Origin of the sequence: Rhodoferax sp. (assembly GCF_044236835.1) — a bacterium.
Taxonomy (GTDB): Bacteria; Pseudomonadota; Gammaproteobacteria; order Burkholderiales; family Burkholderiaceae_C; genus Allorhodoferax.
Genome location: NZ_JBIIGC010000002.1, coordinates 55836 through 111988, shown reverse-complemented (window position 1 = coordinate 111988; position 56153 = coordinate 55836). Strand labels below are relative to the sequence as shown.

General features: G+C 61.4%; 58 protein-coding genes (1 of these 58 only partly in view). 28 read left to right on the top strand and 30 right to left on the bottom strand.

Annotated elements, in window-relative coordinates:
- Positions 1-7: 7 nt before the first annotated feature.
- The 5 genes from ACILRC_RS02120 to rpsP form a co-directional block, all read right to left on the bottom strand.
- Complete coding sequence (locus ACILRC_RS02120) at positions 8-2902, bottom strand: EAL domain-containing protein (RefSeq protein ID WP_395667688.1); 2895 nt, start codon at positions 2900-2902, stop codon at positions 8-10.
- 266 nt (positions 2903-3168) lie between these two features.
- Positions 3169-3699, bottom strand: coding sequence for a plastocyanin/azurin family copper-binding protein (locus ACILRC_RS02115; RefSeq protein ID WP_395667687.1), 531 nt, complete (start codon positions 3697-3699; stop codon positions 3169-3171).
- An 84-nt stretch (positions 3700-3783) separates the two neighbouring features.
- Positions 3784-4545 (bottom strand): tRNA (guanosine(37)-N1)-methyltransferase TrmD, encoded by a 762-nt coding sequence (gene trmD / locus ACILRC_RS02110; RefSeq protein ID WP_395667686.1) that lies wholly within the window; start codon positions 4543-4545, stop codon positions 3784-3786.
- Between the two features lie 10 nt (positions 4546-4555).
- The gene (gene rimM, locus ACILRC_RS02105) at positions 4556-5119 is read right to left on the bottom strand and encodes a ribosome maturation factor RimM (protein WP_395667685.1); all 564 of its coding nucleotides are present in this window, start codon (positions 5117-5119) and stop codon (positions 4556-4558) included.
- 73 nt (positions 5120-5192) lie between these two features.
- A complete protein-coding gene (gene rpsP, locus ACILRC_RS02100) occupies positions 5193-5444 on the bottom strand; it encodes a 30S ribosomal protein S16 (RefSeq protein ID WP_395667684.1) in 252 nt (83 codons plus the stop codon).
- Between the two features lie 119 nt (positions 5445-5563).
- On the opposite strand from rpsP, the gene ACILRC_RS02095 reads away from it, so the two are divergent.
- From ACILRC_RS02095 to ACILRC_RS02085, 3 genes are all read left to right on the top strand, one after another.
- Positions 5564-6097: a GNAT family N-acetyltransferase gene (locus ACILRC_RS02095; RefSeq protein WP_395667683.1), complete on the top strand. Its 534-nt coding sequence runs from the start codon at positions 5564-5566 to the stop codon at positions 6095-6097.
- Positions 6094-6603 (top strand): hypothetical protein, encoded by a 510-nt coding sequence (locus tag ACILRC_RS02090; protein ID WP_395667682.1) that lies wholly within the window; start codon positions 6094-6096, stop codon positions 6601-6603. Before ACILRC_RS02095 ends, ACILRC_RS02090 begins: the two co-directional genes overlap by 4 nt.
- Before the next feature lie 115 nt (positions 6604-6718).
- Complete coding sequence (locus tag ACILRC_RS02085) at positions 6719-8530, top strand: DEAD/DEAH box helicase (protein ID WP_395667681.1); 1812 nt, start codon at positions 6719-6721, stop codon at positions 8528-8530.
- Between the two features lie 61 nt (positions 8531-8591).
- On the opposite strand, the gene ACILRC_RS02080 is transcribed toward ACILRC_RS02085, so the two are convergent.
- Entirely contained in the window at positions 8592-8801 is a 210-nt protein-coding gene (locus tag ACILRC_RS02080) for a hypothetical protein (RefSeq protein ID WP_395667680.1), read from the bottom strand.
- Complete coding sequence (locus ACILRC_RS02075) at positions 8798-8983, bottom strand: hypothetical protein (RefSeq protein WP_395667679.1); 186 nt, start codon at positions 8981-8983, stop codon at positions 8798-8800. Before ACILRC_RS02075 ends, ACILRC_RS02080 begins: the two co-directional genes overlap by 4 nt.
- Before the next feature lie 276 nt (positions 8984-9259).
- Here ACILRC_RS02075 and ACILRC_RS02070 point away from each other — a divergent pair, with 276 nt between their 5' ends.
- Both ACILRC_RS02070 and ACILRC_RS02065 read left to right on the top strand, forming a co-directional pair.
- Entirely contained in the window at positions 9260-9640 is a 381-nt protein-coding gene (locus ACILRC_RS02070; RefSeq protein WP_395667678.1) for a VOC family protein, read from the top strand.
- 15 nt (positions 9641-9655) lie between these two features.
- Positions 9656-10051 carry a VOC family protein gene (locus ACILRC_RS02065; RefSeq protein WP_395667677.1) on the top strand — a complete coding sequence of 132 codons (396 nt, stop codon included), beginning with the start codon at positions 9656-9658 and terminating at the stop codon, positions 10049-10051.
- 69 nt (positions 10052-10120) lie between these two features.
- Here the strand turns inward: ACILRC_RS02065 and acnB are convergent, their stop codons facing one another.
- The 3 genes from acnB to ACILRC_RS02050 all read right to left on the bottom strand — a co-directional run bounded on the left by acnB (position 10121) and on the right by ACILRC_RS02050 (position 14898).
- Entirely contained in the window at positions 10121-12706 is a 2586-nt protein-coding gene (gene acnB / locus ACILRC_RS02060; RefSeq protein WP_395667676.1) for a bifunctional aconitate hydratase 2/2-methylisocitrate dehydratase, read from the bottom strand.
- A 52-nt stretch (positions 12707-12758) separates the two neighbouring features.
- Entirely contained in the window at positions 12759-13799 is a 1041-nt protein-coding gene (locus ACILRC_RS02055) for an HpcH/HpaI aldolase/citrate lyase family protein (RefSeq protein WP_395667675.1), read from the bottom strand.
- 112 nt (positions 13800-13911) lie between these two features.
- Positions 13912-14898: a malate dehydrogenase gene (locus ACILRC_RS02050; RefSeq protein WP_395667674.1), complete on the bottom strand. Its 987-nt coding sequence runs from the start codon at positions 14896-14898 to the stop codon at positions 13912-13914.
- 209 nt (positions 14899-15107) lie between these two features.
- On the opposite strand from ACILRC_RS02050, the gene ACILRC_RS02045 reads away from it, so the two are divergent.
- The 17 genes from ACILRC_RS02045 to accD all read left to right on the top strand — a co-directional run bounded on the left by ACILRC_RS02045 (position 15108) and on the right by accD (position 32845).
- Positions 15108-15914, top strand: coding sequence for a GntR family transcriptional regulator (locus tag ACILRC_RS02045; protein ID WP_395667673.1), 807 nt, complete (start codon positions 15108-15110; stop codon positions 15912-15914).
- 104 nt (positions 15915-16018) lie between these two features.
- Positions 16019-16462: a succinate dehydrogenase, cytochrome b556 subunit gene (gene sdhC / locus ACILRC_RS02040; RefSeq protein ID WP_395667672.1), complete on the top strand. Its 444-nt coding sequence runs from the start codon at positions 16019-16021 to the stop codon at positions 16460-16462.
- A gap of 26 nt (positions 16463-16488) precedes the next feature.
- Complete coding sequence (gene sdhD / locus ACILRC_RS02035; protein ID WP_395667671.1) at positions 16489-16854, top strand: succinate dehydrogenase, hydrophobic membrane anchor protein; 366 nt, start codon at positions 16489-16491, stop codon at positions 16852-16854.
- Between the two features lie 36 nt (positions 16855-16890).
- Positions 16891-18681 (top strand): succinate dehydrogenase flavoprotein subunit, encoded by a 1791-nt coding sequence (gene sdhA, locus ACILRC_RS02030; protein ID WP_395667670.1) that lies wholly within the window; start codon positions 16891-16893, stop codon positions 18679-18681.
- A 15-nt stretch (positions 18682-18696) separates the two neighbouring features.
- On the top strand, positions 18697-19401 hold the full coding sequence (locus ACILRC_RS02025) for a succinate dehydrogenase iron-sulfur subunit (protein WP_395667669.1): 705 nt from the start codon (positions 18697-18699) through the stop codon (positions 19399-19401).
- 19 nt (positions 19402-19420) lie between these two features.
- The gene (locus ACILRC_RS02020) at positions 19421-19699 is read left to right on the top strand and encodes a succinate dehydrogenase assembly factor 2 (RefSeq protein ID WP_395667668.1); all 279 of its coding nucleotides are present in this window, start codon (positions 19421-19423) and stop codon (positions 19697-19699) included.
- 10 nt (positions 19700-19709) lie between these two features.
- Positions 19710-21020, top strand: a complete 1311-nt coding sequence (gltA, locus tag ACILRC_RS02015; RefSeq protein WP_395667667.1) for a citrate synthase — start codon at positions 19710-19712, stop codon at positions 21018-21020.
- A 99-nt stretch (positions 21021-21119) separates the two neighbouring features.
- Positions 21120-22586 (top strand): 3-isopropylmalate dehydratase large subunit, encoded by a 1467-nt coding sequence (gene leuC / locus ACILRC_RS02010; protein WP_395667666.1) that lies wholly within the window; start codon positions 21120-21122, stop codon positions 22584-22586.
- Positions 22587-22594: 8 nt separating this feature from the next.
- Entirely contained in the window at positions 22595-23245 is a 651-nt protein-coding gene (gene leuD / locus ACILRC_RS02005; protein WP_395667665.1) for a 3-isopropylmalate dehydratase small subunit, read from the top strand.
- A gap of 38 nt (positions 23246-23283) precedes the next feature.
- Positions 23284-24351, top strand: a complete 1068-nt coding sequence (leuB, locus tag ACILRC_RS02000) for a 3-isopropylmalate dehydrogenase (RefSeq protein ID WP_395667664.1) — start codon at positions 23284-23286, stop codon at positions 24349-24351.
- A gap of 221 nt (positions 24352-24572) precedes the next feature.
- Entirely contained in the window at positions 24573-25709 is a 1137-nt protein-coding gene (gene asd / locus ACILRC_RS01995) for an aspartate-semialdehyde dehydrogenase (protein ID WP_395667663.1), read from the top strand.
- Positions 25710-26118: 409 nt separating this feature from the next.
- A complete protein-coding gene (locus ACILRC_RS01990; protein ID WP_395667860.1) occupies positions 26119-28245 on the top strand; it encodes a FimV/HubP family polar landmark protein in 2127 nt (708 codons plus the stop codon).
- Between the two features lie 43 nt (positions 28246-28288).
- Complete coding sequence (gene truA, locus ACILRC_RS01985; RefSeq protein ID WP_395667662.1) at positions 28289-29071, top strand: tRNA pseudouridine(38-40) synthase TruA; 783 nt, start codon at positions 28289-28291, stop codon at positions 29069-29071.
- A gap of 15 nt (positions 29072-29086) precedes the next feature.
- Positions 29087-29785, top strand: coding sequence for a phosphoribosylanthranilate isomerase (locus tag ACILRC_RS01980; protein WP_395667661.1), 699 nt, complete (start codon positions 29087-29089; stop codon positions 29783-29785).
- 3 nt (positions 29786-29788) lie between these two features.
- The gene (gene trpB, locus ACILRC_RS01975) at positions 29789-31117 is read left to right on the top strand and encodes a tryptophan synthase subunit beta (protein ID WP_395667660.1); all 1329 of its coding nucleotides are present in this window, start codon (positions 29789-29791) and stop codon (positions 31115-31117) included.
- The gene (gene trpA / locus ACILRC_RS01970) at positions 31114-31935 is read left to right on the top strand and encodes a tryptophan synthase subunit alpha (RefSeq protein ID WP_395667659.1); all 822 of its coding nucleotides are present in this window, start codon (positions 31114-31116) and stop codon (positions 31933-31935) included. The genes trpB and trpA overlap by 4 nt, the downstream gene beginning before the upstream one ends.
- Positions 31936-31972: 37 nt before the next feature.
- Entirely contained in the window at positions 31973-32845 is an 873-nt protein-coding gene (gene accD, locus ACILRC_RS01965; protein WP_395667658.1) for an acetyl-CoA carboxylase, carboxyltransferase subunit beta, read from the top strand.
- Here the strand turns inward: accD and ACILRC_RS01960 are convergent.
- Complete coding sequence (locus ACILRC_RS01960; protein WP_395667657.1) at positions 32842-33408, bottom strand: YggT family protein; 567 nt, start codon at positions 33406-33408, stop codon at positions 32842-32844. The two genes, accD and ACILRC_RS01960, sit on opposite strands and share 4 nt — an antisense overlap.
- 124 nt (positions 33409-33532) lie before the next feature.
- Between ACILRC_RS01960 and lysS the strand changes: the two genes are divergently transcribed.
- Genes lysS through ACILRC_RS01940 form a run of 4 tightly spaced genes read left to right on the top strand, consistent with a single transcriptional unit; the run spans position 33533 to position 36816 of the window.
- Positions 33533-35089, top strand: coding sequence for a lysine--tRNA ligase (gene lysS / locus ACILRC_RS01955; protein WP_395667656.1), 1557 nt, complete (start codon positions 33533-33535; stop codon positions 35087-35089).
- Between the two features lie 4 nt (positions 35090-35093).
- Positions 35094-36002, top strand: coding sequence for a DMT family transporter (locus ACILRC_RS01950; protein ID WP_395667655.1), 909 nt, complete (start codon positions 35094-35096; stop codon positions 36000-36002).
- An 11-nt stretch (positions 36003-36013) separates the two neighbouring features.
- On the top strand, positions 36014-36538 hold the full coding sequence (locus tag ACILRC_RS01945; protein ID WP_395667654.1) for a YgjP-like metallopeptidase domain-containing protein: 525 nt from the start codon (positions 36014-36016) through the stop codon (positions 36536-36538).
- Positions 36539-36594: 56 nt separating this feature from the next.
- Complete coding sequence (locus ACILRC_RS01940) at positions 36595-36816, top strand: hypothetical protein (RefSeq protein WP_395667653.1); 222 nt, start codon at positions 36595-36597, stop codon at positions 36814-36816.
- Positions 36817-36864: 48 nt separating this feature from the next.
- Here the strand turns inward: ACILRC_RS01940 and nagZ are convergent, their stop codons facing one another.
- The 18 genes from nagZ to ACILRC_RS01850 all read right to left on the bottom strand — a co-directional run bounded on the left by nagZ (position 36865) and on the right by ACILRC_RS01850 (position 53878).
- Positions 36865-37959, bottom strand: a complete 1095-nt coding sequence (gene nagZ, locus ACILRC_RS01935) for a beta-N-acetylhexosaminidase (RefSeq protein ID WP_395667652.1) — start codon at positions 37957-37959, stop codon at positions 36865-36867.
- A 15-nt stretch (positions 37960-37974) separates the two neighbouring features.
- Positions 37975-38376, bottom strand: coding sequence for a holo-ACP synthase (gene acpS / locus ACILRC_RS01930; RefSeq protein WP_395667651.1), 402 nt, complete (start codon positions 38374-38376; stop codon positions 37975-37977).
- Positions 38377-38395: 19 nt separating this feature from the next.
- Positions 38396-39154, bottom strand: a complete 759-nt coding sequence (locus ACILRC_RS01925) for a pyridoxine 5'-phosphate synthase (protein ID WP_395667650.1) — start codon at positions 39152-39154, stop codon at positions 38396-38398.
- Positions 39155-39156: 2 nt separating this feature from the next.
- A complete protein-coding gene (gene recO, locus ACILRC_RS01920; RefSeq protein WP_395667649.1) occupies positions 39157-39909 on the bottom strand; it encodes a DNA repair protein RecO in 753 nt (250 codons plus the stop codon).
- Complete coding sequence (gene era / locus ACILRC_RS01915) at positions 39896-40855, bottom strand: GTPase Era (protein ID WP_395667859.1); 960 nt, start codon at positions 40853-40855, stop codon at positions 39896-39898. Before era ends, recO begins: the two co-directional genes overlap by 14 nt.
- An 88-nt stretch (positions 40856-40943) precedes the next feature.
- Positions 40944-41639 carry a ribonuclease III gene (rnc, locus tag ACILRC_RS01910; RefSeq protein ID WP_395667648.1) on the bottom strand — a complete coding sequence of 232 codons (696 nt, stop codon included), beginning with the start codon at positions 41637-41639 and terminating at the stop codon, positions 40944-40946.
- Between the two features lies 1 nt (position 41640).
- On the bottom strand, positions 41641-41994 hold the full coding sequence (locus ACILRC_RS01905) for a DUF4845 domain-containing protein (protein ID WP_395667647.1): 354 nt from the start codon (positions 41992-41994) through the stop codon (positions 41641-41643).
- A gap of 19 nt (positions 41995-42013) precedes the next feature.
- On the bottom strand, positions 42014-42979 hold the full coding sequence (lepB, locus tag ACILRC_RS01900; RefSeq protein ID WP_395667646.1) for a signal peptidase I: 966 nt from the start codon (positions 42977-42979) through the stop codon (positions 42014-42016).
- Positions 42979-44790, bottom strand: coding sequence for a translation elongation factor 4 (gene lepA, locus ACILRC_RS01895; RefSeq protein WP_395667645.1), 1812 nt, complete (start codon positions 44788-44790; stop codon positions 42979-42981). Before lepA ends, lepB begins: the two co-directional genes overlap by 1 nt.
- A 478-nt stretch (positions 44791-45268) precedes the next feature.
- The gene (locus ACILRC_RS01890; RefSeq protein ID WP_395667644.1) at positions 45269-46684 is read right to left on the bottom strand and encodes a DegQ family serine endoprotease; all 1416 of its coding nucleotides are present in this window, start codon (positions 46682-46684) and stop codon (positions 45269-45271) included.
- Between the two features lie 785 nt (positions 46685-47469).
- Complete coding sequence (gene fabF, locus ACILRC_RS01885; protein ID WP_395667643.1) at positions 47470-48714, bottom strand: beta-ketoacyl-ACP synthase II; 1245 nt, start codon at positions 48712-48714, stop codon at positions 47470-47472.
- Between the two features lie 128 nt (positions 48715-48842).
- On the bottom strand, positions 48843-49082 hold the full coding sequence (gene acpP, locus ACILRC_RS01880) for an acyl carrier protein (RefSeq protein WP_066705508.1): 240 nt from the start codon (positions 49080-49082) through the stop codon (positions 48843-48845).
- A 98-nt stretch (positions 49083-49180) separates the two neighbouring features.
- On the bottom strand, positions 49181-49927 hold the full coding sequence (gene fabG / locus ACILRC_RS01875) for a 3-oxoacyl-ACP reductase FabG (RefSeq protein ID WP_395667642.1): 747 nt from the start codon (positions 49925-49927) through the stop codon (positions 49181-49183).
- Positions 49924-50874 (bottom strand): ACP S-malonyltransferase, encoded by a 951-nt coding sequence (gene fabD / locus ACILRC_RS01870; RefSeq protein WP_395667641.1) that lies wholly within the window; start codon positions 50872-50874, stop codon positions 49924-49926. The genes fabG and fabD overlap by 4 nt, the downstream gene beginning before the upstream one ends.
- A gap of 34 nt (positions 50875-50908) precedes the next feature.
- Entirely contained in the window at positions 50909-51886 is a 978-nt protein-coding gene (locus ACILRC_RS01865; RefSeq protein ID WP_395667640.1) for a beta-ketoacyl-ACP synthase III, read from the bottom strand.
- Between the two features lie 30 nt (positions 51887-51916).
- Complete coding sequence (plsX, locus tag ACILRC_RS01860) at positions 51917-52942, bottom strand: phosphate acyltransferase PlsX (RefSeq protein ID WP_395667639.1); 1026 nt, start codon at positions 52940-52942, stop codon at positions 51917-51919.
- 99 nt (positions 52943-53041) lie between these two features.
- Positions 53042-53224: a 50S ribosomal protein L32 gene (gene rpmF, locus ACILRC_RS01855; protein ID WP_301019432.1), complete on the bottom strand. Its 183-nt coding sequence runs from the start codon at positions 53222-53224 to the stop codon at positions 53042-53044.
- 93 nt (positions 53225-53317) lie between these two features.
- Positions 53318-53878 carry a YceD family protein gene (locus tag ACILRC_RS01850; RefSeq protein ID WP_395667638.1) on the bottom strand — a complete coding sequence of 187 codons (561 nt, stop codon included), beginning with the start codon at positions 53876-53878 and terminating at the stop codon, positions 53318-53320.
- A gap of 37 nt (positions 53879-53915) precedes the next feature.
- On the opposite strand from ACILRC_RS01850, the gene ACILRC_RS01845 reads away from it, so the two are divergent.
- Positions 53916-54509, top strand: coding sequence for a Maf family nucleotide pyrophosphatase (locus tag ACILRC_RS01845; RefSeq protein ID WP_395667637.1), 594 nt, complete (start codon positions 53916-53918; stop codon positions 54507-54509).
- Positions 54506-55261, top strand: coding sequence for an SAM-dependent methyltransferase (locus ACILRC_RS01840; RefSeq protein ID WP_395667636.1), 756 nt, complete (start codon positions 54506-54508; stop codon positions 55259-55261). The genes ACILRC_RS01845 and ACILRC_RS01840 overlap by 4 nt, the downstream gene beginning before the upstream one ends.
- A 39-nt stretch (positions 55262-55300) precedes the next feature.
- Here ACILRC_RS01840 and ACILRC_RS01835 read toward each other — a convergent pair whose 3' ends face one another.
- Positions 55301-56153, bottom strand: partial view of a S49 family peptidase gene (locus tag ACILRC_RS01835; RefSeq protein ID WP_395667635.1) — the 3' portion only. The gene runs 128 nt beyond the window's last position; 853 of the gene's 981 nt are visible here — the last part of the coding sequence; its start codon lies off the right edge, out of view — the gene reads right to left on this strand; the stop codon is at positions 55301-55303.

Below are 56153 nucleotides of genomic sequence, written 5' to 3'. Positions count from 1 at the left end.
AGAACGCTTAACCGCCAAGCTGCAGTTGATCCAGGGGCACCGGCCGGCCAAACAGGTAGCCTTGGAACGACTTGCAGCCGTTTTGCAGCAAGAACTGACGCTGCCCCTCGGACTCAACGCCCTCGGCCACCACACCCAAGTCTAGGCTGTGCGCGAGCGTGAGGATCGTGCGCGCAATGGCTGCATCGTTAGGGTCAATCAACACATCGCGCACGAAGGACTGGTCGATCTTGAGCTGGTCTAGTGGCAATCGCTTCAAGTACGACAGCGAGGAGTAGCCGGTGCCGAAATCGTCAAGTGAAAAGCCCACACCCACCGCGCGCAACTCTCCCATCTTCTGCACCGCATCTTCCACATCGCTGAGCAGCAGGCTCTCGGTGAGTTCGAGTTTGAGACGGTGCGGGTTGGCTCCGGTGGACTTCAGCAGGCCCAACACCTGGCTACAAAAGTCCGGGTGGCGAAACTGACGGGCGCTGACGTTCACTGCCATGGTCAGGTCGCTGGTTGCGGGCTGCGCGCTCCAGGCAACCAACTGGGCGCAAGCCACCTCCAGCACCCAGTGGCCCAGCTCCAAAATCAGGCCACTTTGCTCTGCCACCGGGATGAACTGGGCGGGTGAAATCAAACCGCGCTGGGGGTGCAGCCAACGCAGCAGCGCCTCCACGCCGGTGACGCGGGACTGCGCATCCACCACGGGCTGGTAATACAAAGCGAATCCGTCGTTCTGCAGTGCAATCCGCAGGTCTTTCTCCATGCCGGCGCGCGCGGTGGCGGCAGCCTGCATCTCGGGATCGAAAAACCGCAGGGTGTTGCGGCCCGCCCCCTTGGCCTGGTACATGGCCAGGTCGGCACGCTTAAGCAACTCGTCTAGGGTGTGCAGATGCTGGAACAGCAAGGTGATGCCAATGCTGGGTGAGCTGTGGTGGCGTTGTCCGCCCAGCACGTACTCTTGGTTGAGCGCAACCAAGACCTTGCGGCCAATCGCTTCTGCCAGTGCCGCCGCGTCTGAAGGCACTTCGCCGATGTCCTCCAACATCACCACAAACTCGTCGCCGCCCAGACGGGCCACGGTGTCCACGCTACGCACACAACTTAGCAGGCGCTGCGACACCTGCTTGAGAAGTTCGTCGCCGATGTGGTGGCCCAGGGTGTCGTTGAGGATCTTGAAGTTGTCCAGATCAATGAACAGCAAGGCGCCGTGGGTGATATGGCGCGCGCTGTAGTCCATCGCTTGCTTAAGCCGGTCCATCAACATACGTCGGTTGGGCAACCCAGTTAAGGCGTCAAAAAATGCGAGCCGCTCGATCTCAGCCTCCGCTTGCTTGCGCGCGCTGATGTCCCGTCCGGTCCCGCGGTAGCCCTTGAACTCGCCCAACGCATCGAACATCGGCGCACCATTGAGGGTGATCCACATCCAACTGCCGTCGGCGCGCCTTCGCTGTGTCTCGAAGTCGTGGAACACCTCGTGCGCCTCAATCTGGGCGCGGTGTCGCGACCAAGCCTCCTCGGAAACGCCCCTGGCATCGAACTCCCACGGCGTCTTGCCCAGGTAGTCTTGCGTGGGGAGTGCGCTGGCATTTTTCGGGCTACCGTCGAAGCGAACGAAACGAAAACCCGCGTCTTGCTCCCAGTACCAGTCAGATGACAACTCGGTCAGGCTGCGAAACCGCGCCTCACTCTCCTGCAAGCGGTCCAGTGCCTCCTTCTGTGAGGTGATGTCGGTGATTGCGCCAAACCACAGCACCGAGTCGTCTGGCTGCACATCGGGTGCGGCGTTGATCAATAGCCAGCGGGGTTCACCTTGGAGCGGGCGCATCAAAAACTCCGACTGCCACAGGGTGCCAGCGCGCACCGACGCAATCGCATCTCCAATGAGCCGCTGCATGTCGCTGCGGTCTATGCGCCGAAACAGGTGGTTGACATCGCTGCGCAACATCTCGGGCGTAACGCCCATAAGATCATGGGCGCCCGCACTGGCGAAATGGAACTCCAAACGGTCCTCGCCCCAGGTTTGGAACTCAAACAACATGCCGGGCGCACGGCCTGTGATCTTTTGGATGAAGGTGAGCTGGTCGCGAGCGGCTTTGATCGCTGCCTTCTCGGCACTGACCTCTTGCAACACACCGATATGGGCCCGAACCACGCCCTGCTCCATCTGCCGGTACATGCGCGAGCGCACCCACAGCACATGGCCATCGGGGTGGTTCCAGCGGTATTCGATGGTGCGTCCATCCATGGCCTGGGCCGCTGCATCAAACACCGCCCGGTCCTCTGGCGACAAACCACGCAGATGGTCTCCAATGGGCGCGCTGCGCCTATCCCCGAATCCGGCCGCGTTGGCATAGCCCGCCGACATATACACCTCCGAGTCACCGGGGTAGTACAACCAGTAGCCGACATTGGCAACCGACTCTGTCAAGCGGTACAGCTCCACCTGATGCTCAAGCTGGGCGTTGGCGTCTTCCAGCACACGGTCCTGCGCGTCGCGGGCTTCGGGCAGTGCCTGTGCTTGCGGCGCGACGCGGCGTAAACAGCACAGCGCCAAGGTGTCCCCCGCAACCTGCACCAAGCTGGCCGTGAGAACAAGTTGACCCACGCCACCATCGCGCAAGCGCAGTGCGACTGGCACATCTTGCACGGCCTTGTCTGGCCCCAGCCCAGCCGCCAGTTCCCGCATACCCGCAGCGTGCGTCCAAAACCCGACATCACTGGGGCAGCGCCCCACCACCTCGTCGCGGGAGTAACCGGTGAGCAACTGCCAGCTGGGGTTGACATCGAGGACCACGCCGTCGTCCCACCGGACCACCATCAATGCCTCCGGCATCCATGCAAACATGGCCCGAAACACAGCTTCCGGCACGGCTTCGCCCGGGTTGGCGTTGCCGGAAGCCAAAAGAGTCAAGCTAGCCTTCATCGGGACATGGGGTGCGGTGCGTGGTTGAACCCCAACCGTGGGCGCCGCCCGGCGCGGACGGCGGGCCCATGATAGAGCGGAAATGGGGCGCACCAGCACCCGCGTCTTCCCGCTGTAAGTGCGGCGTGACTTACGGCACGCACGCCAAGGTGAGACCACATCCAGCGCAATGAAGCAAGCGAGCCAACTGCGTAAAGCAGCCCGCCTTGTGCACTTGGTATGAAGTGGGCAGACGGGGCGCGGGGCGCCACCATCTAATGCAGTGCATGCCCTCCACCGTGGGACGGCTTACCGTTCGGAGCAGCGGCAGAGTTGGGTGCCACCACGATCTTTCCTTGCATGCCCGCTTCGTAATGACCGGGCTCCAAACAGGCGAGGTGCACGACGCCGGACTTTGAGAATTTCCATACCAGCTCACCGGACTGTCCTGGCGCAAGGCTCAGCATGTTGTCATCCGCATGTGCCATCTGGGGAGTTTTCTTCATTTGGGCGTGGTGGGCCTGCAAATCACTTGCGGTGCCCAGCACAAACTCGTGCTTGAGCCTCCCCTCGTTCTTCACCAGAAAACGCAGCGTCTGGCCTTGCGTGACAGACAAGCTCGAGGGCGAGAAGCGCATGGTGTCGCGCATCTCAATCTTCACAGTGCGCGAAACCTCCGAGGCCTTGCCCGCCTCGCCAATCAAGGTGGCGTCGTGGCCGTGGCCACCGGCATGCGCGCCGCTAGCTGACGCCGCAATGCAGAAAAGGTAGGCAGCGAGGGCCACCAAGACGGTTCGATGTTGCATGGTTCTTCTTTCATGGACTTGAGCAGTGTGAGCGCAGCCCATCTTAGGACGGGCATCGCCACACGCACAAGGGTTGGCCGCGCACTACGTCGCGCCGCGGAGACCGTGCCTGGCCAGAAAACGTTCATCCTGCGCGTCCAGCCGCCCCTGCACGCGGGCCTGTTCCAGCAAATCAGGCCGATACTGCGCGGTCAGGGCCAGGCGTTGTTCGCGGCGCCAACGCGCAATCTGCTCGTGGTGGCCCGACAAGAGCACCGGCGGAACTGGGGTGCCGTTCCACTGTTCAGGGCGGGTGTAGTGCGGGCAGTCCAACAGGCCGTCGAGTTCGGGGTTGAAGCTGTCCATCAGGTGGCTATCCGCATCACCCAGCACGCCGGGCTGCAAACGGGCCACCGCGTCCAACAGCGCCATGGCAGCGACCTCGCCACCGGAGAGCACAAAGTCGCCTAGGCTGACTTGCTCATCCACATGCGCATCGATAAAGCGCTGGTCGATGCCCTCGTAGCGCCCGCACACCAGCACCGCGCCAGCGCTGTCAGCCCAGCGCACCACTTGGGCGTGGTCCAAGCGCCGGCCCACCGGAGAAAACAACACGACGGGTGCGCCATCGGCACGATCTGCCTGCACCGCCTGCAGCGCCGCCTGCAGCGGCTCGGCTAGCATGACCATGCCCGGTCCGCCACCGAAGGGACGGTCGTCCACCCGCTTGTAGTTGCCGTGCGCAAAGTCGCGCGGGTTGGTCAGGCGCACGTCCACCTGGCCCGACTCAAAAGCGCGCCGGTTGATGCCCACGCGCAAGAACGGCTCCAACAACTCGGGGAACAGGGTCAGCAGGTCAAAGCGCATGGGACGCGCCTTAGTAGTCGAGGTGCCAATCGACGGTGATACGCCGCGCCTGGAGGTCCACACCATCGACATACGCAGATACGAAGGGAATCATCCGCTCTTTGGGCGTGCCGTCTTCTTGGTACGCCAGCACCAAAACCGTTTGCGGCCCGGTGGATAGCAACTCGCGCACGGTACCCAGCGGTTCGCCTTCGCGGTTGACGACCTCTAGGCCGATGAGGTCCACCCAGTAAAACTCGTCTGCATTGGCGCTGGGAAAGCTGGACCGCGCCACAAACACGCGTGCGCCGCGCAGCGCTTCTGCGGCGTTGCGATCGTCAATGTCGTGGGCGCTGGCAACCACGCTGCCGGAGTGCGTTTTGGCCTCTCTGATGGCCAGCTTGGCGCAGCCATCAAAAAGCCGGGCGCCTTTCTCTGCGGGCAACAAAAACCAGCGTTTGGAGGAAAAAAGGGCTTCGGGCTCGGCGCTGTAGGCCAGCACCTTGAACCATCCCTTGACACCCCACGCGTCGGCAATGCGCCCGACCTCAACAGCGTCCGCTGGGAGTTCCGCGGATTCAAGTCCGGGCAGCATGGGGAGGGAGAAACTGGCTTTGGCAAGACCCGGCGTGTGCCGGGCTGCCAAAAGCGCCAAGGACAATCGCAGGTCAGGCGGACTTAGGAGCCGCTTGCTTGATCAGGCGCTCCACCGTGGGGGAGGCCTGGGCGCCCACGCCGCGCCAGTAGGTCAGGCGGTCTTGGGCGATGCGGATGCTTTCTTCGTTGGCGGTGGCAATCGGGTTGTAAAAGCCGATGCGCTCGATGAAGCGGCCATCGCGGCGGGTGCGCTTGTCAGCGACAACGATATTGAAAAACGGGCGTGCCTTAGCACCGCCGCGAGCGAGTCGGATGACGACCATGGTTTATCCTTTGGGTGACCGGCATGAACTGCCAGCCATGAAATTCAAAGTTGAGACACGCAACTGACCACCCGGCCAGTGACACTTTGAGAAGCCCGCGAGTATATCTTCTTCCTCCCATGAAAAAAATCCGCCCCAGCACCGCCGCCGACATGGCCGCAGTGACCGACATTTACGCCCACCATGTGCTGCACGGCACCGGCACCTTTGAGACCACGCCGCCCACCCTGCAAGAGATGGCAGCCCGGCGCGAAGACGTGCTCTCCAAAGGCCTGCCCTACTTGGTGGTGGAGGACGCAGCGGCTGTGTGCGGCTTTGCGTACTGCAACTGGTTCAAGCCGCGCCCGGCCTACCGCTTTTCGGCAGAGGACTCCATTTACCTCGCGCCGCGCGCAGCCGGCCAAGGACTGGGGCGCTTGGTGCTGTCCGAGCTGATGGCCCAGGCAGAGCGCGCCGGGGTGCGCAAGCTGATCGCGGTGATTGGCGACTCGGCCAACCACGGCTCAGTGGGCGTGCACCGCAGTTGCGGCTTCCAGCATGTGGGCGTTTTGTCGACTTGCGGCTGGAAGTTTGAACGCTGGCTGGACGTGGTATTGATGGAGTGCCCTCTGGGCTTGGCGGACTCTGGCCCGCCCACACAATCGGCCCCATGAAAAACAAAACCTTGGCGGTGTGGCTGACCTTCTTTCTGGGCCCCACCGGCCTGCACCGGGTCTACCTGTTGGGCAAGTACGACCACATCTCGGTGGCGCTGCTGGTCCCCAGCGCGCTGGGCTTTTACGGTGTGCGCCGCGCCCAAGAACTGGGCGTGGACGACCACCTGAGCTGGTTGCTCACGCCACTGCTGGGCATGGCCATCGCCGCCTGCGGGCTCACCGCCATCGTGTACGGCCTGATGGATACTGAACGGTGGAACCACCGCTTCAACGCAAGCGCGCCCGCCGACGCCAAGGCGGGCCAGTCGAGCTGGCTGACCATCTTCGGCGTGGCGCTGTCTTTGCTTCTAGGCGCCACCGCGCTGATTGCCACGATTGCGTTCAGCTTTCAGCGCTACTTTGAGTACCAGTACGGGGATGGTTTGGGGGCGTCGGCTTCGGTTTGGGTGCAAACGTATGCCGCATTTGATCCGGTGACAGCGGCAGAACGCCTACCAAGCTGACGCAGTGGACGCTGGCCCCACCGCTGGATGACGTCGCAACCTGCTGGAGTTTCTTGCCGCATGCGGGCATGATAGCGGCCGACCAAAAGAACACCTACGGGGCGGCGACAACTTCATGGCGACATTGATTCCGGCAATCGGTTCGTGCGTATCGCGCATGACCAGCGGTGAGCGCAGGGTGGCCGAGCGGCTGGAGCAAAAGCTCGACGACGACTACTGGCTCTGGTACGACGTGCCCATGGGCCCGCGCAACACCCACCCCGACTTTTGCGTGCTGCACCCGCGCCGGGGCATTCTGGTGCTGGAAGTCAAAGACTGGAAGAAAGACACCATCCTGCGCGCCAACAAGCAGGACTGGGACATTCTGGGCGACGGCGGTCCCAAGACCGTCATCAACCCGCTAGAGCAAGCGCGGCAGTACGCGCACCAAGTAGTCAAAGCCCTGGAGCGCGACAAGCAACTCGTACAGGCCGACGGCGCGCACGCTGGCAAGTTGACGTTTCCGTGGAGCTACGGCGTGGTGTTCGCCAACATCACACGCAAGCAGTTTGAAGCGGCTGAACTGCACCACGCTATCGAGCCGCACCGCGTGCTGTGCCAAGACGAGATGACCGAGGGCGTGGACGCAGAAGCGCTGCAAAGCCAGCTCTGGAGTATGTTCCCCTTTGGCATGCGCGGCGCCATCAGCCTGCCGCAGATGGATCGGGTGCGCTGGATCATGTTTCCCGAGGTGCGGGTGCAAACCTCGGGCAGCTTGTTTGATGACAACAACGCCGACGCCCAACTCCCCGACATCATGCGTGTGATGGACCTGCAGCAAGAGCAACTGGCCCGCAGCTTGGGCGATGGGCACCGTGTCATCCACGGCGTGGCGGGCTCTGGCAAAACCATGATCTTGGGCTACCGCGCCGAGTACCTGGCCAAAGCCTGCACCCCCACCAGCAAGCCCATACTTGTGCTGTGCTTCAACGAGCCGCTGGGCGTGAAGCTGGCCAGCGTGATGGACGCCAAAGGCCTGGGCGCCAAAGTGCATGTGTGGCACTTTCATAAATGGTGCTATGCGCAGCTTAAGCACGCGGGGCAGGCGCTGCCGCCGCAGGGCCCGCAGTTCTCGGAGCAATTGGTGGACCGCGTTATCCGAGGTGTAGAGCGCAGCCAGATAACCAGCGGGCAATACCAAGCGGTCATGATCGACGAGGGTCACGACTTCGCACCCGAATGGCTCAAGCTCGTCACCCAAATGGTGGACCCCGCCACCAACAGCCTGCTGGTGCTCTATGACGACGCGCAAAGCATTTACGAACGCGCGCGCAGCAAGCAGTTCAGCTTCAAGAGCGTGGGCATCCAGGCGCAGGGGCGCACCACCATTCTGAAAATCAACTACCGCAACACACGGCAAATTCTCCAAACCGCCAGCCTGGTGGCCGCCGACCTGCTCACCGCCGAGGACAAAGACGACGACGGCATACCTCTCCTCAAACCGGTGAGCTGCGGGCGCGAGGGACAAGCCCCGGTCATCATCCAACTCCCCAACCTGCGCGACGAGGCCTTTGCGATAGCCGACCAACTGTCCAGCGCACATAAAGAAGGCTTTGCCTGGGGCGACATGGCAGTGTTGTGCTCAGACTGGAAAACGATGGACCTGTGCGCCAGCGCGCTGGTCCAACGCAAGCTACCGCACCGTGTACGCAAGAAGAGCGGCGAATACCAACCTGGCGCGAACGCCATCCAGGTAATGACCATGAAAGTCAGCAAGGGCTTGGAGTTTCCCGTAGTGGCTCTGCCGGGCGTGGGACATATGCCTGAGCCGGAGGTGGATGAGAAGGAGGCGGCTCGGGTGTTTTATGTTGCGGCTACGCGGGCTACGCAGAGGTTGGTGATGGGGGTGGGTGGGGGCGGGACGTTCGGATCCAGACTCGCTCTCTAACGGGTCATAAGGCAAATTTTCAATAACGCGAACGGCGGATCAACTGCATTGGTGGTGCCTATCACGCAGAGTTGCTCTTGCTTGGCGGCAGCCGCACCACCTGACCTGCACGAATCACAATCAAATCCGTCCCAGTTTGCTGCGCCACCTGGCGCGCACGTTGCGCAGCCCGGCGAATGGCGGTCAATGCGCCTTTGAAATCGGCATTGCCCCCTGTCGAGCTCTGTCCATAAGCCGGGGTCGGTTCGTCGACCTGGTGAGGGTTTGTCATGTCTTACCGCTCCAGTCCATCAGTTGGGGCTCGTCACCCGCGTTGTCATATACCGCCCACTGGTCTACCAAGGGTTGGTACACCGTGCGCAGCAGCTCCCGCCCCGCTGCAAAACGACGGCGAATTGTGGCCTCGGGGATATGGTGCCCACCCTGGCGCACACGCTCCGCTACCCGCTGCACAGCCAACTCGGCATGGGGCAGACTTAGAAAAAACGGGCGACAAACCTGTAGCGATTAAGTCGGGCGCGCTGGTCTGTCTCAATCCAGGTGAGCTCTAGTTTTTGGCGTGCCGTCGTCGTATTGTCTATGCAGCAAGCGATGCCGTTACTAGGCCTTTTATATGCTTGAGGTTAGACATACTCCTCACCGCCGCGGCTAGCGTTAAGCCCACAGGGTGTCCCGGTCCACCATTGCGCCCGCTAAGCTGCATTTTCTTCAACGCATCTTGGAGCCCCCATGCACCTCGCCTACACCATCCTCTACGTCCCCGACGTCCCCGCCACGCTCAAGTTCTACGAAGCAGCCTTCGGCCTGAAAACGCGTTTTCTGCACGAGGGCGGGGACTATGGCGAACTCGATACGGGCAGCACGGTGCTGGCGTTTTCGGCCCATAGCCTGATGCAGCAGTTGGGCAAAAACCCGCAAGCGGCCAGCGCGGGCGCGCCTTGCTTTGAGATTGCGCTGGCCACGCCCGATGTGGCTGCGGCGCTTGCGCGTGCCGTGGCCGCTGGGGCCACGCCCATGCGGGCTTTGGAGGTCATGCCTTGGGGACAGACGATTGCCTATGTGGCAGACATCAATGGCTTTCTGGTAGAACTCTGCACGCCCATCGCATAAACACAAGGAGCCACCATGTTCAGCCACATTTTCTTAGGCGTTAACGACCTCGAATCCTCCCGTGCGTTTTACGACGCGGTGCTGGGCACCTTGGGTCACAAGCCCGGCGTCTACCACCACAACGGCGAGGTGGGTCGCTACTTTTACCGCAGCCCCACTGGGCTGTTTGGCATTACCACGCCGATCAACGGCGCACCCGCCACCCATGGCAACGGCAGCACCACCGGCTTCACCATGGCCTCGCCCGAACAGGCCGATGCCTTCCATGCCGCCGGTTTGGCCCACGGCGGCACCACCTGCGAGAACCCACCCGGCTGGCGCGAGGGCCCTTCCGGCCCGCTGTACTTGGCCTATCTGCGCGACCCGGACGGCAACAAGCTCTGCGCGCTGTACCGCCCGCCCAAGGTGTAGTTACCACAGGAATAAAAACGGCCCAAGGATCGCTCCTTGGGCCGTTTTGCTTTCTGCGCTGAGAGTGGCTTAGGCCGTCACGCCCTTGGCGTCGTCCACGTACTCGTCAATCTTGTCGAAGTTGAGGTACTGGTAGACCTGTGCGCTGGCGGCGGTGAGCACACCCATGTCGGCCAGGTACTCCTCCTTGGTGGGGATGCGCCCCAGCTTGGAGCAGATGGCCGCCAACTCGGCCGAGCCCAGGAACACATTGCTGTTTTTGCCCAAGCGGTTCGGGAAGTTGCGGGTGGACGTGGAGAACACGGTGGCGCCCTCCTTCACCTGCGCCTGGTTGCCCATGCAAAGGCTGCAACCCGGCATTTCCATGCGGGCACCGGCGCCGCCCAAGACGCCGTAGTGGCCCTCGTCGCTGAGCTGTTTGGCGTCCATCTTGGTGGGCGGTGCCACCCAGAGCTTGACCGGAATGTCGCGCTTGCCTTCCATGAGTTTGGACGCGGCGCGGAAGTGGCCGATGTTGGTCATGCAGCTGCCGATAAACACTTCGTCAATCTTGGTGCCCGACACTGCGGACAGGGTTTTGACGTCGTCGGGGTCGTTCGGGCAGGCGACGATGGGTTCGTGGATCTCGGCCAGATCAATCTCAATGACCGCCGCGTACTCGGCATCGGCATCGCCCTTGAGCAGCTGCGGGTTCTTCAGCCAAGCCTCTTGGGCGGCAATGCGGCGCGCCAGGGTGCGGGCGTCGGCGTAGCCGTTGGCGATCATCCACTTCATCATGGTGATGTTGCTGGTGACGTACTCCTGGATCGGCTCCTTGTTCAGGTGCACGGTGCAGCCAGCTGCCGAGCGCTCGGCGGATGCGTCGGACAACTCAAAGGCCTGCTCCACTTTCAGATCGGGCAGACCTTCGATCTCCAAAATGCGGCCCGAGAAAATGTTCTTCTTGCCCTTTTTCTCCACCGTGAGCAAGCCGGCCTTGATGGCGTACAGCGGGATGGCGTTGACCAGGTCACGCAGGGTCACACCGTTTTGCATCTTGCCTTTGAAGCGCACCAGCACCGACTCGGGCATGTCCAGCGGCATCACGCCGGTAGCGGCCGCAAACGCCACCAGCCCCGAGCCCGCTGGGAAGCTGATGCCAATGGGGAAACGGGTGTGGCTGTCGCCGCCGGTGCCCACGGTGTCGGGCAGCAGCATGCGGTTGAGCCAGCTGTGGATCACGCCGTCGCCGGGGCGCAGCGAGATGCCGCCACGGGTGCTGATGAACTCGGGCAGCTCGTGGTGCATCTTCACATCCACCGGCTTGGGGTAGGCGGCGGTGTGGCAGAACGACTGCATCACCAAATCGGCGCTAAAGCCCAGGCAGGCCAGGTCTTTGAGCTCGTCACGGGTCATGGGGCCAGTGGTGTCTTGCGAGCCGACCGAGGTCATCTTGGGCTCGCAGTAGGTGCCGGGGCGCACGCCCTGCCCTTCGGGCAAACCGCAGGCGCGGCCCACCATTTTTTGCGCCAGGCTGAAGCCCTTTTTGGTGTCCGCCGGGTTCTGCGGCAAGCGGAACAGGGTGGACGGCGGCAGGCCCAGCGCCTCACGCGCCTTGGTGGTCAGGCCCCGGCCAATGATCAAGGGAATGCGGCCACCGGCACGCACTTCATCAAACAGCACCTCGCTCTTGACCCGGAAGCTGGCGATTTCCTTGCCGTCTTTCAGGGCCTTGCCTTCGTAGGGACGCAGCTCAACCACGTCGCCCATGTTCATCTGGCCCACATCCAGCTCGATGGGCAGCGCGCCTGCGTCTTCCATGGTGTTGTAGAAGATGGGCGCAATCTTGCTGCCCAAGCAGACGCCGCCAAAGCGCTTGTTGGGAACAAAAGGAATGTCTTCACCGGTGAACCATAGCACCGAGTTGGTGGCCGACTTGCGGCTCGAGCCGGTGCCCACCACATCACCCACGTAGGCCACCAAATTGCCGCGTGCACGCAGGTCTTCGATGAACTTAATAGGGCCGCGTTTGCCGTCTTCTTCGGGGGTGATGCCGTCGCGCTTGTTTTTGAGCATGGCCAGCGCGTGCAGCGGGATGTCCGGGCGGCTCCAGGCATCGGGTGCGGGCGAGAGGTCGTCGGTGTTGGTTTCGCCCGTCACCTTGAAGATGGACACGGTGATCGACTGGGGCACTTCAGGCCGGCTGGTAAACCACTCAGCATCGGCCCAGCTTTGCAGCACCGCTTTGGCGTGGGCATTGCCCTTGTCGGCCTTTTCCTTCACGTCATGGAACTGGTCGAACATGAGCAGGGTTTTCTTCAGGCCATCTGCCGCTTGCGCGGCCACTGCGGCATCGTCTAGCAAATCGACCAGCGGGCTGATGTTGTAGCCGCCCAGCATGGTGCCCAGCAACTCGGTGGCGCGCTGGCGGGAAATCAGGGCGCACTTTTCTGTACCGTGGGCCACCGCAGCCAGGTAGCTGGCCTTGACCTTGGCTGCATCGTCCACACCGGCGGGCACGCGGTGGGTAATCAGGTCGACGAGCGTGGCTTCTTCGCCGGCGGGGGGCGCTTTGAGTAGCTCGATGAGTTCGCCAGTTTGCTTGGCCGACAGCGGCAGCGGTGGAATGCCGAGCGCAGCGCGCTCGGCGACATGGTCACGGTAGGACTTCAACATAGATCTCTCCTGGTTCAACAAAAAAACATACAGGGTTCGCCCGCTGCGCCACTCATGCGCAAACCTCGACGACTGAGGGCACCGGGGCAAACAAGGCAACCACCTCGGCAGGCATGGTGCAGCCGGTTTGGTGGGCGCGCTCTAGCACCTGCCAAAAGTACCTGTAGCTGGCGCGGTCATGCAAGGTGCCACCCACCGCAATGGGCGCCCAATCTTGGCGCTGGGCTTCCAGAACCACCCGCGCTGCAAGCTCCACCTCGGCTTGTGCGGGGGTGAACGCGCGCAAGATGGGACGAATCTGGTCGGGGTGGATGCTCCACATGCGCGTGTAGCCCAAGGTGTTGGCGGCCAAGCGCGCGGCGCGCTCCACCGCCGCCGCATCACGAAACTCGGTGACCACGCAGTGCGATGGCACTTTGCCGTGGGCATGGCAGGCGCTGGCTATCTCGGCTTTGGCACGCACCACCAACGGGTGGTGAAACTGGTCGGGCGCTAGTGCGTGCGCCGCTGCGCCCCGGTCTGCGGCACCGCTGCCATCGAAACCACTGGCACTGCTGGCATCGAAGCCCATGGCGCTCGCCGGAATGGCGCCACCGTGGGCAGAGACAAAGTCCATCAATCCAAAACTGATGGACTCGACCCGGGGGTGGGCCGCAATCGCAAACACCTGCTGCACAGCGGCAGGCGACTCCACCAGCACATGCAGGGGAAGCATGTGGGCGGGCCCCTGGCGGCCAGGCTGGCGCGCCGCGGCGTCGATGGCGCCCACCGCTGTGTCCACATCGGCCACCGACTCCACCTTGGGAACCATCACAAAACTCAGGGCGCTGGCGGCAGTGCCAACCACTGCCTGCACATCCTGCAGAAAAGCCGCATGGTGGACCGCGTGCAAGCGTACGCCCACCCTGGGCGCGGCCGGCAGACGCTGGCTGCGTGCCGCCGCGTGGACTTGCAACGCCAGTGCAGCAACCAGTGCCGCCTGGTCGGCCTCGCCGCCAACCGGCGCACCGTCTTCGCAGTCCAGGGTGACATCGAACACGCAGGTGCCGAACTCCTGCACCATATCTGCCTGCAGCTGCAGGCTTTTTCTCATCCGCGCTTCAACGCCGCTGTAGTGGTCGCACACCGGCAGCACACCGGCACGCGCCTGGGCACCGAGAAGGACTTCGCGCGGATGTGCCACTGGCAAAGACGCAAAGAGTGGCTTACAGAAGGTGGGCCACACCCGCCTGTTCGTCTTGCAACTCCTTGAGGGTTTTGTTGATGCATTCTTGGCTGAACGCATCGACCGGCAGGCCTTCCACCACCCGGTACTCACCGCCCTCGCAGGTCACTGCAAAACCAAACATGGTGTCTTTGGGAATGCCGTACTGGCCGTCCGAGGGCACGCCCATGGTGACCCACTTGCCTTGGGTGCCCAGCGCCCAGTCGCGCATGTGGTCGATGGCGGCATTGGCAGCCGAGGCCGCAGACGACACACCGCGCGCCGCGATGATGGCCGCGCCGCGCTTGCCCACGGTGGGCAAGAAAGTGTTGGCGTTCCAGTCGTGGTCGTTGATCATGTCTTTGACGCTTTGGCCACCAACCGTTGCGAAACGGTAGTCGGCGTACATGGTGGGCGAGTGGTTGCCCCACACGGCCATTTTTTCGATCTCGGCCACCGGCTTGTTGATCTTGGAGGCCAACTGGCTGAGCGCACGGTTGTGGTCCAGGCGCAGCATGGCGGTGAAGTTCTTGCGGGGCAGGTCGGGGGCGCTCTTCATGGCGATGTAGGCGTTGGTGTTAGCGGGGTTGCCCACCACCAGCACCCGCACGTCGCGCGAAGCCACCGCGTTGAGCGCCTTGCCCTGGGCGGTGAAGATCTCGGCGTTAACGGCCAGCAGCTCGGCACGCTCCATGCCGGGGCCGCGCGGGCGCGAGCCAATCAACAGCGCATAGTCCACATCTTTGAAGGCAGCCATGGGGTCGCTGTGCGCCTCCATGCCCACCAGCAGGGGGAACGCGCAGTCTTGCAACTCCATCATCACGCCCTGCAGCGCTTGCTGGGCCTTTTCCACCGGGACCTCCAGCAGGCTCAGCACAACCGGCTGGTCCTTGCCGAGCATCTCGCCGGATGCGATACGAAACAAAATGGCATAACCAATCTGGCCAGCGGCTCCGGTGACTGCAACGCGGACGGGCTTCTTGCTCATAAAAAACTCCAGGTGGGTGAAATAAAAACCGAGGCAAGGGCGTGGGCTCACGCGGGGGCAGCGGCCTTGCCAAAACGGGTTGGAGTTTACCCTCGATAGGGCGGCAGGGTCAACTTGTCTTATGTCTTATATAAGATATGATTGAGATCGGTTTTTCACAGCCTCCCTACCCCATTCGGATGCGCCCCGGACCCGACTCAGCTTCGACCATGAACACCCAAAGCCCCGCCCGAGCCGGCACGCCAGCGCCCTCCGAATCCGGCCCGGTGGCACCCACCGGCCCCGGCCTCACCCCGGCCTTTAGCCCGCTGTACCAGCAGATCAAGTCCTTGATGCTGCAAAGTCTGCAGTCTGGCGAGTGGAAACCCAGTGCGGCCATCCCCAGTGAAATCGAGTTGGCAGCGCGTTTCAAGGTCAGCCAAGGCACGGTACGCAAAGCCATTGACGAACTGGCTGCAGAAAACCTGCTGGTGCGCCGCCAAGGCAAAGGCACCTTCGTAGCCACCCACGCCGAACAGCAAGTGCAGTACCGGTTTTTGCGACTCTTCCCCAACAGCGGCGACCTGCAAAGCGAAGGCCCGGCGCAACGGCATATCGTCGATTGCAAACGCATCCGGGCGGTGGCCGATATTGCACGGGCCCTGGAGATCCGCGCGGGTGACTCAGTGCTACAGGTACGCCGGGTGCTGGCCTTCCAGTCGGTGCCCACGATTCTGGAAGACCTGTGGTTGCCGGGCGCGCCATTCAAGGGACTGACTGCCGAGCGCCTGCGCAGCTACGGTGGTCCGATGTACGCGCTTTTTGAGACCGAATTTGGCCTGCGCATGGTACGCGCCGAAGAAAAGGTGCGCGCCGTGCTGCCCGACGAAGACCAGTGCGCATTGCTGCAGGTCGAGGCCAACGCCCCGCTGCTTAGCGTAGAGCGCACCGCCTACACCTATAACGATGTGCCTATGGAGCTGCGCCGCGGCATTTACCGCACGGACACCCACTACTACCGCAATACGCTAAATTGACGAGATCAAAATTGAAAGTGAAGCGTCAGATTGATGCAGTGCAATAGAATTTCTCCACCCTCTCGGGTCGAACTCGCAGTCGTACACATAAAAAAAGGCCAACCATGACCGACCTTGCATCCCCCGGACGCAGCAAGCGACCGGAATTTCGCAACATCCACGCACTCACCGACTTGCCAAGCTACCGGCTACCGCCGGCTGGCGTGGTGTCCATACTGCACCGCATCAGCGGCGCCATCATGTTTTTGCTGATGCCTTTCATCATCTGGATGTTTGACACCTCCATCTCCAGCGAAATCTCGTTTGCCAAATTCACCAACGTTTTTGCAGTGGGCGTAGGCGTGGTGCCGGGCTGGTGCTTCAAGCTGGTGGCGCTGGCGCTGATTTGGGCTTACCTGCACCACTTCATCGCTGGTCTGCGCCACCTCTGGATGGACATCAACCACGCGGTCAGCAAAGAGTTTGGCCGCAGCTCGGCGCTGGTGACCCTGGGACTGGGCAGCGTGCTCACGCTGGCGCTGGGGCTCAAGTTGTTTGGCGTGTACTGAACTCAGACAAACAAGGAATAAAAACCATGGCAGTGAATTACGGATCCAAGCGCATCGTTGTCGGTGCGCACTACGGCTTGCGCGACTGGCTGGCGCAGCGGGTGACCGCGGTCTTGATGGCGCTTTTCACCGTGGTGGTGCTGGCGCAGGTCATCTTCGCCAAGGGCCCCATCGGGTACGACCAATGGGCCGGCATTTTCTCCACGCAGTGGATGAAGGTTTTGACGTTCACCGTCATCGTCGCGATGCTCTACCACGTGTGGGTCGGGGTGCGCGACATCTGGATGGACTATGTGAAGTCGGCGGCCCTTCGCCTGAGTTTGCAAGTCTTTTCCATTGCGTGGCTGGTCGGCTGCGCTGGCTGGGCTATCCAGGTTCTGTGGCGCGTCTAAGCGTCCAACACACCCCACCTTCATAGGCTTCCATTCATGTCTTATTCCGTATCCAAGCGCAAATTTGATGTCGTCATCGTCGGAGCCGGTGGCTCTGGGATGCGCGCATCGCTCCAGCTTGCCCGCGCCGGGCTCAATGTCGCGGTACTTTCTAAAGTGTTCCCCACCCGCTCCCACACGGTGGCAGCACAAGGCGGCATCGGCGCCTCCTTGGGCAACATGAACGACGACAACTGGCATTACCACTTCTACGACACCGTCAAAGGCTCCGACTGGCTGGGCGACCAAGACGCCATCGAGTTCATGTGCCGCGAAGCACCCAAAGTGGTGTACGACCTGGAGCACATGGGCATGCCGTTTGACCGCAACCCAGACGGCACCATCTACCAGCGGCCCTTCGGCGGCCACACCGCCAACTACGGCGAAAAGGCCGTAGAGCGCGCCTGCGCTGCGGCCGACCGCACCGGCCACGCCATGCTGCACACGCTCTACCAACAAAACGTGGCGGCCAAAACCAGCTTCTTCGTAGAGTGGATGGCGCTTGACCTGATCCGCGACGCCGACGGCGACGTCGTGGGTGTCACCGCGCTGGAGATGGAAACCGGCGAGCTGCATGTGCTGCAGGCCAAAACCACCTTGCTGGCTACCGGCGGCGCAGGACGCATCTATGCGGCCTCGACCAATGCGTTCATCAACACCGGCGACGGCTTGGGCATGGCAGCACGGGCTGGCATACCGCTGGAAGACATGGAGTTTTGGCAGTTTCACCCGACCGGTGTGCACGGTGCTGGCGTGTTGCTAACCGAAGGCTGCCGTGGCGAAGGCGCGGTCTTGCTCAACAGCAACGGCGAGCGTTTCATGGAGCGCTATGCGCCCACCCTGAAGGACTTGGCGCCGCGCGACTTTGTATCGCGTTCGATGGACCAGGAAATCAAGGAAGGCCGTGGCTGCGGCCCCAACAAAGACCACGTGCTTCTCAAGCTGGACCACCTGGGCGTGGAAACCATCATGAAGCGCCTGCCCTCGGTGTACGAGATCGGGCATAACTTTGCTAACGTGGACATCACCCGGGAACCCATTCCCGTGGTGCCCACCATCCACTACCAAATGGGCGGCATTCCCACCAACATCAACGGCCAAGTGGTGATTCAAAACGGGGAAGTGCACAACCAGATCGTCAATGGGCTGTACGCCGTAGGCGAGTGCTCTTGCGTGAGCGTGCATGGCGCCAACCGCCTGGGTACCAACTCGCTCTTGGACCTGCTGGTGTTTGGCCGTGCCGCTGGCAACCACATCGTTCAGGTCAACAACAAAAACAAAGAGCACAAACCCCTGCCCAAAGACGCCACCGACCGCACCTTGGCGCGCTTGGCCCGGCTCGACAATGCCAACAGCGGTGAGTACGCCCAAGATGTGGCCAACGACATCCGCGCCTCCATGCAGCAGCACGCCGGTGTGTTTCGCACCCAAAAGAGCATGGATGAAGGTGTGGTCAAAATCGCCGCGCTGCGCGAACGCGTCAATGCCATCAATCTCAAAGACAAGTCCAAGGTGTTCAACACCGCGCGCATCGAGGCGCTGGAAGTGGACAACCTGATCGAAGCGGCCCAGGCCACCATCGTGTCGGCTGCGGCGCGCCACGAGAGCCGTGGTGCCCACACGGTGGACGATTACCCCGACAGCCCCGAGTTCCCCAATGGCCGCAATGACGCGCAGTGGCACAAGCACACCCTGTGGTACAGCGAGGGCAACCGCTTGAGCTACAAGCCGGTGCAGATGAAGCCTTTGACGGTGGACTCCGTGCCACTCAAAGTCCGTACCTTCTAAAGCGAGAGACCGAACATGACCCAACGCACTTTCTCCATCTACCGCTACGACCCGGACAAGGACAGCAAGCCCTACATGCAAGACATCACCGTCGAGCTCGACGGCTCGGAACGCATGCTGCTGGACGCACTGATGAAGCTCAAGGCCATCGACCCCACCATTTCTTTTCGCCGCTCCTGCCGCGAAGGCGTGTGCGGTTCGGACGCGATGAACATCAACGGCAAAAACGGCCTGGCATGCCTGACCAATATGCTCACGCTACCCGGCAAGATTGTGCTCAAGCCCCTGCCCGGCCTGCCCGTGATCCGCGACCTGATCGTCGACATGACGCAGTTCTTCAAGCAGTACAACTCGATCAAGCCCTACCTGATCAACGACACTGTGCCACCGGAAAAAGAGCGACTGCAAAGCCCGCAGGAGCGCGAAGAGCTCAACGGTTTGTACGAGTGCATTTTGTGCGCGAGCTGCTCCACCAGCTGCCCCAGCTTTTGGTGGAACCCCGACAAGTTTGTGGGCCCCGCCGGTTTGCTGCAGGCCTACCGCTTTATCGCCGACAGCCGCGACCAAGCCACCTCCGAGCGGCTCGACAACTTGGAAGATCCTTACCGGCTGTTCCGTTGCCACACCATCATGAACTGCGTCGATGTCTGCCCCAAGGGCCTGAACCCCACCAAGGCGATTGGCAAGATCAAGGAAATGATGGTGCTGCGCGCCGTGTGATGCTGGCCTTGGAATTCCTGTGATCGAGGCACTGGTCGATGAGCGAGGACTTAGCAAGCTGCGCTGGCGTTGCCGGCGCGGTTTGCTGGAGAACGACTTGTTTATCGAGCGCTTTTTCAAGCGCTTTGAGGGGCAATTGACGACCACGCAGGCCGATGCTCTGCTGGCGCTGATGGAGCTGGGTGACAACGATTTGCTGGATCTGCATTTGGGTCGCAAGTCGGTCGGTCAGGTCGATGCAAGTCTGGATCGCGAAGATGTGCGCGAAGTTTTGGCAATGTTGAGAGAACCTCTTTGAAAGGCAAAAAATGAAACTGGCGGATAACAAGGCTACTCTTTCGTTCAGCAACGGCACCCCGAGCGTGGACCTGCCGGTGTACCAGGGCAGCGTCGGTCCCGAGGTGCTCGACATCCGTAAGCTCTATGCGCAAACCGGCATGTTCACCTACGACCCGGGGTTTCTCTCCACTGCCTCGTGCCAATCGGCGATCACCTACATCGATGGTGACAAAGGCGAGTTGTTGTACCGCGGCTACCCCATCGAGCAGCTGGCAACGCAATGCGACTTCATGGAAACCTGCCACTTGCTGCTCTACGGCAATCTGCCGGACGCCGCTGGCAAAGCAGACTTCACCAAGCGCGTGACCAACCACACGATGGTCAACGAACAAATGCAGTTTTTCCTGCGCGGCTTTCGGCGCGACGCGCACCCCATGGCCATCATGACCGGGCTGGTGGGCGCGCTGTCGGCCTTCTACCACGACAGCACCGACATCAATAACCCCGAGCACCGCGAGATCTCCGCCATTCGCCTAATCGCCAAGATGCCCACCTTGGTGGCCATGGCCTACAAGTACAGCGCTGGCCAGCCCTACATGTACCCCAAGAACTCATTGAGCTACTCGGGCAACTTCTTGCGCATGATGTTCGCCACCCCGTGCGAGGATTACCACGTCAACCCGGTGATCGAGCGCGCCTTGGACCGCATCTTCATCTTGCATGCCGACCACGAGCAAAACGCGTCCACCTCCACGGTGCGGCTGTGTGGATCGTCGGGCACCAACCCGTTTGCTGCCATTGCCGCTGGCGTGGCTTGCCTGTGGGGCCCGGCGCACGGCGGTGCCAATGAGGCCTGCCTGAACATGCTCGAAGACATCCAGCGCATGGGTGGCATCGGCAAAGTGGGCGAGTTCATGAACCAGGTCAAAGACAAAAACTCCCACGTCAAGCTGATGGGCTTTGGCCACCGCGTCTACAAAAACTACGACCCCCGAGCCAAGCTCATGCAAGAAACCTGCAAAGAGGTGCTCATGGCCTTGGGCTTGGAGAACGACCCGCTGTTCAAGCTGGCCATGGCGCTGGAAAAAATCGCTTTGGAAGACGACTACTTTGTGCAGCGCAAGCTCTACCCCAATGTGGACTTCTACTCGGGCATCGTCCAACGCGCCATCGGCATCCCGGTGAGCCTGTTCACCGCCATCTTTGCCTTGGCCCGCACGGTAGGCTGGATTGCACAGCTCAACGAGATGATTGGCGATCCAGAGTACAAGATCGGCCGCCCGCGCCAGCTGTTCACCGGCTCTGCCAAGCGTGACGTGCTGCCCATCGCTCAACGCTAAGCCAGCCCAGCGCAGCAACCCGCCTGGGGCGACACAGGCGGGTTTGCTTTTTTGGGCGCATAAAATCGCAGACCGCCCAAACACTACCGGACACACAGCATGGATGCACACACACGGGGCCGCACCCTGTACGACAAGCTCTGGGACGACCACGTTGTCCACACCGAAGACGACGGAACCGCAGTTTTGTACATCGACCGCCACCTAGTGCACGAAGTCACCAGCCCCCAGGCCTTCGAAGGTTTGCGAGTGGCGGGGCGCAAAGTGTGGCGGACCAGCTCGGTGGTAGCCACCGCCGACCACAACACCCCCACCACCGGCTGGGAACGTGGCTATGACGGTATCACCGACCCCACCAGCAAAGAGCAGGTCATCACCTTGGACGCCAACATCCGGGAGTTCGGCTCGGCGGCGTACTTTCCCTTTCTGTCCAAGCGCCAAGGTATCGTGCACGTGATCGGGCCGGAGAACGGTGCCACCCTGCCGGGCATGACCGTCGTGTGTGGCGACTCCCACACCTCCACCCACGGCGCGTTTGGGGCATTGGCCCACGGCATTGGCACCAGCGAGGTGGAGCACGTTCTGGCCACCCAAACCCTGCTGGCGAAAAAGGCCAAGAACATGCTCATCCAGGTGGAGGGCGTGCTGCAAAAAGGCTGCTCGGCCAAAGACATCGTGCTGGCCATCATTGGGAAGATTGGCACCGCAGGCGGGACCGGTTACACCATCGAGTTTGGCGGTTCGACCGTCCGTGCCTTGAGCATGGAAGGCCGCATGACGGTGTGCAACATGGCCATCGAAGCCGGTGCGCGTGCAGGTTTGGTGGCGGTGGATGACAAGACCGTCGACTACATCAAGGGCCGCCCCCTCGCGCCCGGCCATGCGCTGGGTCCAGGTACTGCCCCGGCCGACGTGGAGTGGGAGCAAGCGGTGGCCAACTGGCGCACCTTGTTCTCCGACCCCGATGCCCATTTCGATGCGGTGGTCGAGTTACAGGCTGAACAGATTGCGCCGCAAGTGACCTGGGGCACCTCACCCGAGATGGTGCTGGGCATTGACGGCAGCGTGCCCGACCCGGACAAGGAGCGCGATGCCAATAAGCGCGGCGCCATTGAGCGCGCTTTGACGTACATGGGCTTGCAACCGGGCAAGGCGCTGAACGACATCTTTGTCGACAAGGTGTTCATTGGCTCTTGCACCAACAGCCGCATCGAGGACATGCGCGAAGCGGCAGCAGTGGTCAAGACATTGGGGCAGCGTGTGGCCAAAAACATCAAGCTCGCGATGGTGGTGCCAGGCTCCGGGCTGGTCAAAGAGCAGGCCGAGCGCGAAGGTTTGCACGAGATTTTTAAAGCGGCGGGCTTCGAGTGGCGCGAGCCCGGTTGCTCCATGTGCCTGGCCATGAACGCCGACCGGCTCGAACCCGGTGAGCGCTGCGCATCGACCAGCAACCGCAACTTTGAGGGCCGCCAAGGCGCCGGTGGACGCACCCACTTGGTGAGCCCCGCCATGGCCGCGGCCGCCGCAGTGCATGGCCATTTCGTCGATGTGCGCAAGTTCAGTTAGGTAACGCTATGAAATCCTTTACCCAACACACCGGTATCGTGGCCCCGATGGACCGCGAGAACGTGGACACCGACGCCATCATCCCCAAGCAGTTTCTCAAGTCCATCCGCAAGACGGGCTTCGGTGAGAACCTGTTCGACGAGTGGCGTTATTTGGACGCGGGCTACCCGGGGCAGGACCCCAACAGCCGTCGCCCTAACCCCGACTTTGTGCTCAACCAGCCGCGCTACCAAGGTGCCTCGGTGCTGCTGGCGCGCAAGAACTTTGGGTGCGGCTCCTCACGCGAACACGCGCCTTGGGCGCTGGACCAGTACGGCTTTCGCGCCATCATTGCGCCCAGCTATGCAGACATTTTTTTCAATAACAGCTTCAAGAACGGCTTGCTGCCCATCGTGCTCAGCGAAACGCAGGTGGACCAGTTGTTCAACGATGCGCTGGCATTCGTGGGCTACCAGCTCACCATCGACTTGGAGCGGCAAGTCATCGTCAAGCCCCAGGGTGACGCCATTGCCTTTGAGGTGGAAGCGTTTCGGAAATACTGCCTCATCAACGGCCTGGACGACATCGGCCTGACGCTGCGGCACGCCGACAAGATACGGGCCTTTGAGTCACAGCGGCTGGCCCAAAGGCCTTGGCTGGCGCGCACCCTGCAGACCTGAACACGGACACCTCACCCTCTCACCCACAGCAACCCATTATGAAAATCGCAGTCCTACCTGGTGACGGCATCGGAACCGAAATCGTGGCCGAGGCCGTCAAGGTGCTTAAGGCCTTGTCCTTGCCCCTGGCGATGGAGACCGCGCTGGTTGGTGGTGCCGCCTACGAGGTGCATGGCCACCCGTTGCCACCGGCCACGCTGGACTTGGCCAAAGACTCGGATGCAGTGCTGTTCGGCGCAGTCGGCGACTGGAAGTACGACACCCTGGAGCGCTCCCTTCGGCCAGAGCAAGCCATCTTGGGTTTGCGAAAAAACCTCGGCCTGTTTGCCAACTTTCGCCCAGCCATTTGCTACCCGCAACTGGTGTCTGCGTCCAGCCTCAAGCCGGAGTTGGTGGCTGGCTTGGACATTCTCATCATCCGCGAGCTCACCGGCGACATTTACTTCGGCCAACCCCGTGGCAGGCGCACTGCTGTGGATGGGCACTTTCCTGGCGCCGAGGAAGCGTTTGACACCATGCGCTACAGCCGCCCGGAGATTGAGCGCATTGCCCATTTCGCGTTTACTGCCGCCCGCAAGCGCAACAAAAAAGTGACCAGCGTTGACAAAGCCAATGTGCTGGAAACCTTCCAGTTCTGGAAGGACGTGGTCACCGAGGTGGGTCTGCAGTACCCGGATGTGGAGTTGCAGCACATGTACGTGGACAACGCCGCCATGCAGTTGGTCAAAGCGCCCAAGTCCTTTGACGTGGTGGTCACCGGCAATATGTTTGGCGACATCCTGTCCGACGAAGCCTCGATGTTGACCGGCTCCATCGGCATGCTGCCCTCGGCCAGCCTGAACGCCAGCAACCAAGGGCTGTACGAACCCAGCCACGGCAGCGCACCCGACATCGCCGGAAAAGGCATTGCCAACCCACTGGCAACCATACTGAGTGCTGCCATGATGCTGCGCTTTAGCCTCAACCAGGAAGCTGCGGCGCTGCGCATCGAAGCGGCAGTGGCGCGGGTCCTTGAACAGGGCTTGCGCACCGCCGATATCTACAGCGCGGGGTGCACCCGGGTGTCCACAGCGCAAATGGGCGACGCGGTTGTCAAGGCCCTGTAATCTTGCCGCTTAGAATCCAAGCCATGCAATCACACGCCCCAGCCACCCCAGCCCGCCGCGCGGATGCGGCCGTGGGTGCGCGCGGATGCGTGCCGGTGGCGTCTGTCGCCACCACCAAGAAAACCATTACCGGCTAACGCAGCCCGGTTCGTCGCGCCCACCCGGCAGACGAGCCGGGCAGATTCAAATCGTATCGATCCAACATCTGAAAGGGCAAAGCAATGAAAGTAGGCAATCGTGTAGGTTTGGTGGGCTGGCGCGGCATGGTCGGCTCGGTGCTGATGGACCGCATGCAAGAAGAAGGCGACTTCGCGCTCATCGAGCCCGTGTTCTTCTCCACCTCTGATGCCGGTGGCAAGGCCCCGGCAATGGCCAAAAACGAGACCACCTTGCGCGATGCCTTGGATGTCGACGCGCTGCGGAGCTGCGACATCATCATCAGCGCCCAAGGTGGCGACTACACCACCGAGGTCTTCCCCAAGCTGCGCGCCGCCGGCTGGTCAGGCCACTGGATCGATGCCGCCTCCACCCTGCGCATGCAGGACGACGCCATCATCATCCTCGACCCGGTGAACCTGCCCGTCATCCAAAACGCCTTGTCCAAGGGCGGCAAGAACTGGGTGGGCGGAAACTGCACCGTGAGCTGCATGCTCATGGGCGTGGGCGCGCTCTACAAAGCCGGCTTAGTGGAATGGATGAGCACCCAGACCTACCAAGCAGCCTCGGGCGGCGGAGCGCAGCACATGCGTGAATTGCTGACCCAGTACGGCAGTTTGTACGGCGAGGTCCAGGCCATGCTGGCCGACCCCAAGAGCGCCATTCTGGAGATCGACCGCAAAGTCATCGGCAAGCAACGTAGCCTGAGCGCCTCGGAGACCGCGCATTTTGGGGTGCCCTTGGGTGGTTCGCTGATTCCCTGGATTGACAAGGATCTGGGAAACGGCATGTCCAAAGAAGAGTGGAAAGGCATGGCAGAGGCCAACAAAATCCTCGGTCAGGGACCCGCTTTCGGTCGCCCCGAGACTCCAGTCGACGGCTTTTGTGTCCGGGTGGGGGCAATGCGTTGCCACAGCCAAGCGCTGACATTCAAACTCAAGCAAGACGTCCCATTGACCGATATAGAGGCCATGATTGCTGCTGACAACGAATGGGTCAGAGTGGTGCCGAACACCCGCGAGGCAACTCTGCGCGATCTGACGCCAGTTGCCGTCACAGGGACGATGACCATCCCGGTAGGCCGCATCCGCAAGCTGGCGATGGGGCCAGAGTACTTAGGTGCGTTTACCATCGGCGATCAGTTGCTATGGGGCGCTGCCGAGCCCTTGCGCCGGATGCTGAGAATATTGTTGGATTCGTAAGCGCTGCAGCCGGTGCTGCAGGGCCCTCTCCAGGCACCCAGCGTCTGGCTTGTCAGTGCTGGGCAATGGTGTTATGGTGTTTTTTTTGTTTTTGCGTCAGGGCTAGCGGTGCCGGGTGTGCACCGAACAGGCGATCTGCTGACCACCGGAGGCTATAGCTTTGACTCTTCAGTTACACCGTTGGCATAAAACGGCCCTGGTTGCGTTAGCGGTTTGCGCGGCGTTCGTTGCTGCAACCGAAGCCCACGCTCTTTCTTTAGGGCGCATTGCGATTCAGTCAGCCATCGGGGAGCCGCTTCGCGCTGAAATTGAAGTTTCAGACTTGGGTGCCGACGATGCTGCAACGCTTCGAGCCAACGTCGCCTCACAAAATGCTTTCGCTGCAGCGGGACTTGATTACAACGCCTTGATGTCAGGCGTGCGGGCGAACTTGGTGCAGCGCGCCGATGGGCGCTCTTTTATCCTGATCACGAGCGAGCGCGCCGTCACTGACCCCTTCCTGGATCTGCTGTTGGAAGCCAGTTGGTCTGCCGGGCGGGTGGTGCGCTACTACACCTTGTTGCTCGATCCACCTTCTCTTAGAGCAGCGGCGCCGGTGTTGCCAAAAACTGCACCGGCCGTCACGCCACCTGCTGCTAACCCCACGCCCACGCCCACACCGGCTTCCGCAGCCCCGCGTGTGGCTGGCGCGCAGTCTTCTAACGCCGCACGCGCTGGCCAAGTCACGGTGAAAGCTGGCGACTCAGCGGGCCGTATCGCAATGCAGTCCAAGCCCGCCGATGTGACAAGGGACCAAATGCTGGTCGCGCTAGTGCAGGCCAATCCGGAAGCATTTATTGACAACAACGTCAACAGGCTGCTGGCAGGCTCGGTTTTAAATCTACCCAACGATGCACAGGCACGGGCTGTGCCCCCAGAGCAGGCCAGCCAAATCATCCTTGCGCAAAGTCGGGAGTTCGACGCATTTCGCCGTGACTTGGCAGGCCAGGCACCAGAGGCCAACGTCAAGGCCGCCAGCCGCGAGGCTGGTGGCAAAGTGGAGGCAGTAAATCAAAACCCCGCTGCGTCGACCGGCACTCCCGATCGGCTCACACTCTCCAAAGCGGCCATAGCAAAAGCGGCCCAAGGCGTGGACTTGGCCAAGGAGCTGGCAGATAAGGAGGCCGCCGCACGTGCTGCCGAATTGGAGCGCAACGTCGATGATCTCAAGAAGCTTTCTACGGTATCGGCTGGTACCGCACCCCCGCCTGTCAGTGTTGCGGCCAGCGCACCAGCGCAGGTGACCTCCCAAGCCGCTGCCGCCGTAACAGTTGAAAGCGCTGCGACGGCGCCCGCCCCTGCGGCTGCGCCAACCAAGGCCCGGGGCATCCTCGACGAGATGCTGGCGGACCCTTGGGTGCCCGGCGCGTTGGTGGGCCTGGTCACCGTTTTGGTCGGGGTCGGCCTGTACATGCAGGCGAGCCGCAGGCGGCGCACCACACCGTTGGACCACGTCGAGCAAAGTCCCCAGGCACCCCTTGCACCTATGGTCCATCGAGAAGAAGAGGCAGCTCCCGACAACGTTCCTGAAAGCGCTGCAAGCGCGCTGCCACCCAGCGCCAGTCCACTCGATCCCGTAGACGAGGTAGATCCGATTGCAGAGGCAGAGGTGTACCTGGCCTATGGACGCGATTTACAGGCACAGGAAATACTGAAGCAGGCACTGCGCGACCAACCGCAGCGCCTAGCCATTCACATGAAGCTGCTTGAAATCCTGTGCAAGCGGCGCGACGTCAGTGGCTTTCATTCTCGGGCCCTGCAGGTTCTCCAGCTGAGCGGTGTAGGGACCCTGGAGTGGTCCAACGCTTGCGAAATGGGCCGCTCCATCGACCCGGAAAACCCGCTCTACCACGCGCCTGGAGCTGCGCCTGCCGCCATTGTTGCCGCGCAGCCCGAACCTGAACCCGCACCTGAATCCGCACGCGCACCCCAAGTGGAGCCGGTCCAAACGACTGCCCCTGTGGTTGAACAGCGTATCGAACCAGCCAGCCCGAGTGCGACGACAGAACCTGAGAAAGACCCCTATCTGGACTTTGACCTCAACCTGGACCTGGAAGAGCCAGCGACCACCAAACCAGCTGAAACTGTCACCCCTCCTGTGCCCGACCAGCAGCCAGGTCTGATCGCACCCAGCCTAAACACTGCGCCAAGCGAGCCAACCCTGCCCAGTGCGCCACCAGCGCCAGCGCCAGCGCCAGTGCCAGTGCCAGTACCCCATGTAGCACCGCAAGACACACAGGCACGCGCAGCAGATGGTTCGGAAGAAGACGGCATGCTGGAGTTTGACTTGGGGTCCTTGGACTTGGACGTCGCCCCCAACTCCAGTAACCCGTCTGGCGATAGCGAAGACCCCCTTGAAACCAAGCTGGCGCTGGCCGAAGAGTTCTTGTCCATCGGGGACTCTGATGGCGCCCGTGCCCTGATTGACGAGGTGCTGGCCGAGTCCTCCGGCGCGCTCAAGGCCAAGGCCGAACGCGCACGGGCCACACTGAGCTGAACCGCCGGCCCGCGCCGGCTGTTCAACGCATGACGCACGCGCAATGAGAGTGGCACTCGGCCTGAGTTACAACGGCCAGAACTACCAGGGTTGGCAAAGTCAGGCCTCGGGCCTGACCGTGCAAGACCGGCTTGAGCTGGCGCTGGGAAGTTTCACCGACCAAAAGATCTCCACCGTCTGCGCTGGCCGCACCGATGCCGGTGTACACGCGCTGATGCAAGTCGTGCACTTTGACACCACGCGGGACCGAACGCCCTATGCGTGGATTCGTGGAACCAACGCCAACCTGCCCCGCGACATCGCGGTCCAGTGGGCCATGCCCACCAGGGACGGCTTTCACTGCCGGGCCTGCGCCACCAGCCGACGCTACGCTTACGTGTTGCTGGAGTCGCCGATTCGCCCCAGCGTTGAAATCGGACGGGTGGGCTGGACCTTTCGACCCTTAGACCCTGACGCCTTGCGGGCCGCCGCTGATGTGCTGCTGGGCGAGCACGATTTCAGTTCCTTTCGGGCCTCGCAATGCCAGGCCTTAAGCCCAGTCAAGAAGATGCTGGCCATCGATCTGGCCAAACGCGGCGCGTACTGGCGTATCGAGTTCGAGGCCAATGCGTTTTTGCACCACATGATCCGCAACATCATGGGCTGCCTGGTCCAAATCGGCCAAGGGGCCAAGCCAGTGTCGTGGATGGCCGAGGTACTGGCGGCGCGCGATCGCAAAGCTGCTGCCCCCACCTTCTCACCCGATGGCTTGTACTTTTTGGGGCCGCGCTACGAGCCGCAGTGGGGCATGCCGGAGCGCACACCAGCGTACGATGGCCTGCCTTGAACCCGTAGACACACCATGACAAGAACCCGCATCAAAATCTGTGGACTCACCCGCGAGAGCGATCTGGACGCCGCCGTAGCCGCCGGTGCCGACGCCATCGGCTTTGTGCTCTATGCCAAAAGTCCACGCTGTGTCAGCCCCGCGCGTGCTGGCGAACTCGCCCGCCGCCTGCCAGCTTTTGTCACTCCGGTGCTGCTGTGTGTGAATTTCAGTGTGGCCGAGGTCACCGCCGCCTGCGCCCTGGTGCCCGGTGCCACCTTGCAGTTCCATGGAGACGAAACAGCCGCGCAATGCGAGGCCGCTGCCCGTGCCGCAAGCCGCCCTTATCTGCGGGCCGCGCGCATTCCCTTGGGGGCGGAGGCTCCCCAGTTCGACCTCATAGAATATGCGCAACGATTTCCAAACGCCCAAGCCCTATTGCTCGATGCGCACGTCGAGGGTTATGGCGGCGGCGGCAAGGTGTTCAATTGGTCACTGCTTCCTCCAAGCGTCAACGCTCACCTCGTCTTGAGTGGTGGACTCGACTCTGCAAACGTGGGCGACGGTATCGCCCAGATCCGGCCGCGCTGTAAATCGCTGGCCGTCGATGTCAGCTCGGGGGTCGAAGCGGTGGACGCCAGCGGCAACCCCCGCAGGGGCATCAAAGACCCCAAAAAAATCAACCAGTTCGTCGCTGCCGTTCGAGCAGCCGACCAACGCCTTGCAGGAACCTGAACCATGTACGCTTACCAGCAACCCGATGTCAGCGGCCACTTTGGCCGCTACGGCGGCAGCTTCGTCTCTGAGACGCTGACGCATGCCATCAACGAACTCAAAGATGCCTACGCCAAGTACCAGCACGACCCCGCCTTTCTGGCCGAGTTCCAATCCGAACTGGCGCACTTTGTAGGCCGCCCCTCCCCCGTGTACCACGCAGCGCGCATGAGCCGCGAGATGGGTGGGGCGCAAATCTTCCTCAAGCGCGAGGACCTCAACCACACCGGCGCGCACAAGATAAACAACACCATCGGCCAGGCGATGCTGGCCAAGCGCATGGGCAAGCCGCGCGTGATCGCCGAGACCGGCGCGGGCCAGCACGGCGTGGCGACCGCCACGATCTGCGCCCGCTACGGACTGGAATGCGTGGTCTACATGGGCAGCGAAGACGTCAAGCGCCAAAGCCCCAATGTGTACCGCATGAAGCTGCTGGGTGCCACAGTGGTGCCGGTTGAATCGGGCAGCCGCACCCTCAAAGATGCGTTGAACGAAGCCATGCGCGACTGGGTTGCCAATGTGGACAACACTTTCTACATCATTGGTACCGTCGCCGGACCGCACCCCTACCCCATGATGGTGCGGGACTTCCAAAGCGTCATTGGCAACGAGTGCCTGATGCAAATGCCCGAGATGCTGGCCATGGCAGGTGTTAAGCACAGCCAGCCCGACGCGGTGATCGCCTGTGTGGGCGGCGGCTCCAATGCCATGGGCATTTTTTACCCCTACATCCAGCACGATGCCACCCGGTTGATCGGCGTGGAAGCCGCCGGCGAAGGCATGGACAGCGGCAAACACTCGGCCTCCATCCAGCGCGGTAGCCCCGGAGTGCTGCATGGCAACCGTACCTATGTGCTGCAAGATGACAACGGCCAGGTCACCGAAACCCACAGCATCAGCGCCGGCCTGGATTACCCTGGGGTCGGACCAGAGCACGCGTTCTTGCACGACATCGGCCGCGCCGAGTACGTGGGCGTGACCGACGCGCAGGCGCTGGATGCGTTTCACTACCTGTGCCGCACCGAAGGCATCATCCCGGCGCTGGAGTCCAGCCATGCCGTGGCCCACGCGATGCAACTGGCCAAGACGATGCGGCCTGACCAGTCGATACTGGTGAACCTGTCCGGCCGGGGTGACAAAGACATAGGCACAGTGGCCGACCTAAGCAACGGTGACTTCTTTTGCCGCCCCAGCTGCCAAGGCCAGTCGGTCAAGGGTGGCGTGGTGCTGGAGCGTCCCATCACGTTGGTTGACAGCATCACAGCCCACACCGCCGCGGGAGCCAAGGCATGAGCCGTATCACAGCCACACTGGAGCGCTTGCACAGCCAGCAACGCAAGGCCCTGATCCCGTACGTCACCGCCGGCTATCCGTTTGCCGATGTCACGCCCGAACTGATGCACGCGATGGTGACCGGCGGCGCGGACATCATCGAACTCGGCGTGCCGTTTTCGGACCCCAGCGCCGACGGTCCGGTCATCCAGCGCGCCGGGGACAGGGCGCTGGCCTTTGGCATTGGCCTGGCCCAGGTGCTGGACATGGTGCGCAGTTTTCGCAAGGAAGATACCGCCACGCCCGTGGTGCTGATGGGTTATGCCAACCCGGTGGAACGCTACGACCAGAAACACGCCGCGCCGAATGTGCAAAGCGCCTTCGTGCGCGACGCAGCCGCAGCGGGCGTGGACGGCGTGCTCATCGTGGACTATCCACCTGAGGAGTGCGAAGCGTTTGCAAGCAACCTGCGCGCGCACGGACTGGATTTGATTTTTTTGCTGGCCCCCACCAGCACCGACGCGCGCATGGCGCAGATCGCCAAGGTCGCCAGCGGCTATGTGTACTACGTGTCCCTCAAAGGCGTCACCGGCTCGGGGGCGCTGGACACCGCCTCGGTCGAGGCCATGCTGCCGCGCATTCGGGCGCACATCCGCGTGCCTGTGGGCGTGGGCTTTGGCATCCGCGACGCGGCAACTGCCAATACCATCGCCAAGGTATCAGATGCAGTAGTGATCGGCAGCAAAATCATCCAGTTGCTGGAGCATCAGCCGCGCGACATGGTGGCTGGCACTGCGCGCGACTTCCTGCAAGAAATTCGCACCGCGCTGGACTCATAATCACGCCAATACTGCACCGCACGCCTGGAGAACACCTATGAGCTGGCTTGAGAAACTGCTGCCACCGAAGATTCAGCACACCGACCCGACCGAGCGCCGCAGCGTGCCAGAGGGTCTGTGGATTAAGTGCCCAAGCTGCGAGGCGGTGCTTTACAAAACCGACCTCGAGCAAAACCAAAACGTGTGTCCCGGCTGCGGCCACCACCACCGCATTGGAGCGCGCGCGCGGCTCGACGTGTTTTTGGACAACGAAGGTCGCTTTGAAATCGGGCAAGAGGTGCTGCCGGTGGATGCTCTGAAGTTCAAGGACAGCCGCAAGTACCCTGATCGCCTCAAAGAGGCCTTGGAGAACACCGGCGAGACCGACGCCTTGGTGGTCATGGGCGGTGCAGTGCATGGCATCAGCCTGGTGGCAGCATGCTTTGAGTTTGAATTCATGGGCGGCAGTATGGGCTCGGTGGTGGGCGAGCGTTTTGTGCGTGGCGTGGAAGCTGCAGTCGAGCAAAAAGTGCCCTTTGTCTGCTTTACCGCCACCGGCGGGGCGCGGATGCAAGAAGGACTCTTGAGTCTGATGCAAATGGCGAAAACCAACGCAGCCCTGACCCGTCTTGCAAAAAAACGCTTGCCCTACGTCAGCGTGCTAACCGATCCGACCATGGGCGGTGTGAGTGCAGGTTTTGCATTTTTGGGGGACATCGTCATTGCCGAACCCAAGGCGCTCATCGGCTTTGCCGGCCCCCGCGTGATCGAGTCGACCGTGCGCGTGACCTTGCCCGAAGGTTTTCAGCGCGCCGAGTTTTTGCAAACCAAAGGCGCGATTGACTTCATCAGCGACCGGCGCGATCTGCGCAAAACCATCGCCGAGGCGCTGGCGATGCTGCAGCGCCAACCGGCCGACGCGGTGCTTTAAAGCGCAGCAAGCACGTGGGCCTGGAGCCCGCCCAACAAAATCGTCGCCACCTGCAACATCAAAAGCAGCACCAAAGGCGACAGGTCAATCCCGCCCAAACGCGGCACCGCACTGCGAATGACGGTCAGCGGCGGTGCGACCAAACGCTCGAGCAAGTCCGAGAGGTGCGAGCTGGTCTGCACCCAGGACAGCACCGCGTACACGATGACCAGACCCGAGAAGCCCGATATCACCGTGCGCAGCACCCCAAAAACCGCCATCACCGCGATCGACAGCGCATTCGTGTCCGCACCTGTCATCAGCCACAGCAGCGCATAGAGCGCGGTCTGCGCCAACCAAGCCGCCACCAAACTGGCGGTGTCCCAGCGGCCCAGTGCGGGCAGCACCCGGCGCAGTGGCAGCACCAGCCAGTCGGTGCTGGCGAAGATGAAGGGACCCATGGGGTTGCCCGACCGTGCCGACGTCGGAATGCGCTGGTGTTGCATATACAAACGCAGCATGCACACGCCGGTAAGGATGCCAGCAGCCACTTCTAGCAGCAGGGAAACGATTTGGTAGAGCATGGTGCCGAGGATAAAGTCTGGCCGGATGATAGCGGCAGCGTCCCTCTTAGAATTGGGGCTTACGGGCAGGCTGTTTTCAGGTTTGCTCCACCTCCGGACCCGAGCTCCCTGGACCCAACACCGCATGTCTGAACCCACCCACCCCGCAGCGCCTGCAGCAGCCCCCGCTGACGAAAACCAATTGGTGCAGGAGCGCCGTGAAAAACTCAAGGCGCTGCGCCAGCAGCAGGCCGCTGGCGGCGCGGTGGCCTTCCCCAACGACTACCAGCCTAGCCACACCGCCGAGCAGTTGTTCGCGCAATTCGACTCACACGCCACCGAGATTTTGGCTGGCATGGGCGCCACCGCCAAAGTGGCCGGCCGCATGATGCTCAAGCGCGTCATGGGCAAGGCCAGCTTTTGCACCTTGCAAGATGCGTCCTTCGGCAGCAGCGGTGGGCGCATCCAGATTTACGTCAAGGGCGAAGACATCGGTGCCGAGCTGTATGCCGCGTTCAAGCATTGGGACCTGGGCGACATCGTGGCCGCTGAGGGCACCGTGTTCAAAACGAAGACAGGCGAGCTGTCCATCCATGCCACGCGCGTGCGCTTACTTACCAAGAGCCTACGGCCCATGCCTGACAAGTTCCATGGCATTCACGACCAGGAGGTGAAGTACCGCCAGCGCTACATCGACTTGATGACCGACGAGGCCTCGCGCAAGCGCTTTGTGGCGCGCAGCAAGGCAGTCAGTGGCATCCGCGAATTCATGGTGCAGCACGGCTTTTTGGAGGTGGAAACCCCCATGCTCCACCCGATTCCCGGCGGCGCCAATGCCCGGCCCTTCACCACCCACCACAACGCGCTGGACCAGCAGATGTTCCTGCGGATTGCGCCCGAGTTGTACCTCAAGCGCCTGATCGTCGGCGGCTTCGACCGCGTATTCGAGATCAACCGCAACTTCCGCAACGAAGGGATCTCGGTGCGCCACAACCCCGAGTTCACCATGATGGAGTTCTACGCGGCGTACTGGAACTACCAAGACCTGATGACCTTCACCGAGCAACTGGTGCGCGATGCCGCCATCAAGGCCGGTGGTTCGCTGCATTTGACCTATGGCGGCAAGCCCGTCGACCTGTCCCAGCCCTTTGAGCGCCTCACCATCGTTGAGGCCATCCAAAAGTACACCGAGGCCGGCGAGCAGGTGTTCAGCACCGAGTGGCTGGTCCAAGCGCTACGCAAGCTCGGGCTCACCGAGGCCAAACATCAACTCTCCACCCGCAGTCTGGCAGCACTGCAAGTGCTGTACTTCGAGGAAACGGTGGAAGAAAAGCTGTGGCAGCCCACCTTCATCTGCGAGCATCCGGTAGAGATTTCGCCATTGGCCCGCGAAAGCGACACGAAGCCGGGGGTCACCGAGCGTTTTGAGCTCTACATCACCGGCCGCGAGTTCGGCAACGGCTTTAGCGAACTCAATGACGCCGAAGACCAGGCCGCGCGATTTCATGCCCAGGTGGCCGCCAAAGACAACGGCGACGATGAAGCGATGTACTACGACCACGATTTTGTGCGTGCCCTGGAGTACGGCATGCCGCCCACCGGCGGCTGTGGCATTGGTATCGACCGGCTGATGATGCTGCTTACCGACAGCGCCAGCATCCGCGACGTGATCCTATTCCCTGCCCTGCGCCGCGAAGCCTGAGCGCATGCGCAACGAGTCCGCCCGGGGCATTGCCTATCTGTGCCTGGGCGTATTCGTTTTCTCCCTGCAAGACGCCATCATCAAGCAGGTCAGCGGTTCCTATGCGCTGACCCAAGTGGTGTTTATTCGGTCCTGTGTCGGCGTGCCCATTTTGCTGGCGCTGGCGCTGCGGGAGGTCGGCTGGCGCGCATTGGTGGCGACCCAACCCGGTGCACTGGTGCTGCGGGCCACCATCATGTTGGGCGCCTACACCGCCTACTACATGGCGTTTCCCGCTTTGCCGCTGGCCGATGCGGTGGCGCTGTACTTCACCGTGCCCCTGTTCTTAACCGCCCTAGCCAGTCCGGTGCTGGGCGAACGCGTGGGCTGGAAGGTGTGGGCGGCGGTGGTGCTCGGCTTTGGCGGCGTACTGATCATGCTGCAACCCGGCAGTGGGCTGTTTGAGCCAGCAGCGCTTTTGTCGCTGTTGGCGGCTGCCTTGTACGGCGTGTCGATGTTGATGGCGCGCAAGATGGGCGTCAGCCTGGTGGCCTCGGTGATGGCTTTCTACCAAAACCTGGTGTTCCTGATCGGCGCAGGCGCCGCAGCGGTGGCCTTGTCGCTGCTGGGCGTCACATCGGCGCACCACCCGAGTCTGCAATTTCTGGTTCGACCGTGGACGCTGCCCAGCTTGGCTGACGGACTGCTCATCGGGGCCTGCGGCGTGGTCGCTGCGGTGGGAACTTTGTTCCTGACCAATGCCTACCGGGTCGCCAAGACCAGCGTCGTTACCCCCTTTGAATACACCGGTATCCTGTGGGCGCCGCTGTGGGGCTTTCTCTTTTTTGCCGAGGTGCCCAAACTCACCACCTTTGCCGGTGCCGCCACCATCGCCATTGCGGGCCTGGTGGCCATGCGGGTGGCCAAGCATTGACGCAGCACCCCATGCAAAGCCCCTCCCCCACTCTGACCTACCTGCAGGGCTACCCGCAAGACACCGTCCACCAAGTGCAGAGCATGGTGGCCGCGAACCGTACCAGTGACTGGCTGCTGGGCAAATACCCACAAGCCCACGGCGTTCGGACCGACCGCGCCTTGTACCAGCATTTGCAGGCTATCAAGGCCGAGTTCATGCAAGGCGGCGACGTGGTCAGCAAAGTGGTTTATGACAGCAAGCTGCATGTCGTGCACAACGCGCTGGGAACGCACACCACGGTGTCGCGGGTGCAAGGCGGGCGGCTCAAGGCCAAGCGCGAGATCCGCATTGCGTCGCTGTTCAAGGACACGCCCGCCGAGTTTTTGCGCATGATCGCGGTGCACGAGCTGGCCCACCTGCGCGAGCGCAACCATGACAAAGCGTTCTACCAACTTTGCACCCACATGGAGCCGCACTACCACCAGCTAGAGTTTGAGGTGCGCGTCTATCTGACACACCTTGAGGCCACAGGGCAGCGGCTGTGGGCCGCGTAGCGCGGTTGGCAACGCTGCCGTCCATTCACCGCTTCTTTTTTGCAAAGGACCTCCCCATGGCACGCCACAGCATCTGGGCCAACAAGGTCGCTACACTGGTACACAGCGGCAACACCGCTGGAGCACTAGCGCAAATCAAGGTCGCTCCGACCGTCAAGGACGTGCAGCAATTGCGCGCGCTGCTAGCCGAGTCCAAGCCGCCGCACAAGCTGCTTGACGAAGCCTGTGTTGACCAAATTGCCGCGCTCTCCGCTCCGCGCCTGCACCGCTCGCCCTGACACCAAGGCGTCGGTGCCAAGGCTTTGCACGCTGCGGGCCGCGCTGCGTCAGGCAATCCAATCGAGCGCGTGCATGTAGTCGGGGTGCACCATCAGGTCGTCCCAGGGCAGCGCTTCACACTGGGGCAGCAAGGCCTGACGGCGTGCCTCGCTGGCCTCGCTGGCGGACCACTGGCCTTTGAGGTGCGCTTCGGTAAGGCCCTGGATGAGTGTGTCAACCGCGGTACCCGCGCCTTCGCACTCGGGTGTGGACTGGTTGCACAAGAGCACCATATCGCAACCCGCGTTGAGCGCCACCAGCGCCGCCTCGGTGTAACTCACCTGCCGTCCGTCAATCAGGCGGGCTCCGGCCATGGACAGATCGTCGCTAAAGATCGCACCGTTGAAACCCAGTTGGCCGCGCAAAATCTCCCCCAACCACTTTGGCGAAAAACCCGCAGGGCGGGAGTCGACCTTGGGGTAGATGACATGCGCTGGCATGACGCTGCGCAACACGGTGCTAAGCCATCGATAAGGCGCCGAGTCGTCCGCCAAAATGGCTTTGAGGCTGCGGCGGTCCACCGGGATCTCGGTGTGCGAATCGGCGCGCACGAAACCGTGGCCGGGAAAATGCTTTCCGCAATTGGCCATGCCGCTTTGCAAGAGGCCGTGCACCAGGCTCTTGGCCAGCAAACTCACCAAGCGCGGGTCGCGCGCAAAGGCCCGGTCCCCGATCACGCCACTCTCGCCGTAGTCCAGGTCCAGCACCGGCGTGAAGCTCAGGTCCACGCCGCAGGCACGCAGTTCGGCGCCCAGTACATAGCCGCAGGCGGTGGCGGCGTTCGCGGCGTCCAGAGGTCCGGACTTTTTGCCGAGCTTGGGGCTCAGCATCCACATCTCGCCCAAGGCGCGCATGGGCGGCAAGTGGGTGAATCCGTCGGTCTTGAAGCGTTGCACCCGACCACCTTCGTGGTCCACGCAAATCAGCAAGTCGGAGCGAATCCGTTTGATGCTCTGGCACAGCGCGCTGAGCTGGGCACGGTTCTGCCAGTTGCGCGCAAACAGGATCAGGCCACCAACCAGGGGGTGCTTAAGCCGTGTGCGGTCCACTTTGCTCAGCGTGGTTGCGGCAATATCAATGATCAAGGGCGCATGGAAGGTCATATGGCAAAGGAGGGCTTAGGTGTCGCTGGCGACTTCCACCACACAAAAGCTGGCGGCGTAGTCGGTCTCGTCGGTCACGGTGATGTGGGTCGTCAGGTGGCGTTGCGCACACCAGTCTTTGAGGGCGCCATGCAGCACCAGCACCGGCTTGCCACTGGGCTGGTTGGCAACTTCGCACAGCTTCCAGGTCATGGGCATGCGCATGCCCAGCCCGATGGCTTTGCTGAATGACTCTTTGGCGCTAAAGCGCGTGGCCAGGTAGCGCACGCCGCGCTCGGGCCAACGGGCACTGCGCGCTTTCCAGGTCTTGAACTCTTGCTCGGACAGCACTTTGGCGGCAAAGCGCTCACCGTGCTTGTCCAGGCTGGCGCGAATGCGGCGCACATCGCAAACATCGGTTCCGATACCGTAAATCACGGGCCCGCCTGCGTCCGGTTCAGCGGCCCAAACACCGCAGGTAGGCGGCGATGGTGGCGCTGTAGCCCAGCTCCAGCGCGTCGGCAATCAGCGCGTGACCGATAGACACTTCCAGCACGCTTGGCACCTGCTGCGCAAAGGCCGCCAGGTTGTCGCGGTTCAAGTCGTGGCCGGCGTTGACGCCCAGGCCCACCGCCTGAGCTGCCTGCGCGGCCCGCGCGAAACGCTGGAGCTGGACAGCCTGCGCAGCGCCACCCCAGGCTGCCGCATAAGGCTCGGTGTACAACTCCACGCGGTCGGCACCCACCGACTTGGCCGCTTCCATAGCCTGGGGCTCGGCGTCCATGAACAGGCTGACCCGCAGGCCCAGCGCGCGGGCCTGCGCAACCAGCGGGGCCAGGCGTTGGGTGTCCTGGGGAAAACTCCAACCATGGTCGCTGGTGAACTGGCCTTCTGAATCCGGCACAAAAGTGACTTGGTGCACCGGCAATCCGCGCGCGCGCAGGTCGCTCACACAGTCCATGAGGTTGTGAAACGGGTTGCCCTCGACATTGAACTCGCGGTCCGGCCAGTCTTGCAAAAGCTGCGCCAGTTCCACCACATCGCTGGCGCGGATGTGACGCGCATCGGGTCGCGGATGCACGGTGATGCCATTGGCACCCGCCTCCAGGCACAACGTCGCTGCGCGGGTGACACTGGGAATGCCGAGGTGGCGCGTGTTGCGCACCAAAGCGACCTTGTTGAGATTGACCGACAGGGCAGTAGAAGGGCTGTGCATGCTTAGAGGGCCTGGATGTCGAGCATCATCCGGCGGGTGCGCAGGGTGGTAACGCCGCAATGGTAGTGCAGCAAGGCGCGTAACTGGGGTTTGAGTTCGGACGCCACGGCGGCACAGGCCCGCAGCGTGGCAGCAAACGGGGCGCCAAGGTCCAAGGCGGCCTGCAAATACGCCCACTGAGAGCCATCCAACGCGGCGCGATCAGCGTCAGACGCATGGCGCAAACCACCTTCGGGCACCAAGGTGTAGCGGGTGCTGGGCTGCAAAGGCGCCAGGGTCATGGTCTGTACATCCAACTGGGGCAGGAGCCCAATCTCGCGCAGGAGCAGAAGCTCGTAGGTCCGCAAGGCGGCCTGCAGCGCCTCGCCGTGCTCGCTGGCAATCACTTGCACCACATCGGAGTAGATATCGAACAAGGCCGGGTGCGGATCATCCCGGGCCAGGAGGGCCAAGAGCAACTCGTTGAGGTAGTAGCCTGATAGCAGCGCATCACCGCGCGGCATCGTGTGGCCACCTTGCCACTCGGCACTTTTGAGGGTGCGGATTTCGGCGTCGCCGCCAAACGCCAGGCGCAGCGGCTGCATGGGCAAGAGCACCGGACGAAAGCTGGAGCTGGGGCGCTTGGCGCCCTTGGCCACCAGCGCGATGCGGCCGTGGTGGCGGGTGAACACCTCCACGATCAGGCTGGTTTCGCTCCAGTCGTAGCGGTGCAGCACATAGGCTGGTTCGTCCGCTATGCGCTTACTCGTAGCCAAAACTGCGCACCCGGGCCTCGTCGTCGGCCCAGCCCGAGCGCACCTTGACCCACAGTTCCAAAAATACTTTGGCGTCAGCCAGCTTTTCCAGCTCGACCCGGGTTTCCATGCCGATGCGTTTGATGCGCTCGCCTTTATCGCCAATCACCATGGCCTTGTGACCATCGCGCTCGACCACGATGGTGGCGGCGATTCGCAGCAGCCGCTTTTGGCCCTTCTTTTGGGGCGGCTCTTCTTCGAACTTGTCGATCACCACCGTCGAGGTGTAAGGCAACTCGTCGCCGGTGAGGCGGAACAGTTTTTCGCGCACCAGCTCGCTGGCCAAAAACTTTTCACTGCGGTCGGTCAGCTCGTCTTCGCCGTACCACCACGCCTGCTGGGGCAGGAAGTTGGCACATATCGCCAGCAAGCGTTCCACGTCTTTGGGGCTTTTGGCCGACATAGGCACAAACTCCGTAAACGCATGCTTGGCCTGCATCTGCTGCAGCCACGGCGCGATATCGCCACGACGGTGCACGTTGTCGAGCTTATTCGCCACCAGCACGGTAGGAATACCTTCACCGATCAGGGCCAGCACGCGGGCATCGGCGGGCGTGAAACTGCCGGCCTCCACCACGAACAAAATCAAGTCCACATCGGCCACCGCGCCCACCACCGTCTTGTTGAGCGATTGATTGAGCGCATTGCTGTGCACCGTTTGAAAACCCGGTGTGTCCACAAACACAAACTGCTTATCGCCTTGGGTGCGCATCCCGGTGATGCGGTGGCGCGTGGTTTGCGCCTTGCGCGACGTGATGCTAATTTTTTGGCCGACCAAGGCATTCAGCAAGGTCGACTTGCCCACATTGGGCTTGCCCACGATGGCGACCAGCCCGCAGCGCTGGTCCGCGCTGGGGGTGCCCGCATCGGCCCGCCGGGCCGAACCCTTGAGCAGACCTTCAAGCATGCTATCCAGGTCAGGCTGTGCATCAGCAAGCGCGGGAACGGGCAGCTCTGGCGCCTGCGGCTGGCTCGGTTTGCGGGTGCTGCTAGGCTTAGGTGGGTTCACTGTGGGTCCTGGATTTCAAGGTGTGCAGCATCGCGCTGGCGGCGGCCTGTTCGGCAGCGCGGCGCGAGCCACCGATGCCGCGCTCGGCTAGGCGAAGTTCGGGAATCTCGCACTCCACATCAAAACTCTGCTTATGTGCCGCACCAATGGTACCCACGACCTTGTACTGCGGCAGCTTCATTTTTCTGCCCTGCAGCCACTCTTGCAGCTCGGTCTTGGCGTCTTTTCCGATGGCGTCCATCTGGGGGTTGATCTCCACCGCGTTGAAGAGTCGGTGGACCAGCGCCTGCGCACTGGCAAAGCCAGCGTCCAAGTACACCGCGCCGATGACCGCTTCTAGCGCGTCGGCCAATATAGACGGGCGCTTTTGGCCACCCGATCGCAATTCGCCCTCACCCAGCTTGAGCACCCCGGCCAAGCCCAGATCCATCGCCAAGGCGCACAGCGTGTCTTGCTTGACTAGGTTGGCCCGCACGCGAGACAAATCACCCTCTGGTAATGCGCCTAGGCGCGAATACACCAGGTCGGATATCGCCAGTCCGAGCACCGAGTCGCCCAGAAACTCAAGTCGTTCGTAGTGCGTGCTTGAAAAGCTGCGGTGCGTCAGCGCCCGCGACAGCAAAGTCACGTCGGCGAACCGGTGTTGGAGGCGGTCTTGCAACTCCAGAAGACTGTCGGCCACGTTATTCCGAGCTGCCTTGGTACTTCAGCGTCAAATAAGCGGGCCCCATCAGGTGGATCTCACGCTCGTAACTGAAACTGACCACTACCTTGTCAACCTCTTTAGTGACATCTAGATCCTTGGCGGCGATAGACCGGATTCCATCCACCGCCGCGGCTTTATCAAAAATATCGCGGACTTCCGTCACCGACTGGCCCGCTGCAGCCCGAGTCACTGCCTTCTGCACAGCTAAGTACTCGACCACCGTTGGCGCGACCTGCACGCCGATGACCGTCACTGACACCACAAGGCCTGCCACAAACAGGAGGCCCAAGAAGGAGATTCCCCGTTGTTTCGACTTTGATGAGGTACTCATGATTGCAGGCTGACTACTGTCAATGGAAAGCGCCAATGCGTTTGAGGTCGCCAAAGTTCATCCAAACAAAGAAGGCTTTGCCGACGATGTTTTCTGCTGGCACAAAGCCCCAGTAGCGCGAGTCGAGCGAGTTGTCACGGTTGTCGCCCATCACGAAATAGCTGCCTTGCGGAACCTTGCAGGTGACGCCTTCGACGGTGTGGCTACAGCCAGCACGGCCATCAAACTGGTCGGCTACAGGTACGTCTACAGGCTTGTCGTCGTCGATCAGCAGGCGGTGTGGTCGCGGGCCCAGGGTCTCTTCAAACTGCTTGAAGTAGCGCAGGGCACTTTCGTCAAAAAACTCTGGCACGGCCTGGGTAGCGATGGGCTGCCCGTTGATTGTCAGCCGCTTGTTGAGGTAGGCCACCGTATCGCCAGGAACCCCCACGACCCGCTTGATGTAATCCAAGCTCGGCTTGGGCGGGAACCGAAACACCATGACATCGCCCCGCTGTGGAGGGCTGCCCTCAGTGATCTTGGTGTGAATAACCGGAAGCCGTACACCGTAGGTGAACTTGTTGACCAAGATAAGGTCACCCACCAACAGCGTGGGGATCATGGACCCCGAGGGGATTTTGAAGGGTTCGAACAGAAACGAGCGCAATAGAAAGACGACCAAAATGACCGGAAACAGACCGGCAGTCCAATCAAGCCACCAAGGCTGCATCAGCAGTCTGGCTTTGGCCTCGCGCAAGTCGCCATCCACTTGGCTGATACCCATTTTTTGCAGCCCAGCGCGGCGCTCCGCGTCCTGCGCATCCAGCAGCGCTGCGGCCTTTTGCCGTGCTGGAAGAAAATGAAAACGCTCCGCCAGCCAGTAGGCGCCAGTGACGCAGGTTGCAAGCAGCAAGAGCAAGGCGAAATTGCCTTCCACCGCACCGAGGTACCACGCTCCTGCATACAAGACAAACGCGAGAAGGATGGCTGAGGTGATCGCCTGCATCAGTCATCCACCTGCAAAATTGCCAGAAAAGCTTCTTGGGGTACTTCCACCGAGCCAATTTGTTTCATGCGTTTCTTGCCTGCTTTTTGCTTTTCAAGGAGCTTACGTTTGCGAGAGATGTCACCGCCATAGCACTTGGCCAACACGTTCTTTCGCAGGGCTTTTATTGTCTCACGGGCAATGATGTTGGCACCAATCGCCGCTTGTATTGCCACGTCGTACATCTGCCGAGAGATGATCTCTCGCATCTTGGCCACCACCGCTCGCCCCCGGAACTGGGATTGGGAGCGATGCAGCATGATCGATAGTGCGTCGACCCGTTCGGAATTGAGCAAGATATCGACTTTGACCACATCCGCCGCCCTGTATTCCTTGAACTCGTAATCCATCGAGGCATAGCCCCGGCTGACGCTTTTGAGCTTGTCAAAGAAGTCCAACACGATCTCGGCCAAGGGCATGTCGTAGGTCAACACCACCTGTCGACCCTTATAGGCCATGTTCATTTGCACGCCACGCTTTTGGTTGGCCAGTGTCATCACCACGCCAACATATTCCTGCGGCATATACAAGTGCACTGTGACGATGGGCTCACGAATTTCGGCGGTGCGCGCAATCTCGGGCATCTTTGACGGGTTCTCCACGAGCACCACTTCGCCTCCGATTTTCATTACCTCGTAGACCACACTAGGCGCGGTCGTAATCAAGTCTTGGTCGAACTCCCGCTCCAGTCTTTCCTGAACGATCTCCATGTGCAGCAGGCCAAGAAACCCACACCGAAAACCGAATCCAAGCGCCTGCGACACCTCCGGCTCGTACTGCAAAGAAGCGTCATTGAGCTTGAGCTTTTCCAAAGCATCGCGCAGCGAGTCGTACTCGCTCGCCTCGGTCGGGTAGAGACCTGCAAACACCTGCGGCTGTATCTCTTTGAAACCCGGCAAGGCCTCAGTAGCAGTCAAGGCGGCGCCCCCGCTGCCTGGCCTGATGACCGTGACGGTGTCGCCGACCTTGGCAGCCTGCAGCTCCTTGATACCGGCAATGATGTAACCCACCTCACCGGCCTCGAGAGATGGACGTGGCGCGTTTGCCGGTGTGAATACGCCCAGGTTGTCGGCGTTATAGGTCGCGCCTGACGCCATCAACTTGATGCGATCTCCTTTGCCCAAGCGGCCATCCACCACCCGCACCAACATGACGACCCCCACATAGCTGTCAAACCAGCTATCGATGATCATCGCTCGCAAGGGCGCACTCGGATTACCCCGTGGTGCCGGTACCCGTGCAACGATGGCTTCTAGAATTTCGTCGATCCCCAGTCCCGTCTTGGCCGAGCAAACAATTGCGTCTGTGGCATCGATGCCGATCACATCTTCGATTTCGCTTCGAGCGTTGTCCGGGTCGGCATTTGGCAAGTCGATCTTGTTGAGCACCGGCATCACTTCGACACCGAGATCAAGTGCGGTGTAGCAGTTGGCCACCGTCTGCGCCTCCACGCCCTGGCTGGCATCTACGACCAACAGCGCACCCTCGCACGCCGACAGTGAACGACTGACCTCGTACGAGAAGTCAACATGGCCCGGGGTGTCAATCAAATTGAGGTTGTAAACCTGCCCATCGCGCGCCATGTAATGCAGTGCAGCAGTCTGCGCCTTGATGGTTATCCCACGCTCTTTCTCGATGTCCATCGAGTCCAGCACTTGCGCCTCCATCTCGCGCGCTTCCAGTCCTCCGCAACGCTGAATGAGCCGATCGGCCAAGGTCGACTTGCCGTGGTCAATGTGGGCAATGATCGAAAAATTTCTGATGTGATTCATCAACGGAGCGCTTCAAGTGATTGAAATAAAACAGACAGACAAGAAAAAAGGGCGCGTCCTATGAAGACGCGCCCTGAACCAACAATCTTTTGGCAACTGCGAAAGTTGGAGCTTCATTGTAGGCAAAAAGAGTGAACGCGACAGCATGCTGCTTCTCAAAGGGTGAAGTTGCAAGCCCACCACAGTTCAATTTATGCACAGTTTATCCACAATTACAAAAACGTTAACTTAACCGGGTGTGGGCGAGCTGTGGATCGCTCTTGATGCGGTCCGTCCATCCCATATCGTGGATTAATCGGTGGGCCATATACCGTTAATTGGCCGCCAAGGCCCGGCATTCTAACCAAAACACAGGCCCAGCTTTACCGGGCGCTTGGGGCCAGGTCAGGCAAGATAACCCGCTTCGCGACCGATCACCATCGCCTGACGGTCCAACAACCCCATACCCGACTAAGAGATGGGGTTACCCGCCCAACGTCTATCGCGCGGGACGGATCACAGCGTACTGGGTCCACTCGCCTCGGCGGAACAAGACGCTGAATGGCTTGGCGCGGTCAAGTTTGGCTAGCGCAGCATCGAAATCTTTCACACTGAGTACCTCGATGTTCGACACCGCCAATATGACATCGCCCTCACGTAAGCCCGCGCGGGCCGCAGCTTCCAATGCCGATTCGAGCCGAACGCCGCCTTTCACACCCAGCTCTTTCTTCTGCGCTTCGGTGAGCTCCGCAACGATCAGCCCGTAGGACTGCGCCAGCGGGGACGACTTGGGCTTCTCCTCTTTGCTGGGCGCACGCGCGGCCACCGGACGGTCTGACTCGATCTCGGCCACCATCACATTGAAGTCGCGGTAAGCACCACGCCGAAACACGGTGACGGTGCTCTTGCTACCGGGTTTGGTAGAGCCGACGATGCGAGGCAGGTCGCTCGATTTTTCGATGACCTTCCCGTCGAACTTGGTAATGATGTCGCCAGCCTCAATGCCTGCCTTGTCCGCAGGCGCACCTGGCTCGACACCGCGCACCAGTGCGCCTACTGGCTTGCCCAAGCCAATCGACTCGGCAACGTCCTTGCTCACTTGGTCAATCTGCACCCCAATGCGCCCCCGCGAGACCTTCCCACTGCTGCGCAACTGGTCGCTTACGCGCACCGCCTCGTCAATCGGAATGGCAAACGAAATGCCCATGAAGCCACCCGAGCGCGAGTAGATCTGGCTGTTGATGCCAATCACCTCGCCGCGCATGTTGATCAAGGGGCCACCCGAATTGCCGGGGTTGATAGCGACGTCGGTCTGAATAAAAGGAAGGTAATCACCCGTGTCGCGCTGCTTGGCGCTGACAATTCCGGCAGTCACGGTGTTTTCCAGGCCAAACGGGGAGCCAATGGCCATCACCCATTCACCAACCCGCAAGCGGTTGACATCACCGACCTTCACGGCGGGCAAACCAAGGGCATCAATCTTGACCACGGCAACGTCACTGCGCCGGTCGGAACCAATAATGCGAGCTTTGAACTCGCGCTTATCGGTCAATGTCACCAGCACCTCATCGGCGCCCTCGACCACATGTGCATTGGTCATGATCAGCCCGTCAGCCGACAAGATGAAGCCCGAGCCCACCCCACGCGGCTGCTCCTCTTCCTGAGGCTGCGGCCGGTTCTGGCGGGGGCCTTGGCGCGGCACATTGGGGGGGACGGGGATACCGAAGCGCCGGAAAAACTCCAGCATCTCTTCGTCATTGGGCGCACCTGGCGCCGCGCGTCCACTGACTTTCTCAGAGGTGCGGATGTTGACCACCGACGGGCCAACCTGCTCGACCAGTTCGGTGAAGTCAGGCAAACCGCGCGTTTGTGCGTCGGCAGGGGTGGAGACCACAAGTGCTAACCCAGCGCTCATTGCGATACCAAGGGCCAGGCTGAAGCACCGCATCGCTCTAAAAAACAGGGATTTCATAACGCGCTTCCAGTTATTGAAGAGGAGTACATAAGGGCAGTTTGTCACCGCACAAGCGGCGAGGCTGACGCCATCAAAGCCCCAATCCTATCCATGCAGGCTCTACCTTATGCTGACCGGGGCATTCGTCTGGCGCACGCACCGCTGAATACCAGGGGGAATGCCCCGCGCGGTGCGGCTACATCGCCGCATTTCGGGTAGCCAAAAACAGAGCACAGCGGTGCCGTCCCGCTTTATCGAGGCATCGACGCGCTGGTGTTTGCATAGCCATTGCGACTCTGGTTGGCCACCAATGCGCGGCGCAGGTCCATCCATAGTTCCGGGCAGCTATTGCGCTGCAACCAGATCCACTGCCTTCGATCCAGCTGGCTCTTGGCGCAAACCAACAACGTAGTTTGCAAATCCAGCACCTGCCGGACTTGCACAAACTCATTCCCAGACGATACGCGCTGTACCAGATCGCCCGCTGGCAGAGTCAGAGACCAGAGTTGTCCGTCCCACTGCAAAACTCCAGCGCGGGTGTTGCGCCATCCAATGACCGAAACCAGACCGGCCATCCCACATGCGCACAGCAACAGAGTGCCGCGCCACGAAGTGCTTTGCTGGAGCAGAAAAGCCAGAGCACCCGACGCCATGAGCACCCAACAAGCCACTACCGCGCCTAAATGAACGCTCGACCGCCCGAATGTATAACGCACCGCTGGGGGCAGGTCCATGGGGGTAACGGGTCAAATACGCTTGAACACCAAGGTGCCGTTGGTGCCACCAAACCCAAAGTTATTCTTCACCGCCACCGAGATCGGCAAATCCCGGGCGGTATTGGCGCAGTAGTCCAAGTCACAGTCAGGGTCTTGGTTGAAGATGTTGATGGTGGGCGGGCTCTTTTGGTGGTGCACCGCCAACACCGTGAACACCGACTCCAAACCGCCTGCACCGCCGAGCAAATGGCCGGTCATGGACTTGGTCGAGTTCACCACCAGTTTGTGCGCATGGTCACCGAATGCAGCCTTGATGGCGTTGGTTTCGTTCAAGTCGCCCAGCGGCGTCGATGTACCGTGCGCGTTGAGGTAATTTACTTGGTCCACGTTGACTCCGGCATTTTCCAATGCACTAAGCATGGCGCGGCGAGGACCATCCATATTGGGCGCAGTCATGTGGCCTGCATCTGCGCTCATGCCGAATCCGGCCAGTTCAGCATAAATCTTGGCACCACGCGCTTTGGCGCGCGAATACTCCTCCAACACCATGACGCCGCCGCCCTCGCCCAGCACAAAGCCGTCACGATCACGGTCCCAAGGGCGAGAGGCGGTGGCCGGGTCGTCATTGCGGACGCTCAACGCGCGCATGGCCGCAAAGCCGCCAATACCCAGGGGCGAGACCGTAGCTTCGGAGCCACCCGCGATCATGACGTCTGCGTCGCCATACTCAATCATGCGTCCTGCTTGGCCGATACAGTGCAGACCAGTGGTACAGGCGGTGACGATGGAGAGGTTGGGGCCCTTGAATCCGAAGCGCATGGACACATGCCCGGCAGTCATGTTGATGATAGATGCCGGTACAAAAAACGGTGAGATGCGGCGCGGACCCCGGGCGGTGTACTCGGAATGCGTGCTTTCGATCAAGGGCAGGCCACCAATTCCGGAACCGATAACGCAGCCGATGCGGGTTGCTTCTTCCTCGCTGAGCGAATCCCGGGTCAGCAAGCCTGCATCGGCCACCGCCTGCGCGGAGGCTGCCACGCCGTAGTGAATGAAGGTGTCCATGGTGCGCGCCTCTTTGGCGGCCATGTAAGTCTCCACATCAAAGCCCCGGACTTCGCCCGCAACCCGGCAAGAGAAGGCAGACGCATCGAACTTGGTGATCAAGTCAATACCTGGTTTGCCGATGAGAAGATTCGACCACGCCTCGTGCACCGTGTTGCCCACGGGGCTGACGCATCCCAAACCAGTTACAACAACACGACGACGGGACATAGGCGCTCGCAGGAAGTGCAGTTAGTGAAAAGAACGCCGCTCCAAGCGCGGCAAACGAAAACCGGTACTGCGAGGACCCGTACGCCCTGGCCAATTGCCTTGCGTATCCAGGTCCAAGCACGTACGGCTTAGGCCTTCTTGTGCGTGTTGGCGTAGTCGATCGCGTTCTGCACTGTGGTGATCTTCTCGGCGTCTTCGTCTGGAATTTCGATTCCGAACTCGTCCTCTAAAGCCATCACCAACTCAACCGTGTCCAGGGAGTCTGCACCCAAATCAGCGACAAAGGCTTTTTCATTGGTGACTTGGGACTCTTCAACACCGAGTTGCTCAGCAATAATTTTTTTGACGCGTGCTTCGATATCGCTCATGGGTTCCCTCTAAGGGTTGTAAAAGAATCCGCAATTTTACCCGCGCTAGAGAGACTTCCCTAGCCGGACCACCGGGCGGACCAACCGGTAGGCGAAAACTACATGTACATGCCGCCGTTCACATGCAACTCTTGGCCAGTCACGTACGAAGCCTGGGGGGAAGCAAGGTAGGCGACGGCGTGCGCTATGTCAGCAGGCTTGCCCAAGCAGCCCAATGGAATCTGCGCCATCAAGGCCTTTTGCTGCTCTTCACCCAAGCTCGCTGTCATGTCAGTATCGATGAAACCAGGCGCGATGCAGTTGACCGTGATGTTGCGCGATCCCAGTTCACGGGCCAGTGCGCGCGTCATGCCAGCGACACCGGCTTTGGATGCCGCGTAGTTCATTTGACCTGGGTTGCCCGAGGCACCTACCACTGAGGTAATGCTGATGATGCGCCCGTAGCGCTGCTTCATCATCGGGCGCACCACCGCCCGGCTCATCCGAAAAACGCCTTTGAGGTTGGTGTCGATGACGGCGTCCCAGTCCTGGTCTTTCATCCGCATGGCCAACATATCACGGGTGATGCCAGCGTTATTGACCAGCACCTGCAATCCGCCGTGCTCTTTGACCACCTCGTCTACCAGGGCCTCGATGGCGGCACCATCGGTCACATCTAGTGCGCGCGCGTCGCACCCAGGGAAGGCCGACAACGCCACTTTGATATTGGCCGCGCCAGTCTCGGAGGTGGCGGTACCGATGACCTTCAAGCCCTTGCGTGCCAGCTCTAGCGCGATGGCAGCTCCGATACCGCGTGAAGCGCCGGTAACCAAAGCGACCTGACCTTCAAACACAAGCGACGTCATTGCAATGCCTCCCGGACTTGGGCGACGGTGGCCGGGTCGAACAGCGCGAGTCCAGTCATTTCGCCATCGATCCGCTTGGTCAAGCCGGCCAACACCTTGCCGGGGCCACACTCGACGATCGTGTGAAAGCCACGTGCCTTGAGTGCTTGCACGCACTCCACCCAACGCACTGGCCCGGCGGCCTGGCGCACTAAGGCGTCCCGGATGCGCTGTGGATCGACCTCGCACGCCACGTCGATGTTGTTCACCAATGGAATTAAAGGAGTGGCAATCTCCACATCTTGCAAGCACTGATGCAGCTCCTGGGCTGCTGGCTGCATCAGCCTGGAGTGGAACGGGGCGGACACCGGGAGCGGCAACGCGCGCTTGGCACCGGCCGCCTTAAGCTGCAGACAGGCGCTATCCACAGCGGCCTTGCTGCCGGAAATCACCGTTTGCGACGGGTCGTTGAAGTTGGCTGCCTCCACGACTTCAGACGAACCTGCACCGAAAGAGCGCGTAACCTCATCGCACACCGCAGCGACACGGGATGCTTCCAGACCCAAGATGGCGGCCATGGCGCCCGCGCCCACCGGAACGGCACTTTGCATGGCTTGCCCGCGTAAGCGCACCAAGGGCGCTGCGGTCGCCAACGACAGCGAACCTGCCGCGACCAACGCAGCGTACTCACCCAAAGAATGCCCAGCCACCGCGCCCGGCACAGCACCGGTCTCGGCAATCCAAATGCGGTAGGCCGCCACACCTGCAACCAGCATGACCGGTTGGGTGTTTTCTGTTAGCGCCAAGGCCTCTGCGGGGCCACTGCGAATCAACGCGCCCAAGTCCTGTCCCAAAGCGTCAGAGGCTTCGCTCAGTGTGTCCAACAACACCGGGTGGTCGCCCCAGGCGTCGAGCATGCCGACGGACTGTGAACCTTGCCCGGGAAATACAACTGCAAATGGTTTCATGGCTACCTGTAAGTGAACCGTGGTCTGTTGGGGCTTACATCCTAAGCAGGACCGCTCCCCAGGTAAACCCACCGCCGACGCCTTCGAGCATCACGGTATGGCCGGGCAGAACCTTGCCTTGGCGCACCGCCCAGTCCAGGGCCAGGGGAATCGACGCCGCGGAGGTGTTGCCATGCTGGTCCACCGTCACAACCAACTTGTCCAACCCGAGGCGCAATTTTTTCGCCGTGCTTTGCATGATGCGGATGTTCGCTTGGTGGGGGATCAACCAATCAATATCCGACTGGGCTAACTCAGCCTTTTGCAATACGGCACGGGCCGCGTCTTCCAGCACGCCAACTGCGAGTTTGAAAACCGCTTGGCCATCCATCCGCAACAATGGCGAGCCCAGAATTTGGCCGCCGGACACGTGACCTGGCACACAAAGAATGTCCACATGTTTGCCGTCGGCGTGCAAATCGCTGGCCAACAGGCCGGGACGATCGGAGGCCTCCAAAACCACGGCACCTGCGCCGTCGCCAAACAGCACGCACGTCGTGCGGTCCTTGAAATCAAGGATGCGAGAGAACACCTCAGCACCGACCACTAGAGCACGTTGGGCAGCGCCGGACTGGATCATGGAGTCGGCAACCGCCAGCGCGTAAACGAAACCGCTGCACACCGCCTGCACATCGAAGGCCGCGCCACCGTTGGCGCCTAGCTTGTTCTGCAAGATACAGGCGGTGGACGGAAAGACCATGTCGGGCGTGCTGGTTGCCACAACAATCAAGTCAATATCCTGAGGCGAACGGCCTGCAGCTTCCAGGGCCTTCTTGCAGGCCTCCAAAGCGAGGTCGCTGCTAAAGATGCCGTCTGCAACAAAGTGACGGGCACGGATACCGGTGCGCTCCACGATCCAGTCGTCGGACGACTCCACGCCTTGCGCAGCCAATTGCAGCACCAAGTCTGCATTGGTTAGTCGATGAGGCGGTAGGTAGCTGCCGGTGCCAGTGATTCGTGAATAGCGTCTCATGCGGTACAGGAGAGGTCGACACCCAAGCTGCTACGACGCAGCTTCGCTCATAGACAGCAGGGGCGCGGCGCGCGCAATGCGTACTTGAACGCGATCGAGCAAATGATTCTGGGACGCATCATACGCGCGGTTCAAAGCGTTTCCGAAGGCCACCCTGTCGGCCGAGCCGTGGCTCTTGAACACCAAACCGCGCAAGCCCAGCAACGCAGCGCCGTTGTAGCGGCGGTGATCCACACGACCTTTGAGCGCCTGCAAAACAGGACTGGCCACCACCGCAGACAACTTCGAGAACAAGGTCTTGGAAAACTCCGCCTTCAAGAACCCGCCGATCATCGCAGCCAGACCCTCGCTGGCCTTGAGCGCGACATTGCCCACAAAGCCGTCGCACACCACGATGTCGACCGAGCCCTTGAAGATGTCATTGCCCTCGACGTTGCCAAAAAAATTGAGGTCACCCGACTTGCCTGCAGCACGCAGCAACTCGCCGGCTTTCTTAATAACCTCGTTGCCCTTGATGAGTTCTTCACCCACGTTAAGCAGCCCCACGGTGGGCGCTTCCACGTTGTTGAGCACCGACACCAAAGCGGATCCCATCACAGCGAACTGCAGCAAATGCTGGGCACTGCAATCCACATTGGCCCCCAGATCAAGCACCGTGGTGGCGCCGCCAGAGGCGTTGGGAATTTGCCCCGCGATTGCCGGGCGGTCGATACCGTCCAGCGTTTTGAGCAGGTAGCGCGAAATCGCCATCAATGCGCCGGTGTTACCCGCGGACACCGCCGCCTGGGCCCTACCGTCTTTGACGGCGGCAATGGCCACCCGCATAGACGAATCTTTTTTTCGGCGAAGCGCCACTTCAATGGGGTCATCCATGGCCACCACCTCGCTGGCCGAAACCACAGTGGCGCGCGGATGTGCGAAACCGCGCATGGCATCTTGACCACCGACCACGATGAGATGGGCATCGGCGTAGCGCGCAAGAAAGTCGTGGCAGGCGGGCAATGTGACTTTGGGGCCGTGGTCCCCACCCATGCAATCGACAGCAATGGTGATCATGGACACGTCACTGAAAAAAGGACCGACAAGGGCAAATCCCCAAAAAAAAGCCCGTCGCTACAACGCATGTAGCTTCGGGCTTGACCTGGGCGATCGCCTTCAGGCTTCGGACTTGGTCTTCAAAACCTTGCGTCCGCGGTAGAAACCGGTCGGGCTGATGTGGTGGCGCAAATGGGTTTCACCGGTGGTGGGCTCGACTGCAATGCCGGGAACAACCAGAGCGTTGTGCGAACGGTGCATGCCGCGCTTGGACGGGGATTTCTTATTCTGTTGAACTGCCATGACGGGCTCCTAGGCAAAAGTGCGGCGAAAACTCACACACAAAGGTTGGTAACGGGCACGCCCGCTAAGTGGCGCGAAGCCCGCAATTATAGATCAATTGTCTGACCCGTCCCCACCCGGCTTCTTCAACGCACCCAGCGCAGCAAACGGGTTGGCACGCTGGGGGGGCTTGTCAACAAAGCCTGGGTCTGCTGCCTGCAGACGTACAGCCTCTGGGCAGGTGGTGTGTTTGGGCACCAACGGTACTGCCATCAGCAGTTCGTCTTCGACCAATTCCAGCAGGTTGAAGGCGGTGCTGATCACCAAAACATCCTCGTCGGACTCCTCATCCTCCACTTCGGCCAGCGCCTCGGTCGCTACGAATCGAAAATCCTGCTCGAATGCCACCACGGTGTCGACTGGTCCCAGACAACGCTGGCACACCAGCTGCAAAGTAGCGGAGCCATGCAGATGAACCCAAGGTTCGGGCGTGCCGGCAGGATCGTCGCGCACACTGCCCTGTGCCGAAAAAACGACTGGATTCATGCCCACGGTCTGCCCGCCCAGTTCCATCAGCCGTGCAAACCGTAACAAAGGCTGCGCGCCCTCTATCTGCCCCTCTGACTGAGCAAAAGCCGCGATGTGCAGGCGCTCTGGGTCTTGTGGATTCTTCATGCAGGCAGTGTAAGAGAATGGCGCCATGCAAAGCACGATGCCAAGACCACTGATCCTGGGCTCCACCTCGATTTACCGGCGCGAGCTCCTGCAACGGCTGCAACTCCCTTTCAGTGTGGTGGCACCCCAAGTCGATGAATCACCGCTGTCCAACGAGCTACCCTTGGCACTCGCCGCCCGCTTGGCGTTGGCCAAGGCCCAGGCCGTGGCGAAGACCTTCCCCGACAGCGTCGTGATCGGTTCCGACCAGGTAGCCGACCTCCACGGAGTTCCCTTGGGCAAACCCGGCAACCACGACAACGCGGTGCGGCAGCTGCGCCAAATGCGGGGCAACACCGTGGTCTTTCACACCGCAGTGGCGGTCGTGTGCAGCAGCACGGCGTTTGTCGCCGAAGCGGTGGTCCCCGTGCGTGTGACCTTTCGCAACTTGAGCGATGCGGAAATCGATTACTACCTACACACCGAGAGACCGTACGACTGCGCCGGCAGCGCCAAAAGCGAAGGCCTGGGCATCGCGTTGCTCGAGCGCATTGAAAACACGGACCCGACCGCCCTGATCGGCCTGCCCCTGATCCAAACCAGCGCCATGCTCCGAGCTGCCGGGGTCCATGTGCTGCGCCCTCCAACATGAAGGGACGGCTCTACCTGGTGCCCGCACCGCTGGATTTTGGCTGCGACAGCCAGTGCCCAATAGTCCAGTCTATGCCCGCCAACACGCTGGAAGTGGCGGCCAGTCTGCGCCATTGGGTATGCGAAAACGCCAAGTCAACCCGCGCCTACCTCAAGCGCGTGGGCGAGGTTATGACGCTTGCTGTGCCCTTGCAGTCCATGGATTTCGCCGAGCTACCGCATGCGATCCACAAGAAGGGTGACCACAGCAGCAGCTTCGATGCACGCCATTTGCTCAGTCCAGCCTTGAGCGGCATGGACATGGGCTTGGTCAGCGAGGCCGGTATGCCCGCGGTGGCAGACCCGGGTGCCTCTGTAGTGCGGGCCGCCCATGCATTGGAGATTGCGGTGGTTCCTTTGGTGGGCCCGGTGTCGCTGCTGCTGGCCTTGGCCGCCAGCGGGATGAACGGCCAAAGCTTTGCGTTTGTGGGCTATGTGCCCAGCGCGCCGGCCGAGCGGGTCGCAAGAATCAAGGCGCTGGAAGCGCTGGCACGCAAAACCGGCCAAACACAAATCGTGATTGAAACGCCCTACCGCAACAGCGCGCTTTTGCTGGCGCTCACCCAAAACTTGCAGCCTACAACCCGTTTATCTACCTCAAGCGGCATCACGCTGGAGAGTGAAACGCACCGCAGTGCAAGCATTGCCCAATGGCGTGTTGGAGGATGGTCGCTGGACAACCGGACTCCAACCGTCTTCTGTATTGGGCAGTGAATGCAGCGCGCCTTCGCCGCAACAGCTTACCGAAACGATTTACCGCAATGGCTCCATGTGGCGCAGCGCACGCACCGCTGACTCGCCGATGGACGCGCCAAAACGCTTGACCAAGCGCTCGGCCACATTGTCGCGGACCGAGTAGTCGATCACATCCTCGGCCTTGACCACTTCACGGGCCACGTAATCAACGTTTCCAAGCTGGTCCGCCAAGCCCATTTCCACCGCCTGTTTACCGGTCCAGAACAGGCCGCTGAAGGTCTCGGGAGTTACTTTGAGGCGATCGCCACGTCCCGTCTTGACGACCTCAATGAACTGCTGGTGAATTTGGTCCAACATCGCCTGCGCAAAGGCGCGCTGCTTTTCGGTTTGGGGGCTGAACGGGTCCATGAATCCTTTGTTTTCACCGGCGGTCAAGAGCCTGCGTTCGACCCCAAGTTTGTCCATCAGTCCCGTGAAGCCAAAGCCGTCCATTAAGACACCGATGCTGCCCACCACACTGGCTTTGTCCACAAAGATCTGATCTGCAGCGACCGCCACGTAATACGCGGCCGAAGCGCAAGTTTCTTCCACCACGGCGTACACCGGCTTGTTGTACTGGGCCTTCAGGCGCCGGATTTCATCGTTGATGATGCCGGCCTGCACCGGACTGCCGCCCGGCGAGTTGATCAGCAACACCACCGCCTGCGCGCCTTCGTCCTCGAACGCGCTGCGGATGGCAGAGACCACCAGCTCGGCGCTGGCCTCGCCGCCGCTGGCAATTTCTCCTTGTATCTCCACCAGGGCGGTGTGCGGTTTGGAGACATCGGTGGGCGTGCCGCCACGGTGCAGCGCTATCCACGCCAGGACAACGACCAACAACAACCAAGATACGCGGATGGCGTTGCGCCAT

Bases quoted from the DNA above. Each gene is read 5' to 3' on its own strand.
- ACILRC_RS02115 (WP_395667687.1), bottom strand. From the start codon at position 3,699: ATGCAACATCGAACCGTCTTGGTGGCCCTCGCTGCCTACCTTTTCTGC.
- trmD (WP_395667686.1), bottom strand. From the start codon at position 4,545: ATGCGCTTTGACCTGCTGACCCTGTTCCCCGAGTTGTTGGAGCCGTTC.
- rimM (WP_395667685.1), bottom strand. From the start codon at position 5,119: ATGCTGCCCGGACTTGAATCCGCGGAACTCCCAGCGGACGCTGTTGAG.
- rpsP (WP_395667684.1), bottom strand. From the start codon at position 5,444: ATGGTCGTCATCCGACTCGCTCGCGGCGGTGCTAAGGCACGCCCGTTT.
- ACILRC_RS02095 (WP_395667683.1), top strand. From the start codon at position 5,564: ATGAAAAAAATCCGCCCCAGCACCGCCGCCGACATGGCCGCAGTGACC.
- ACILRC_RS02090 (WP_395667682.1), top strand. From the start codon at position 6,094: ATGAAAAACAAAACCTTGGCGGTGTGGCTGACCTTCTTTCTGGGCCCC.
- ACILRC_RS02085 (WP_395667681.1), top strand. From the start codon at position 6,719: ATGGCGACATTGATTCCGGCAATCGGTTCGTGCGTATCGCGCATGACC.
- ACILRC_RS02080 (WP_395667680.1), bottom strand. From the start codon at position 8,801: ATGACAAACCCTCACCAGGTCGACGAACCGACCCCGGCTTATGGACAG.
- ACILRC_RS02070 (WP_395667678.1), top strand. From the start codon at position 9,260: ATGCACCTCGCCTACACCATCCTCTACGTCCCCGACGTCCCCGCCACG.
- ACILRC_RS02065 (WP_395667677.1), top strand. From the start codon at position 9,656: ATGTTCAGCCACATTTTCTTAGGCGTTAACGACCTCGAATCCTCCCGT.
- acnB (WP_395667676.1), bottom strand. From the start codon at position 12,706: ATGTTGAAGTCCTACCGTGACCATGTCGCCGAGCGCGCTGCGCTCGGC.
- ACILRC_RS02055 (WP_395667675.1), bottom strand. From the start codon at position 13,799: ATGAGAAAAAGCCTGCAGCTGCAGGCAGATATGGTGCAGGAGTTCGGC.
- ACILRC_RS02050 (WP_395667674.1), bottom strand. From the start codon at position 14,898: ATGAGCAAGAAGCCCGTCCGCGTTGCAGTCACCGGAGCCGCTGGCCAG.
- ACILRC_RS02045 (WP_395667673.1), top strand. From the start codon at position 15,108: ATGAACACCCAAAGCCCCGCCCGAGCCGGCACGCCAGCGCCCTCCGAA.
- sdhC (WP_395667672.1), top strand. From the start codon at position 16,019: ATGACCGACCTTGCATCCCCCGGACGCAGCAAGCGACCGGAATTTCGC.
- sdhD (WP_395667671.1), top strand. From the start codon at position 16,489: ATGGCAGTGAATTACGGATCCAAGCGCATCGTTGTCGGTGCGCACTAC.
- sdhA (WP_395667670.1), top strand. From the start codon at position 16,891: ATGTCTTATTCCGTATCCAAGCGCAAATTTGATGTCGTCATCGTCGGA.
- ACILRC_RS02025 (WP_395667669.1), top strand. From the start codon at position 18,697: ATGACCCAACGCACTTTCTCCATCTACCGCTACGACCCGGACAAGGAC.
- gltA (WP_395667667.1), top strand. From the start codon at position 19,710: ATGAAACTGGCGGATAACAAGGCTACTCTTTCGTTCAGCAACGGCACC.
- leuC (WP_395667666.1), top strand. From the start codon at position 21,120: ATGGATGCACACACACGGGGCCGCACCCTGTACGACAAGCTCTGGGAC.
- leuD (WP_395667665.1), top strand. From the start codon at position 22,595: ATGAAATCCTTTACCCAACACACCGGTATCGTGGCCCCGATGGACCGC.
- leuB (WP_395667664.1), top strand. From the start codon at position 23,284: ATGAAAATCGCAGTCCTACCTGGTGACGGCATCGGAACCGAAATCGTG.
- asd (WP_395667663.1), top strand. From the start codon at position 24,573: ATGAAAGTAGGCAATCGTGTAGGTTTGGTGGGCTGGCGCGGCATGGTC.
- ACILRC_RS01990 (WP_395667860.1), top strand. From the start codon at position 26,119: ATGTCAGGCGTGCGGGCGAACTTGGTGCAGCGCGCCGATGGGCGCTCT.
- truA (WP_395667662.1), top strand. From the start codon at position 28,289: ATGAGAGTGGCACTCGGCCTGAGTTACAACGGCCAGAACTACCAGGGT.
- ACILRC_RS01980 (WP_395667661.1), top strand. From the start codon at position 29,087: ATGACAAGAACCCGCATCAAAATCTGTGGACTCACCCGCGAGAGCGAT.
- trpB (WP_395667660.1), top strand. From the start codon at position 29,789: ATGTACGCTTACCAGCAACCCGATGTCAGCGGCCACTTTGGCCGCTAC.
- trpA (WP_395667659.1), top strand. From the start codon at position 31,114: ATGAGCCGTATCACAGCCACACTGGAGCGCTTGCACAGCCAGCAACGC.
- accD (WP_395667658.1), top strand. From the start codon at position 31,973: ATGAGCTGGCTTGAGAAACTGCTGCCACCGAAGATTCAGCACACCGAC.
- ACILRC_RS01960 (WP_395667657.1), bottom strand. From the start codon at position 33,408: ATGCTCTACCAAATCGTTTCCCTGCTGCTAGAAGTGGCTGCTGGCATC.
- lysS (WP_395667656.1), top strand. From the start codon at position 33,533: ATGTCTGAACCCACCCACCCCGCAGCGCCTGCAGCAGCCCCCGCTGAC.
- ACILRC_RS01950 (WP_395667655.1), top strand. From the start codon at position 35,094: ATGCGCAACGAGTCCGCCCGGGGCATTGCCTATCTGTGCCTGGGCGTA.
- ACILRC_RS01945 (WP_395667654.1), top strand. From the start codon at position 36,014: ATGCAAAGCCCCTCCCCCACTCTGACCTACCTGCAGGGCTACCCGCAA.
- ACILRC_RS01940 (WP_395667653.1), top strand. From the start codon at position 36,595: ATGGCACGCCACAGCATCTGGGCCAACAAGGTCGCTACACTGGTACAC.
- nagZ (WP_395667652.1), bottom strand. From the start codon at position 37,959: ATGACCTTCCATGCGCCCTTGATCATTGATATTGCCGCAACCACGCTG.
- ACILRC_RS01925 (WP_395667650.1), bottom strand. From the start codon at position 39,154: ATGCACAGCCCTTCTACTGCCCTGTCGGTCAATCTCAACAAGGTCGCT.
- era (WP_395667859.1), bottom strand. From the start codon at position 40,855: ATGCTTGAAGGTCTGCTCAAGGGTTCGGCCCGGCGGGCCGATGCGGGC.
- ACILRC_RS01905 (WP_395667647.1), bottom strand. From the start codon at position 41,994: ATGAGTACCTCATCAAAGTCGAAACAACGGGGAATCTCCTTCTTGGGC.
- lepB (WP_395667646.1), bottom strand. From the start codon at position 42,979: ATGCAGGCGATCACCTCAGCCATCCTTCTCGCGTTTGTCTTGTATGCA.
- lepA (WP_395667645.1), bottom strand. From the start codon at position 44,790: ATGAATCACATCAGAAATTTTTCGATCATTGCCCACATTGACCACGGC.
- ACILRC_RS01890 (WP_395667644.1), bottom strand. From the start codon at position 46,684: ATGAGCGCTGGGTTAGCACTTGTGGTCTCCACCCCTGCCGACGCACAA.
- fabF (WP_395667643.1), bottom strand. From the start codon at position 48,714: ATGTCCCGTCGTCGTGTTGTTGTAACTGGTTTGGGATGCGTCAGCCCC.
- acpP (WP_066705508.1), bottom strand. From the start codon at position 49,082: ATGAGCGATATCGAAGCACGCGTCAAAAAAATTATTGCTGAGCAACTC.
- fabG (WP_395667642.1), bottom strand. From the start codon at position 49,927: ATGACGTCGCTTGTGTTTGAAGGTCAGGTCGCTTTGGTTACCGGCGCT.
- fabD (WP_395667641.1), bottom strand. From the start codon at position 50,874: ATGAAACCATTTGCAGTTGTATTTCCCGGGCAAGGTTCACAGTCCGTC.
- ACILRC_RS01865 (WP_395667640.1), bottom strand. From the start codon at position 51,886: ATGAGACGCTATTCACGAATCACTGGCACCGGCAGCTACCTACCGCCT.
- plsX (WP_395667639.1), bottom strand. From the start codon at position 52,942: ATGATCACCATTGCTGTCGATTGCATGGGTGGGGACCACGGCCCCAAA.
- rpmF (WP_301019432.1), bottom strand. From the start codon at position 53,224: ATGGCAGTTCAACAGAATAAGAAATCCCCGTCCAAGCGCGGCATGCAC.
- ACILRC_RS01850 (WP_395667638.1), bottom strand. From the start codon at position 53,878: ATGAAGAATCCACAAGACCCAGAGCGCCTGCACATCGCGGCTTTTGCT.
- ACILRC_RS01845 (WP_395667637.1), top strand. From the start codon at position 53,916: ATGCCAAGACCACTGATCCTGGGCTCCACCTCGATTTACCGGCGCGAG.
- ACILRC_RS01840 (WP_395667636.1), top strand. From the start codon at position 54,506: ATGAAGGGACGGCTCTACCTGGTGCCCGCACCGCTGGATTTTGGCTGC.